A 57671-nucleotide genomic window follows, 5' to 3' on the forward strand; every position below is an offset into this window, starting at 1 on the left:
TCACCGCCAAGCACATTGTTTGCAGAACAGCTGGGCCTAAAAAAGGCGGAGCCGTTTCAAACAGCTCTTGTTTTACACGATCCGCCGTCTCCAAAGGAAAGCTGGTCTGTCTCTTTATCTGTAGCTGATCGTAACCGTCCAGAAACATTAGTAGGCATGGAACAGCTGATGGCTGGCAGTCATCCTTGGCGGACAAACCCTGTCTCACGGTTAAAAAGCGATGTATTGCTTATATCGAATCACATTCCGCTATTAGCAGGCCTGTCGCTTGGAGCTCCTACAAAGACGATGAGTGCTGAAGAGGCGTATCAGCTGTTTACCACTTACGACAGGCAACTCGCTGAAATGGGCATTCAATTGATTGTGCCAAAATGGCTTAAAGAGCGAAGTCCATTAAGCGTTCGCCTAATTGGCGATCACCAAACCGCACAAAATGGGGCAGACCCCGTTTTAAACTGGCAAGATTTAGCGAACTTCCAATACACAGTCTCCATTGGTGGGCAAGCAGTTACAGAGGAAACGTTTGATCAATATGTACAAGAAAACAAACCATTTCTTTATGTAAACGGCCAGTGGCTAGCTTGGGATCCAACGTTAGCGAAACAACTTAAAGCCTATCTCGAAGATATCAATAGCCGTTTTACTTATTTAGATGCTTGGAAAATCACGAAAACACAAGATGTCCCCGAAGCTCTTTCCACTGTTCCATTCCAGCTAGAATGGACAGACGAGCTGGAAGAGAGGCTGACCGCGCTCTATAAACAGCAGCCTGAGCCGGTTACAATGCCTTCCGCCTTAAAAGGCACGTTGAGGCCTTACCAAAAACAAGGGCTTGACTGGCTTTTCCATTTGCGCAAAGTTGGCTTTGGCGGCTGTTTAGCTGACGATATGGGCTTAGGCAAGTCAATTCAAACAATCGCCTATATGTTATATGTCCAAGAACAGCAAACAGAGCAACAAACAACGCCATTCCTCCTCATCTGCCCAACTTCGCTGCTTTACAACTGGGCCGATGAATGTAAAAGATTTGCGCCGAGCTTAAAGGTGTTTATCCATCACGGCCAAGATCGCCTCGAAGAAGGAGACGCGAGGCTGGCCGAAGCAGATCTCGTTCTAACTTCATATGCTCTCGCGTTAAGGGATGCTCGCTTTTTCAAAAGTGTCCACTGGAATGGCCTGATTTTGGATGAAGCTCAACATATAAAAAACAAAAACACAAAACAGCGGCAAGCGATCCGCCAACTGTCAGCTACACACCGCATTGCTTTAACAGGAACGCCAATTGAAAACCGGCTTCAAGAATTGTGGTCATTGATGGACTTGCTCAATCCATCATTGCTCGGCTCATTTGCCGGCTTTCACAAAGCCTATATACGCCCGATTGAGCGAGACCATGATGAAACGAAACAACAAGCGTTGCAAACGTTAATACGCCCGTTTTTGTTGCGCCGTACGAAAAATGACCCTGCTACTGGACTACAACTGCCAAACAAGCGGGAAACGACCGAGTCTGTCCCCCTTTCCCTGGAACAAGCTGCCCTTTACCAAGCAGTAGTGGAAGATGTGTCAGAACGCCTCGCCACAGTCGCTCATTTGGAACGGAAAGCAATGATCTTGCGCGCCATTACGCGCATGAAACAAATTTGCAACCATCCTGCTCAATTTTATAAAGACGGGGATATAGCGGGGCATCAATCAGGGAAATGGGATGCTTTCCTCGACATTGTCGCTAGCATTTTCTCAAAAGGCGAGAGTGTCTTGATTTTTACGCAGTATAAAGAGATGGGCAAGTTGATTAGCCACGAATTGCAAGCTCGCTATGGGGTGCCTGTGCCCTTTTTACACGGTGGCCTCTCCCGTAGCCAACGGCGTATGGCCATTGACCAATTTCAACACGACCCCCATGCAGCCGCATTTGTCTTGTCGTTGAAAGCAGGAGGCGTCGGCTTAAACTTAACAAAAGCAACAAACGTGATTCACTACGACCGGTGGTGGAACCCAGCTGTTGAAAACCAAGCAACAGACCGTGCTTACCGGATCGGTCAGACAAAGCCTGTCCAAGTATACAAACTGCTGACGGCTGGCACTGTCGAAGAACGAATTGATCAGCTCATCAATGGGAAAAAAGCGCTTGCTGAGGGGGTTCTGCAAACGCCTGCGTTTTTAACAGAATTAAATGATGATGAATTGCTTTCCCTTATTCAACTCAGCCATACAGAAAGGAGCAGCGAATGAAACCACCGTTTGAGCATTTTTGGAACACCGAAAAAACACAAATTCAGAATGAAAACTACATCGATTCGCTACCTGCTGAACAAGGGAGACCGGAATGGCAAACATTCATAGAAGCCTTGAAAGCAGAAAGTGAAAAACGCCTAAAGGGGTAGCAAAAGCTACCCCTTTAGGCGTCTAGTGCGCTTATTCGATTTCCACTTCTACTGTTTGTACAAACGGATTATCGTCTCCTTGCGCTTCAATTGTTTCTTTTGATACAGCTAACTCAGCTGTTAATGTATAATGGCCAGATGGTAAATCGCCAACTGGAATCCGTTCCTTTTGCAACTCAATTTGTTCTCCTGGTTCAAATTGACGCTCAACGATGACTTGGGCAAACATATGGTTTTCTGAATAACGGAAAACCTCTTCCCCTTCCTCATTCTTAAGCACAAGCTCGTATTCTTGTGACGATGGAAAGACAAGTGTTTGCTGCTCATCCGATTGGTTTATGACATCCATTTCAACTTCCAACATCTCGCCTGATTGCTTTGCACGAACGTCAAACGTCCAGTCAGTGCTCACTGAGGCATCTCCTCCCGCCGGAATTTCCGGATTTTCTTCTTCTGGCTGTCCGCCGCATGCGCAGAGCACCAATACGAAACTAAGCGCTATAAGCACATTCCACTTTTTCATCAAAAATCCTCCCTAATCTTTGCGGAACAAGCCAAAGATACTGGCTGTCTCGACAATATTCGTAAAGGCTTCCGGATCGACTTCTTCGATGATGTTCTTTAAATCATACAATTCATAGCGAGTGATGACAATGACAAGCATTTCCTTTTCCTCAAACGTGTACCCGCCTTTTGCAGGAATTCGGGTAATTCCCCTCGTCAGCCGTTCATGAATCGCCTTATTTAATAAATCAGGCTTTTTGGTGACAACCATGGCTGTCAGCTTCACGTAACGTGTATGAATCGCATCAATAAAGCGAGAAGTGACGTATATGGATATTAATGTAAATAACGCTTTTTCAGGATCAAGCAATAGCCCGGAAGCAACGACAATAATGGAATTGAGGAGGAAGAAAAAGCTGCCGACTGGTCGATCCGTATACCGGGCCAGCACAAGGGCAATGATGTCTAGCCCGCCAGATGAAGCGCCCCATTTAAGAAGCAAGCCTGCGCCTGTTGCGCCGATCACGCCCCCAAAGACCGCATTAAGCATAATATCCGACGATAAAGCATGGACAGGAATCAGCTCAAGAAAAAGCGTCGTCATGGCAACACTAGCAAAACTGTACACTGTAAAGCTTTTTCCAACTTTAAGCCAACCTAAAATGGCAACTGGAATGTTTAAAAGCAAGAGCAACGTCCCTGTTGATAAAGGAAGAATATAAGAAAGAAGCTGGGCTACGCCCGTAAAACCGCTGGCAAACACGTCAGCGGGAATTAAAAATAAGTTTAACGAACAAGCAAGCAGCAATGAACCGACAAGAACAATGAAAATTTTTCCAGCTTCCCTAAAAAGATTATGTTGTACGAGAAACATGAGAACTCCCTATTGCTTGCGGGAGAAACTCTGCGGCCGCAAGCATTGCCTTTCTAGAAATTTTATGGCCGGCGCCTTCCTCTGCAATAAACTGAAAGCGGTCTGTTTTGCCTTGATAAGCATTGAACAACCGATTGGCAAATTGTTCCGCATACATAAAAGGCACTGTGTCATCTTGCTTTCCATGCCAGATAAACAAAGGACGCCCATTTAATCGTTCGATGTCAGCCGTCAAGTCAAACGGGCGGATCTTTGCTAGCACAGCTTCTTTCTGCGCTTCTTTCACTTCCACTCCGTGTTGTTCCAGCTTTTCAAACATCGCTTTCGAAAATGTCATATATTGGGGGGCGCCCATGAAACAACAACCTGAACAAAGCCATGGATAAGCTGCCAATGCGCCGTAAGCAGTAATCGCCCCCATGGACGTGCCACCAATCGCTATCCGGTTCTCATCGATCAATCCTTCTTGCAAAAAAGGCTCGGCGATAGTAGGGACTTCGTGAATCGATTGCAAAACAATATCCCAAAAGGATAAATAGCGTTTCTCCCCAACGACGCTTTTTTCCCGCTCACCATGGTGAAGGGCATCAGGCAAAAGAACGCGAAACCCTTTCTTTGCAAACGTATAGGCAATATGTAAGTTATGCTCTTTTGCACTTGTGATTCCATGATAGAAAAGAAGCGCTGGCTTTTTCGCAGGGCCGTTATTGCTTGTAATATGTAATAGCGGTACAGAGCCGATCTCCCGTTCTTCAATTAAAAACATTGGTTCCCTTCCTCCCTTGGTAAAAGAAGCTGCCCTTTTAGGCAGCTTCAGACTGTAAACAAAGTGTCGTTTAAGCAGGAAAACCACTGCTCATGAACACCCATTCGACTTGCATCTTCCTCGCCCGACAAGCGCTTTTTATCCGTCTAGGCGATGGCAACAACGTCCATGGCTCAACGAACACGTTTTGTCAGCACAGGATAATGAGCTCCGTTCTAAGTCGGTGCCGACTGCACTTAAACGCCTTCTTGGTATTTTTCGTTGTAGCGCTTAATGCTATACAAGGAACCTTCATCGACCATTTTGCTGTCTGCTGACGATGGCTTAGGGTTGCCGAGCTTAAACACATTTTCATTCGCCATCGTTTTTTGTCCCTTCCATTTGGCTAACATCGCTTGCATTTTGTTTTTCATTTGCTGCCTGCGGTTTCCGTCTTTTAAGCAAACAACAGCCATTCCAGCAGCGGCCGCAATTCCAAGCGCAAGTGTCGTTTGTTTGGCTTTCATGTCTTCCATCCCCTTTTATATAGAATGATCTTCTTACTCTTATGTCTTCCCTAAAAGAGGAGAGATAAACCTAAAAAGGCCTCTTGTCGTGCAGGAGAGGCCTTTTTCGCACCTTATTTGTAAAGTTCTTCTACGTCCTTTACGACCCATTCCTGGCCATATTCAAGCTCTCCATCCCAAGCTAACATTCCGCCTTCATAATTTCGGACGTTCGAAAATCCCTGTTCTCTTAAATACAAAGCAGTGTTTTGGCTTCTTCTGCCACTACGGCACACAAATACATAACTTTTTGATTGGTCCATTCCAGCAACCATACTAGGGATTTCATTCATGGGAATGAGTGGTACACCTGGCAGGTGGCCATTCTCGTATTCCTCTACTTCGCGGACGTCAATAATAATGGGCTCGTCCGCTTTATTGATCAAAAAGGACTTCATTTCTTCTGTTGACAATTGAACGATACCGTCTTCACTACGGGCCATATTGCGCCACCTCCTCTACTAGTTTACTGGCCAGTTTGCTCGCAAAGCAAGCAGAACGCATTTATTGGAAATCAAATTGGAGATGAGGGAGACGTTCCCGCAACTGTGTTAACGTAATCTCCTCGTTGTCTAGCTTTTCAAGCTCAGGGACGGCGACTTGATCGATATAAGCCGCTACGTCAATTGACTGGTCATTTCGGACAACTTCCTCGTTCGCTTTGGCAAATGCATAAATTGGCTCATATTCGTTTATCAAAATATGTACGGTCTTCCCCTGTGCTTCTCGGATCACTGCTCCTGTTTCAATTCCGTGAACTTTGTAAATCGTTGATAAACTCAAGTACCGAACTCCATTGTCTTCGACCTGTTTTGCTGTCTTTGGCCCAATGAGTACATCAGAAACATACGCGCGGGGGAGGGCAAGCGACAATGCAAAATAAATTAACAGCACTGTGACAAATACTAAAAAAGCGCCTGCTTGTTCTTTCGCCTTTGTTATGCCTTTCTTTCGCTTCAACCAAGAAAAAACGGCCAACAAGCTAATAACGAGCAGCAGAACGCAACTGATAGCCAATAAAAACTGGACCCAGCCTTCAGAAAGGACAACCATTGGCAACGACTCGCTTTCATACAATAAATAACGCTTCTATCGTATCGTATCACATACTGAGCGAGTGAAAAAGCATCAATTATAACGGCATGTTGCCATGCTTTTTTTGCCAATTAGCACGTTCATCTTTGCACGCTAAAATCGAAAATGACTCAATTAATCGTTGCCTCGTCTCGTCAGGCTCAATCACATCGTCAATCAGCGCTTCTTTTGCCGCCGAAAAGGGATCAGCGACCTTTTCCCTATAGTTTTCTTCAAATTGTAAAAGCGCTTTGGCCGGGTCATTGCTCGCCTGGATGTCTTTTTGATGAAGGACCGCCGCCGCCCCTGCTGGGCCCATTACTGCAATTTCAGCTCCAGGCCAGGCATAAACAAAATCGGCCCCTAAAGCTTTGCTATTTAAAGCCACATAGGCGCCACCATATGCTTTTCGCACAATCACAGTGATTTTTGGCACGGTTGCTTCGGCAAAGGCATAAATGATTTTAGCGCCATGGCGAATCAATCCGCGGCTCTCCTGCTCCACACCTGGAATAAAGCCACTGACATCTTCAAGAACGAGCAAAGGAATGTGGAAACAATCGCAAAACCGGACAAAACGGGCACACTTATCACTAGCGTCCATGTCAATGCAGCCCGCAAGATGCTTCGGATTATTGGCGACAACACCTACAGGCTGGCCATCTAGGCGAATAAAGGCGGTAATCAAGTTGCGGGCATACCGTTTCGACCATTCAAAAAAAGAATTTTCATCAGCAAGTCCGCAAATAATCGGCACCATATCATACACGGTTTTACTATCGCGGGGCAAATGGGCGCTGACTTTCTCACTCACACGCTTATGGCATGGCTTTTTCGCTCCGTTATTAGGGAGATAACTTAAAAACTGGCGAACAAGCACGAATAACTCCGCTTCTGTTTTTGCGCAAAAGTGGGCAACGCCACTTTTTTCAGAATGCATGCGGGCACCGCCTAAGTCTTCCATTTTCACTTCTGCCCCTGTCGCTGCTTTAAGCACCTTTGGGCCAGTAATCACCATTTGGCTCATTTGGTCGACCATAAAGATTGCATCAGTCAACGCCGGAGAGTAGACGGCCCCGCCTGCACATGGCCCTAGCATAACTGAAAGCTGGGGGATGGCGCCTGAATAGCGAACATTTCGCTTAAAAATGTCTCCGTAGCCAGCAAGCGCTTTTGCCCCTTCTTGGATTCTGGCCCCTCCTGAATCGATCAGGGCAATGAGCGGTGCTTGCATGTCGTAGGCCAAGTCCATAATCGCACATATTTTTTTGGCATGCATCGCCCCAAGCGACCCGCCGCTGACCGTGAAATCCTGTGCATAGACACATACAAGGCGACCGGAGATTGTCCCATAACCGACAATGACGCCATCGCCTGCCTCACCCCCAGATCCGCTGGCAAAAGCAAGATGCTCAGTAAAGCTCTCACGGTCTAGTAACATGCCAATCCGTTCTCTTGCGGTTTGTTTTCCAGCTTGTTTCTGAGCTTGCTGTTTTTTTGTCCCACCGCCAGATGCAAGCCTTGCTCGTTCAGCGGCTAACCGTTTATTTCGCTCCATCTGCTAAAACGCGCCTCCTATCATTCTGTCGTAATATAACCAGAAGACGCAGATTTATACGTTAATTCGAGCGAACTAACGGCATCGTCACGCAGCGGAACGAACCGCCAGACTTAATAATTTCGGAGAAGTCGACTTCAATAATCGTAAACCCGTGCGCTTGCAACTGGGCATTGGTGTTTTCATTCATGGGCAGTGCAATCACCCGCTTGTTTCCAATTGAGAGGACATTCACGCCTAAATGGAACTGTTCCTCTTTTGGCACGTCAATTAACGAAAAACGCTGTGCAAGCATGTCGACCGCTTTTTTAGAAAGGGCCTCACGGTAAATGAGCGCCTGCGTCTCAGAAACGGGCTGAAACACACAATCCAAATGCAAGTAGTCTGGATCTAGTGAAACCATTTCGATTCTTTTTTCAGGATGTAGACGGCGCAGCTCCTCAATGCCTTCTTTATTTGTGCGTCCACTTGCCCCTATGTACACTTCATCATTGGCGAGGACCACGTCTCCGCCTTCCACTGTGCCTGCACTTGCTTTTGCAAACGGTTTGCCGATTTTGGTCAAATACTCGCCAAGCACCCTTTCCTCGCCTTTGCGAATCTCTCTGTCCAAACTGGCTACATACAAGGACGTTCCGATGACAAAACCACTGTCCCGCATAAACACTTGCTCCGGCAAATGGTCGTGTGCTGGCACGGAATAAACACGAATGCCTTCTTTCTCCATAGCTGTAACGAGCGCTTGATGTTGTTGGCTCGCTATGTCCCTATTAATATTTTCATCCATGTATTTCCGTTGCGTTCTATTAATCGCCTCCTCAATTGCCATAAACGTCGGTTCGCAGACAACAACTTCCTTTAGGAGGCCATACTCGTTTTCACATTGAATCGGTTTTTTCGCCACAAACAATTGCTCCTTTTCGTTAAAATCGCCTCAACTTTCTTCTACCATTACATATACCCAAAAAGAAAGCAACTAACTGATTGAACTACTTTGCCAACGCCTAAGTATGAGGGCAGACGGTAAAAAGGAGCCGCCCCAAAATCCTTTCAACATTAATAATAAACAAGCTTAGTTCTCTGTTTTTAAACCTTGTTACGTAATGCGTTGGCGACAAAAAATTTCTTTCATTAACATAGGATAAACACCCCGTAAGCATCATAATCAAAAATGATATAGCTCTCACCATTTTTTTGTGTCGACCATCACTTTACCATTACGAAAATAATTAGGTAATTCTTTTTTCGGGTTAAAGACAATGAAACCAAAATCATTTATTTCCACAATAGCCTTTACAAAATCGAAAAACTTAACGTTATTTTTGATCTGTTTATTCTCCAAATTCACTTGAAAAAACTCTTCTTCTATTCCGTTTTCTTTGAATAGCTTGTGTTGATAAGATTGGATTGTTTCCAATAACCAATCCGGCATATAATCATCTGATTCAATAGCTACCCAAATTTCATTAATAGCACTACTCGTTAGTAAATCTAAGAGGGGTTCTATTGTTACTAAACTGTATGATATGGTCCTTATCATTAGACAAGTTGTCTAAAGATTCCTCTGTTAGACCTTTAAAGTGCTTTTTCATCATGTACCTTATCCTTCGCAACACAGATTATATTTTTCTCAAAGAGCGATTACATCGCCGTGGGCGGGGTCAAGCTATAGGAATATGGTGCATCACTCTTTATTTAAGGCAACTTTGAAGGTTTTTTTGTCATTTTCAACTCCTGTTTCAGTTCATCCATGAATTTTCTTAATGTAGTTTCATTAACGTTTATAACGTGACCATCGTTCTCGTTTTCATTTTCTCTGCATACATCAACTACGATTTGAATATTCTCTATCAGCTGATCTTGAATCCGCTGTATATTAACATTTAATAAAGGTTCAATCGTTTCAAAGGAAGTGCTGCTTTGTGTTCCTAATAAAATTAACTCAAGTTGATTTAAAAAAAGTTCATATTCACTCTTAAGTAGTAAAGCCGAAAAATCTCTGAATATAACTTTATTATTTAAACAAAGTTCAAAGTACGATAGGATAAATGGGTCCTCTTCAAAATCAAAATATTTCCTTGGAACAAGTTCTAACTTTATTAATTTATCTTTAATCCTAGCCATACAATCTCCCCTTTCATAACAAATTTATCTTCGTTTCGCCCGGCTTCCTTTTCCGTGCTTATGAAATACTTGTTTAGACCCCTTTGCTCTAGAACTTCCAAAGGCAGTTATTACTCTACCTCTTTTATCCAAAACTACAGTTGCTTTTTTACCAACATATTTTGTCGCTCCATTGCTTTGCTTAATTACTTTTTTAGCATTTCTAACAGCGTCGAGTTTAGCTCTGGCGTTTACTCCTCTTCCACCATTTCTTCCTATAGATTGGTGAATTCCATGCTTTGTATGTCCTTTGATTTTGCTAGATCTTTTCGCAAACCCCAGTACCTTCTTCGCGCCCTTAAACACTTTCCCTGGCCCGAAGTTCGATGCGGCTGCCCAGACAACCCCTTTCCAGCCCTTTCCGGCTTTGTACGCTTTATAGCCATCGTATATAGCAAAACCAGCATTAACCGCTAGCCACACCCAATGCCCATCCGGATCCACCAACATCACCGGGTTGTTGTTCGCATAGCTGTAGCCGTTTTGCGTGAGGATGTCGTCGTCATCGCCTGGGTCTGGATAAAGTAGTACATTAGAAAATGCCCACACTTTCGTGCGGGCTTTAATCTCTTCTTCATTAAAGTCTCTACTTCTATCTTAAACTTTTTAATGCGAATGCTATGTTCTACTTACTCTTAGATGTACCAAAATTCGTAAAAAGAATTAAGAGAAAATAAAAGCACCAGCACCATCGTAATCGAATACATATATTTTTTCGTCCTTACTTGTATCTACTCTCACTTTATCATTCAATAAATAATGAGGTAATTCACCTTTCGGATTAATTACAATAAAAATGAAATCATTCATTCCTGCAAGAACATCTATAAATTCAAAAAAAGATTCACTTTCTTTAATCATTTCTTTCTCTAATCGAACTTGAACATACTGCAATTGACGTTTTTGCTGCTTAAAAAAATGGTAGTCATGATTGTCTGCAACAATCCTTATAAACTCATCCTTCATAATAACAGATAAATCAATACATACGAGGATCTCAACCTCACAATGTCGTTCTAGTAGCTCCATTAATTCTCCACAATTATGAAAGCTGAAATAATACATGTGCTGCATATGTATTATTTCAACCTTTTCTTTTGGTGCACTGTCTAGTGACTCTAATTCAAATACTTCTGGTTCATTATCACCCATTAAAATCCCCTTTCAAAACTGAGTAGGTCAGAGAAAGAATTCTCTCTAACCTACTCTTTTTCACTTCCATTTTATTTTACTTCGTCTTGGGTAAATTACACGGTGCTTTTGTATTTTTTTCCCTTTTCCAAAGTGTACATGAAGAATTTTTCGAGTTGACTCTCTTTTGTTTTCTCGAAATTTATGATAGTCTAATCCAAATTTTCTCCCTTTATTCTTTCCTGATCTTTTTACAACACTTATGAGACTACCACTTCTCTTATATTGACTCGTAATTCTGTAGGGTACTTTCTGCCCAAGCTTGCTTTTTCCAATAAACTTACCAATAGCTTTTATCTTTCCCCCACCAATAGCGCCCAACGCTGCTCCTCCAGCCGTTGCACCAAACAACTTCCACCCTTTAGCCCCTTTCGCTTTCGCGGCTTTATAGGATGAAATTCCTCCAATCACTCCGCCTACAGCGGCCCACACCCAATGCCCATCCGGATCAACCAACATCACCGGGTTGTTGTTCGCATAGCTGTAGCCGTTTTGCGTGAGGATGTCGTCGTCATCGCCTGGATCTGGGTCTAGCGATAAGAACACGCCGTGTTTTGGTTCGTAGTAACGCGCCATCAAGTAGTACATGCCGGTTTCGTGGTCGTATTGGTAGCCGGCGTAGCGGTACGGGTTGTCTTTGACTTCGTCTGCTTCTTCGACGTTCAGCGGGTTGCCCCAGGCGTCGTATTCGTATGTGGCGAGGCGCTTGCCGTCTTTGTCGGTGAGGGCAATCACATCGCCGTGGGCGTTGTAATGGTAATAGTATTTGGCATTGCCCTTTTTCATCGCCACGAGCTGGCCGGACTCGGAATACGTATACGATTTTGTGACTGCTCCGGTGCCGTTTGTTTCGTAGAGGACGTTTAAGCTGTCGCCGTCGTAATGGTAGTTGGTGACAGTGGTGCCGACCGTTTTTTCGATGCGGCGGCCGTCTTCGTCGTAGCGGTAGGTGACAAACGGTTTGTTTTCACCTGTTTTCGTAATCGCTGTGATTTGGTCTGCCGCGTCCCATGTATACGTGTAAGCGCCGTCTGTGAGGCGGTTGCCGCTTTCGTCGTATGTCAGCGTTTCGCTGCCGTAACTTGTAAGTTGATTATATACGTTGTACGTTGCCTTTGTCTCCGTTGTTTGCCCATTTTTTGTCGTTTTGACGGAAATACGGTTGCCAAAACCGTCGTAGGCAAATTCGGTTTTCGTGCCGTCACGGAGCGTTTCGCTTGTGAGTTGGTCGAGCGGCCCGTACGTGTATGTGATTGCTTTGCCTGTGCGGTCTTTGATTTCTGTCCGGTTGCCATTGGCGTCATATGCCATGAATTCTTCAAGCAGCGCTGGGCCGTTTGTCGTGCCGACGGACAGCGTTGTGACAAGACCACGGGGGTCGTACGTAAAGGAGGCGCCTGTGCCGTTGCCGGACGTGTACGTTTTGATGTTTCCTTTTTCATCGTAATCAAAATGGTACGTGGCGTCGCCGTCTTTCATACGGATATTTTCGTCTTTTTTGTTGTATTCGTATGTGTTTGTTTGTGTGAATGAGCCGTGCGTCAACGTAAATTGGTTGAGCTTGTCGGACGTATCCGAGTAGGTCCATTCTTGCTTGCCGCCACGGTCAGTGAGCGTAACCATCCGGTCTTTTTTGTCGAATGTCCGTGTTTTTGTTTGCCCTGCTTTTACGTCTTTCACCGTCAGCTCGTTGCCGTTTTTGTCATACGTAAAGCGGTATGCGAGCTCGCCATTATAGCTTTTCGTCGCCATCCGGTCGGTGCCGTCATACGTCATTTCTGTTGTATGGCCGTTTGCTGTCGTCGTTTTGGTGAGATTGCTGTTGGCATCGTATTGGTTGGAAACGACATCGCCTAACGGGCCAACCGTTTTCATCAATTTTCCGGCAGCGTCGTATTCATACGTGAATGTTTGCGCTTGGCCAGAAGGGGGAGCAATCGATTTTGACAGCATGTTGCCGTTTTTATCGTACGTATACGAAATCGTCGTGCCGTTGTCTAGTTTTAGCTGCTTCAGCTGGTTGGCAAGATCATACGTGTAGTACTTCTTTTTCCCAAGGGCATCGGTTGATTCGATCTCATTGCCGTAATCGTCATAAACGCTTGTCGTTACATAGCCTAGCTCGTCTTCGACTTTGGTAACGTAGTTGCCTTTATCGTCGTACGTTTGCTTTTTGACGACCGACCCTTCCAGCAGACGGATGTCATCAAACCAAGCGGTGCCACTGCCTTGGAAAAAGAATGACACATCGATTTTCGTAATCGGTTTGCTTTTCGTGATCTTCAGATTCGCCCGGTTCCAATCCTGCGTGCCTTCTGGGAATGTGGCTGGGCCAAAGTCGGCTGTCGATCCGTCCGTGTAATACACTTTCGCTTTTAGGCCATAGTTGCTTGACTTAACGTTATCGGCTTTTGATAAACCGGTAAGGGTAACATCGATTGGCGCTTCGCTGGCTGCTTGGTTGAGCGTCACCGTTTGTTTGTATTCGCTTGCCCCTTGGCTTGCCGTTTTCGTGATCTTCAAGGATTTTCCATCGTCAAAGCCATCGTTGTCAATCGTGCCGCCAGAGCCGCTCCACCCTGTCGCTCCGTTTAAAAAGCTGGAATTGGCGATCGGGTTAAAGCTTGACGAGACTTCAGCCCGCTCAAGCTGGGCCTGGTCAAACCAAGCAGTCCCTGTTCCATCAGGCTTCGTGCTTTCCAGCTCCAAGTAGACACGAATTTTCGCCGTATTGGCTGGCGTTGTAAAGGTCAGCTGACGCTCCACCCACTCTTGTTTTCCCGATAAATGGCTGTAGCGGTTGTCTACCCACTTGATTCGCTTGCCAGTGGAATCGAGGATTTCGACATTGAGAAATGCCCGGGCACCGCTTGTATCGGTTTTAATGAGCGAGCTAAATGTGTACGACACATTTGGAAGGGCCTCGACCACTTGTGTCGCCGCTTGATAAACAGTGCCTGTTGATTGGGACTGAAGCGTCATTTTCAACGAATGAGGCCCGGCTAGTTTACCTGGTGATTGTTTATCCGTTCCGAATGCACCATTCGCACCTTTGTCGATCCGCGTCCAACTTGTTGTGCCATTTTCAAATTGCCCATTGGCCAGCACATTTGCGGCAGTGGCCAATTCATAGCTTTCTTCGGTCAAGTTTCCATTTTTGGCATATTTCGATGCCGATGCCGTTTTGCCGCTTTGGTCGGTTTCCGATACCGGGTCAAGCCCATCATAAGCGATCGTGACTTCGTCGCCTTCTGTGTCCACCATGGAAATGACATCATGGTTATCGTTATAGGTATACGTCTCTGTCCCGTAATCGTCCACTGCTTTCACAATATTGCCGTCTTTGTCGTACTGGAACGACTCGGTTGGCTTGCCGCTGCCGACGTCATTCGGGTCCGTCGTTTCCGTCAAGTTATTGCCTTCGTACTTGAATTCGGTTGTCAGTTTAAGGCCATCGACATCTTCGACATAGCGGATCGGATTGCCCGCTGCATTATACGTATACGATAATTTGCGATTGTTCGGCTGCGTGAACAACAATTGCCGCTTTTGCAAGTCATACGAAAGTGTATATGCTTCATTGCGTGGGTTGATTGCTTCTTTTAGCATGTCGCCGTTGTAAAGAAAGCGGTTGACGACTGGTTTTTCGTCTGTGTGCGTTGGCTCATAGACGGCTGTAAGCTTTCCGCTTTCATCGTATTCATACGTAGTGACGGCGCCGTCGAAGTCACTATAGCTGACAAGGCGGCCTTTGTCATAGCGGTAAACAAGCTTACGGGAACCAGGCGCATGGGCCGTTTTTACCGTTCCATCGGCATTGTAGTCAAAGCTCACTTGCCGGCCTGACGCATCCTCTATCGCTTTTAAGCGGTTTTCCTCGTACGTATACGTTGTTTCATTGTTATGACCGTCGACCAGCTTTACGAGCTTGCCTGTCGTCTTGGAAAAATGCGCTTTCGTTTGCTCTTTTGTCGTTAAAATCAGGGCGTCGCTTGTCTCTTCTAACTCTAAATACACGCCTGTAGGCGGCTTGTACGTGCCGTCTCCTTGTTTCGTAAAGACATGGAGCGTACCGTCGTCATCGACAAACAGCGCTTGGTTGCCCGATTGCTTTAACGTCATTTCGCTGTCTGCATGCCAGCCATAGCCAAACATGCCGCTCGTTGGCGCCAAGCTATTGTAAGTGCGGGTGAAGCCAAGTCCAGGGCCGCGCCCGTCAATCGACAAATCGTCTTCTGAGACAATTAAATTGCCCGTCGCTGCATTGACTTTGCCATAAGGGACTGTCAAAATCGACCAGTAGTCTTCCTCGCCGAAAAGTTCAGTTGGTTGGCTAATCGACGGTTTAAAGTCTGGCGATTGGATCGTTTCGCCGTCCTTGTTATAAGCCGTCAGTCGAATAAAATACGTTTTCGCGCTGGCATTGCCGCCGGCATTTTTGTAAACAGGCGATGGGTCAACAGCCAATTCATTCCCTTTGCCGTTCGTATAAAGCGCCGATTTTCCCGCGGCAATATCCGCCGCCGTTGGCCAAATCCCTTTTCCTTGCGTCGTCCAGTGCGTTGTATCGCCAACATCAAAACTGGTGTACGTCTTTCCATTGGAAATCCACACTTTATAGCCAGATGCGTTCTCAATTTCTTCCCAATCGAGCATGATGTAACCAGTGTTTTCTGACTTCATGTTCGTGTAAGCAACGCCGTTTGGCGCTTTTGGTTTAGCCAGGTCGGGAATATAAGGAAGCGCGCTGGCAGACCGTACTGTTTCGCCATGCTTGTTGTATGCTTGGATTTTAAAATTAAAATCTTTGGCGTTTGGATAGTTCCCGCCAGAATTTTTATAAACAGGCGATGGGTCGATCGGCAATTCTGCTCCTGCGTTGTCTGATAGATGCAAGTTGAATTTGCCAGCTTTGATTTCCGCTGCCGTCGGCCACACTTTCTTTCCTTTCGTAGTGTAGGAAGTCACATTGCCGACGTCAATACTTTCATAATTTTTGCCGTTATACATATATAGCTTGTAGCCGCTGGCACCGCTGACCGCTGGCCAATTTAAATCAATGTAGCCAGTGCCGTTACCGTTACTGTAGCTTTTAGCCGTTGGCCTGTCCGGTTTTTTCAAATTTGGAATGGTTGGCTTATGCTCAGCCGACATCGCGCTCTCGCCTTGTCCGTATACGGCGCTGACACGGAACCAGTAATTTTTGCTGTTTGGAAAATTGCCGCCTGAGTTTTTGTAAACGGGAGAGGGGTCAACGGCCAACTCCGCTCCTTTGCCATTTGTGTATAGCTTAAATTTCCCAGCAGCAATATCGCTTGCCGTCGGCCAAAGCTTTTTCCCTTCCGTCGACCAGCTTGTCACATTGCCAACGTCAAATCCTTGATAGTCCTTACCGTTATATACCCACACTTTATAGCCCGTTGCCCCAGGCATTTTTTTCCAACTTAAGTTAACATGGCCGGTGCCATCGCCGTTTGTATATGTTTTCGACGTAGGGGCAGCTGGCGCTGGAATCGTATAAGTGATGCTCAAGTATGGTTTCTTTGATGTATTTGTGGTCGAAATCACTTTTTTCCAATACTCTTTGCCATTTCCGTTTGTATGCAATTTAAAGCCAAAGTTCTTTTTCGAGCCATCTAGCCATGCTTTGACTGTGCTTGTCACATCAAAGCTAGCCGGTTTATTACGGCCGACATCGACTTTGCCAATATTGGTCGATCCCGGTTTATTGTTCCAGTTAAGTGATCCTGGCTGCCAATCGCTGTTCACTGTATCAAGCCATAGCCCATTGGGGTTATCGCCATAGTAGTGGTGAATAACATGGACATTCAATGTTGCTTTCGTCACCGTCATATGTTTGACTGGATCGATGCTTTGTTTTAAAAAACCATAGGTCGTCCCTGTTGTGCTATCGTATTTGCCGACTTTCAATACATGGGCATTCTGCGATGAATCCCACTTGCTGCTGGCGGAGCTATAATTGGTCGTCGGATAAGCGCTCATTACAAACGCATCAGCGCTCACATTGACAGAAGTTGTTGGGTCAATATAAACCGGGTACACGCGTTCCTCGTCTGCGAGCCAGTCTTTGTCTGCGTCAATCGTCAGCTCGTAACCGCCATCAATCGCTTCCAGTTTGTAGGACACGGCGTCTGATTCTGCTGTTTCTCCTTTGGCATCGTCATAATTGGAGTCAGCCATAAATGGTTTAGGCAGCTCAAAAGCTGCTTCTCCGTTTTCGTCACTAAACGTGATCGAACCATCTTCGTTTTCTTGAGCATCTAATTCAGTCTCAATCTTATAGTTGAAAATATGAACTCCATTGTACGTTTGTAAGACAAGATCTTCTTTTGTACTTTGGTTAAAGGTAAAATGGCGTAAATCAATATCAGGAAAAACATTGGAGTAGGTAATCTCATTTTCGCCAAAAACAGCCTGTTGATCTCTGGCCACAATTTGTTCACCGTTTTCATCTTCTGCGGTTAGCAGCGAAAATGTAAGTGTATGACCATGCCGGGTATAAGACGCATATTCTCCGTCTTCCATTGTTGACTTGAAGTTGGAGGTGAGGTCTGTATTTTCAGTGGCAATTTCTCCCGACGACCCCTGTTCCAAATCGCTTGAAATGTCTTGCCATTCCCCTGACTGTTCATCAAGCGTATGGATCGGCTCGAAATACACTTCTTGCGTATACGTGCCATCGTCGTTTATGAAAAGTTTTGTATTTTCCGTCCGCTCTTCTGTTACTTCCTCTAGGGGTGCAGGGTCATCCTCTTCCTCCCATTCAGAATCTTCATAAACTGAATGTTCGCCTGCTAGAAAATCAGGCTCGATGTTCTCATAAAGAAGAGGTGTCTCTTCGTCTTCTTCATCAGTTTCCTCTTCTCCCGCCTCTTCATGAGGGTCTCCAATTTCCGCTTCCCCTGCCTCAGAAGGCTGCTTGCTTTGTTCAGCAATGGCTTGCAACGGCATGCTGCTAAACACAAGCAAAAACACGAGAAGCAAGGAAACAGACTTTTGTATTGATTGTTTCATCCTCATCCCTTCTTTCATTTTCCTTATTATGTCATAATTTAACATATTATTATGACAAATTTATGATACTAAAAGGGATAGAATCTAACAATCTATTTTGTTCGACAATTCTCTGCATTTGTTCGACAATTTTTTTTATAAAAGGCATAAAAAAACGGCCTACCTGCTTGAGGTTGCCGAAATAGTTGGCAACCTCGCTCAGACTGACCTGAAGCCTTTTCATTCTTTTTTAGCTAATGTACAACGGTCTCATTAGAAAATGGGCTTTTCACAAGGGAATAAGCAGTTCACCGCAGTCTCGCTTGCCTGTACTAGAGCCGTTCCCGCACCTGCTCCGTCTTTCGCTACTGGAACGTCAGATGGAGCCTGAAGCCATTTTCATGCAGTGTACGCCCGCCTTTATAGCGGTCCCTGTGGTCGTTTAATGCTTCTGTTAGTGAATAAAATGCCTGTTCGTCACGTTGCTCCAACGCCTGATCAATTTGTTCTTTTAAATGTTGTTCTCTAAAGTGGTACAAGGAATATTCCAACACCGCTTTCGCATAAAGGGATTGGACAGTTAAATCGGCCCGCAATTCCAAACGGTTAATAATGCTTAATTGCCTGTACACGTCGCCGTCTAGCCTAAATGGCTTTTCCATAAGAATCCCCCTCCTGCTTCAAAATTGGGTTTATGTGTTTATACCCTAAACCATGAAAATGAAACATTGTCCTACGTTATTAGTCGACTGTTACCCTTTTAGCAAAAAATTGACTTTTATATTTAATTGGAGTAAGATTAGTTCACCAAAAAACTGGAGGAAACATTATGTGTGGTTTTGTCGGCGATCTGCTTATTCGAAATGGCAGCCATTTGCCTGATCATTTGTGGATTCAAACGCTAGAAGCAATTCATCACCGTGGCCCTGACAGCACCGGTACTTATAAAGATGAAACAGTCCGTTTTGGATTTAAACGTTTAAGCATTATTGATTTAGAGCACGGCGACCAGCCCCTTGCATATAGCAAAGGGCGTTACCATATTGTTTTTAATGGCGAAATATATAATTACATCGAGCTGCGTTCTCAATTAATTCAACGCGGTTACACATTTCGAACCGATTCTGATACCGAAGTACTCCTCGCTCTTTATGCAGCAGATGGCAAAAATGCGGTTAAACAATTACGGGGAATGTATGCGTTTGCGATTTGGGACAAGCACAAAAAGGAATTGTTTTGTGCGCGTGACCGTTTTGGCATTAAGCCGTTTTACTATCTGAAAACAGACGAACGTTTTTTCTTTGCCTCTGAACAAAAATCAATCATGCCATTGCTTGAGCAAATCTCGATTGAGCAAGAAGCGCTCCAACATTACGCCACCTTTCAGTTTGTTCCCGAACCTAACACGCTGACTAAAGGCATTCATAAGCTACTGCCAGGACATACATTAACGGTCAATGCAGACTTTTGTGTGCAAATTGAAGCATATGCTGAACGGACTTTTCAGCCTAGATCGGGGCCGACGGTCACAGAGCTTGCCAACCAAACACGAAAATTGTTAACAGACTCTGTCGAAAAACATATGCGCTCTGATGTCCCAGTTGGGGCATTTTTATCAAGCGGCATTGATTCGACTTCGATTGCTGCCTTAGCACAACAAGTGCACCCTAACCTATTGACTTTTACGGTTGGTTTCGAGACAGAGGGCTATAGCGAAATTGCCGTCGCAAAAGAAACAGCAAAAGCATTAGGCGTCAAAAATATTCATAAAGTCATATCTGCTGATGAATTTATTCAAGAACTGCCTAACATCGTGTGGCATATGGACGAGCCTGTTGCAGACCCAGCAGCAGTTCCCCTTTATTTCGTCGCCCAAGAAGCAAGCAAACATGTAAAGGTGGTTTTGTCAGGAGAAGGCGCTGACGAATTGTTCGGAGGGTACAACATTTACCGGGAACCTCTTGACCTTGCCTGGTTCAAAAAGTTGCCGCCTACGTTTCACGCTGGCTTAAAGCGGGTTGTTGCCCATATGCCGTCTAAGCTGAAGGGACGAAACTACATTATACGGGGAACGACTCCCCTCAACGAGCGGTACATTGGCAATGCCTTTATTTTTTCTGAAAAAGAAAAAACACAGTTGTTCCGCGACTATGATCGAACCAAACCTTACACCAATGTAACAGCGCCACTGTACGAACAGGCAAAAGGCATGGATGAATCGACAATTATGCAATTTGTCGATATGCATACGTGGCTTCCTGGCGACATCCTTGTGAAGGCTGACCGAATGACAATGGCACATTCGATTGAATTAAGAGTCCCTTTTCTCGATAAAAATGTATTTGCATTTGCGAGAATGCTTGGCCAGGATATGAAACTTTCCCATAAGACAACTAAATTTGTGCTCCGGCAAGCCATGAAGGACCTTATTCCGGCAAATATTGTGCCCCGTAAAAAATTAGGTTTTCCAGTGCCGATTCGCGTATGGCTCAAAAACGAACTGTACGATTGGGCTAAGCAGCTTATCGAGTCAAGCAATACAGAAGACGTGTTTCATAAGCCTTTTTTGCTGCAAATGCTGCAAGCACACCGGGACGGCCACGGCGATTATAGCCGCCGTTTATGGACAGTCCTTACGTATATGATGTGGCATGACATCCACGTTGCCAAGCGACTGATTAGCACACATCAGCAGAAAGACGCTGAGCGCTGTAAAACGCTGGCCCATTTTTAAACATTGCAAGGAGGGCAGTTAAACATCGGTTTAATTGCCCTCTTCGTATCCATATATGCCTAACTAGCAAGTAGTTTATTGTTTCTGGACTTGATGTTCAATCTCTTTTGCCAACTGGGCCCCATCGAGAATGGTTACAAGCGTCCCCTCCACGTGGCTTATCCCCTTTTTATAAGGGGCATCAGACAGCTCTTCAATCGAAGCAAGATCGATTTCCCAAATGTCGCTCGCTTCATTGACGGCCAGGACAAATGATCCAAGTGTTTCCGCACACACAAGCAAGCGGCACGCTTCGGTCACTTCCATTTTTTTTCGATATAGCAAATAACGTAGATCAACTACCGGCAGCAGGGAGCCGCGAATATTAACGACCCCCATTATGGCAGGGTCCGCATTTGGGACAATACGAATGCCGTCAAGGAGCTCTATTGAAGAAAGGTGCAAAATATCAATGCCATACCATTCCTCTCCTACGGCAAATACGGTAAATTGTTTCGTATGTTCCACGATCGTTTCCCCCCTTTCTCTAAAGCAAGGCTATTTTCATTCATAGTTGAAGCGATTAATTGTTAAAAAACAGCGCAATGTCGACAATCAATGCAATCGTGCCATCCCCAAGAATCGTTCCGCCTGAGATTCCTTTTGTCCCTTTCAGCAATGAACCTAGTGGCTTTAGCACAACTTCTTGTTTGCCAATAAAGCGATCAACTTTTACAGCCATTAATGTTTGGTTGCGGTAAAGCATAAGAACGGCAAGCTCTTGCTCGTCTTCCTTTTCTGGCAAGCCAAACTGCTCATTTAATGAGACAAGGGGAACAAGTTGCCCTCGCCATTCAAACAAGCTTTGCCCATCTGCTTGCTTCAACTCGCTTTTTTGCACATAGGCGGTTTCGGCAATATTCGCGATTGGAAAGGCATAAATGTCTGAGCCAAGTTCAACCATCATCGCATCGATAATGGAAACAGTTAATGGGAGCGAAATGGAAAAGCGCGTGCCCTCTCCCTCTTTGGAAGAAACAGCGATTTCACCGCCCATAGCAGAAAACGTGCTTTTGACAACGTCAAGGCCGACTCCACGCCCAGACAAATCCGTCACTTCATTGGCTGTGCTAAAACCAGGGGCAAACAGCAGGTTGTTGATTTCATCACTTGCCATTTTTTCCGCCTCTGCAGCCGTAATCAATTCATTTTCAATCGCTTTTTTCAAGACTTTTTCTTGTTTAATTCCTGCGCCATCATCCTCAATTTCAATGACAACATGGCTGCCGCTATAAAAAGCGCGCAACACGATTAACCCCTCAGGATTCTTTCCGCTTTTTTGGCGGACTGCCGGCTCTTCAATGCCATGATCAATCGAATTGCGCAGCAAATGGAGGAGCGGATCACCGATTTCGTCAATAATGGCCCGGTCTAATTCGGTCGTTTCCCCTTCAATTACAAAACGGATTTGCTTGCCGATTTCTTTTGAGACTTTACGTACCATCCGTGGAAAACGGCTGAAGACTGGCTCTAATGGCATCAGTCGCACAGACAACATTACTTCCTGCAAATGGCTCGTAATGCGGCTTACTTTTTCAAATACATTTGTCAGCTCATCTGTTTGCAATGAATTGGCCACTAGCTCTAGACGGCCCTTTTCCACAACTAGTTCTTCAAACAAGTACATTAACGAATCCAGCTTTTCGACATTGACACGAATCGTTTTCTGCTGCGCTTGCTCCCCTTTTGCACCGGCCCCTTTTTCAGAAGGGGCTTTTGCCGTTTGCGACTTGGCCTTATCCGCCTTCTTCTGCGGCTTATAAGCGGTAACTGTTACTTGTTTCACTTCAGAGATGCCTTCTAGGCGTTTTTTAATGTCTGAATCTGGAAGCGTCGTAGCTGCCGTGAGCGTAAAGCCGCTGGCAAACTTCCCTTCCTCAAGCTCCTCTCTGCTAGGTTCCGTATGAATCAATTCGCCAAACTGTGCGGCTTCACTTGCAACCATAAAAGCGCGCACTCCTTTGAGCGCTGCATTGTCATCGATTTCGACATGGATCACTTGGACAGGGACACCGTCTTGTACAGCTTGATCCATAACGGCGTGTGTGTCTGTGTCGAGACTAGCGGCAACCTCATTGGCACTCTTTCGTTCTTGGCCGAGAAGCTGTGCAAACGTATCCCGCAACCCGTTAGCTTCTTCTAACTCTCCCCCGGTATTCCGTACATGGCTGACGCTTGCTTCAAGATATTCAACTGCATCAAACAGCAAATCGATTTCGCCTGCGCCAGCTTCAATGTTTCCGTCCCTCATGGCATCAAGAAGATTTTCTAATGAATGGGTCAACTCGGCCATGGCATTGAAGCCCATCGTCGCCGACATTCCTTTAAGCGTATGGGCTGAACGAAAGATTTCAGCAATCGCGTCTTTATCAAAAGGATCCTGCTCAAGTTGAAGCAACTTTGCATTCATTGCTTGCAAATGCTCATCTGCCTCTTCTAAAAACATACCTATGTAATCGTATTGAGTCACCTTGCCCACCTCGATAAAAAAGAATACGAGGAGGGACTCTCCTCGTATTCTTTATCGGCTTTCCATCTTTAAATGTTGAGTACGTTTTCGCCACTCTTTACAGATTCAACCCAGTTAATCGCAGACAATGGAGATTGCTCATTCGCTGCTTCAACCATTTCTGCCCACGACCGGCGTTCGGACAAGTCTGCGGCTGCTAACAAGCAATAATCTTTGGCACGAGTAAGAGCGACATAAAATAAACGCTTTGCCTCTTCGAGCGCTTGTTTGCCTCTTTTTTCTTGCGCCTGGAAATAGGCAGGCGTAGAAATGGGATCACGATCGTCTAATTTTAGTTGGAAAACAATGTCCCACTCTTGGTCAAAATAGACCGCATCCGTGTCCGGCCGTCGTTTTTGGTCCATATACGGAAGGCAAACAACTGGAAACTCCAATCCTTTTGAGGCGTGAACGGTCATAATTGTTACGGCCTCTCCCTCCAACTGTTCCACTTCTGCTTCAGGGACATTTTTGCTTGCCGCTATATAGCGGTTCATTTGCAAACATAGCGTTTCTAGATTAGTTGTATTTAATTGTGCAAACAAATCAATGAGCTTTTCCACATTGCCGACACGCTGAATGCCGTTCGTATCGCTTAAAACAGCATAACGCAGGCCAGTTAGCTCAAACAGCTGAAGCAGCCCTTCTTTTACACTTCCTGTAAAAGCAAACGGCAAGAACAAATCGATCCATTCGCCATACTGCTTTAGCGCTTGTTGCAGCCGTGGGTGGTTTGCAAATAAGGAAGGCGCTTCTTCTTTCGCTAAAAAAACGGCTAAGTTTTCATGTTCCTCTTTACAATCGTTCACTGTCAGCAAATCACTTAGTGTCAGCCCAAAGAGGGGGGAACGAAGCAACGCCACCACATAAGCATCCTCGAATGGACGTCTGAGCCAATTAAGCACATTTAAAAAATCAATCACTTCCTGTTTCTCAAAAAAACCCACACCACCGTGCACACGATAAGGAATGCCAGCTTCGGCAAACGCCTGCTCAAGCTCTGGCAAATTTGTACGCGAAGGAAGTAGAACAGCGACATCATTCCATTGAGCTTGGCGAACCTTGCCTTCACCTTCCACTTCAATCATTCCATCCGCTATTGTTTGTTGCAGCAGCGATGCAAACGAGCGAGCTTCGTTGCTTTTTTCAAGTTGATGGAAAGCAGCAAGTGCTTGTTTGTTTGTATGAGGCTTCCTCCCTGCTTTTAGGGGCACATAACTGGTCGCATACGGAAGGGCGTCCTCCCCTCCTGGTGCCATCACATGGGCAAACAATTCATTAACGAGTTCAACAATTTGCGGAGCAGTTCTGTAATTTTCTTGCAGATGAATCAATTCTCCTTCATTTATCTCAGCTGCCTTTTTGGCCATTTCATTCATAATAGCGACATCAGCTCCGCGAAAACGGTAAATCGATTGTTTTTCATCGCCGACAAAAAACAAATGGGCCGGATTGATCGCCTGAACAATTTGCAATTGGACTTGGTTTGTGTCTTGAAATTCATCGACCATAATATGTGTATAAGCAGACTGACAAGCTGCTGCTACTTTTGGTAGTTGTAATAGTGTATACGCTTTTTGTTGCAAGTCGCTAAAGTCAGCGACAAGGCGCTGTGCTTTTAGATCGGCATAGCGTTTGGCAAATGCTTGCAACAGCGTCACAAACGCTTTAAGCAAAGGCAGCCCTCGATCACTGGCGACTTGATTCCTTTCACTCCATTGCTTTTTGAATGGCTTCCAGTTGTGCTCATAAAAAACGTACAGAGACGGCAACGATTCTTGCCATGCTTTTTGGACCCTGCTTGGAAGCGCTTCGTTCATCATCGCAACCGCTTCCTCCTCGTTTGCAGCAAGTTGCAAACTTTGTGCAAGCGTGGTCAGCGACTGTGCATGCTTTTGTTCGGTTTTCGATAACTGAGACAAAGGAGGTAATTCTTTTGCAGCGCGTTTAACCGCCTTGACGATCATCGCCACTTGTTGCTGCTGTTCGCAAATAGCCCCATTGATTTGCTTGTCCCACATATACAGCGGCGAAAAGTGGGAAATGACGTCATCCCCCGCTCGTTGTTCTCGAACCGCATCATGAACCGCCACCAATGAACGCTTCAATGCAAAAAGAGACAGCCCCCGACGGAGTTGGTTCAGTTCATTGGCAAATTGACGCTCTTTGCACAACTGTTCAACAAGCTCCGCTTTTATCATTGCAGCTTCGGTTTCATCAAGAACCGCCAGTTCCCCATTTTCTTCAACGTATCGGCTATAACGGCTAAGCAGTTGCCGGCAAAAACGATGAAACGTTGCAATCATTGCCGTCTCTACTTCTTCTTGCTGTGCAAGCCAAAAGCGTTTTTCTTCCCTATTTCCTGCCGCTTCCGCCTTTTCGCCCATCCGGCTTGCAAGGCGCTCTTTCATTTCTCTCGCAGCCTTTTCAGTAAAAGTGATGGCGGCAATTTCATTAATAGGAGCGCCATAATTTGAGTCCTTGTCATGAAAATGTTCGTCGATAACGGAGACGATCTTCTCCGTTAGCACCCTGGTTTTGCCAGAACCAGCTCCAGCAGCAACGACGACAAGGGGCTGTTTCGACTCAATTGCTTGCTTTTGTGCGCTGTTGAATTGCATGCTGAGCCTCCCTTTTTTGTTCTTCCGTCACTCGGCAAATCGCTTTATAAGGGCAGCTGGCCGCGCAATCAAGGGGGGCAACGGGCATGTTTGTCTGCATTCCTTCCCACAGTTCTTGAAGACGCTCATGGATGTGCCATTTTTCCATAAAAGCCTCTTCTCCTAAAGCGTCCTCTTTATTGCGGCATTGAGCACTGACGCCAAAGATCGATTGCTTGCCAACATGCTCTGGCTTCCAAACCCCGTTCCCTGCCCGTTTTCCTGGATCAAGCAAAGAAATATATGTAGCCCCAGCTACTGGCGATTGCTTACCAATGATATACGAATACATAGGAAGCTGGAGTTTTGTGCCGTGTGAGGCTTCCTCCAGTTTCAATGCCGCCTTGCCAGTCTTGTAATCATAGAGTACCTTTTCACCGTTTGCGACATCGACCCTGTCGATTTTTCCAGTCACTTTTAGTTTCGTTGTGCCCAACGGAAAGTTTTCAAGAACAATAGGCACTTCCAGCCCTTCAATGTAAGCATCCGCCAACTCCTTCCGATCCCAAAACCGCGCCCGCTCTGCTTCCCACCAAAGACGAAGCTTGTTGGCCCACCATGTTTCTTCCTGTTCAAGCTCGAAACGATTCATATATGGGACAAATGGCACAATATCCTCATTAAAGCGGCGGCGCCATTCTGATTCAAGCCAATGAGGCACTTCGTCTTTTTCTGCTTCCGAAAGGGTGGAAAAAGGCTTGCCAATGACATTCAATTTATGGCGATACAATGTTTCAATGCATTGGTGAATAAGTGTTCCAATCTTATTTGCCGGAAGCCCTTCGTTTTGAGCTGCTGGCGGCTTGATCCCTAAAAGCCATTCTAGACCATAGCGGAATGGACAGCGCGCATAAGCTTCAAACGCAGTAACGGCAACAGCGGGTTTTGCTTTCTCTTTCGCCTGTTGGGCATCTGAAAGCCATTCTTGCCCTAATTGCAAATGTTGCAGCCTTTTTTGAAAGTGACCGAGTTCACCGCGGTAAGCAGTCCCATCTTTGCGTGAATATGTGCCGATTCCGTTGTTCAACCTATCTTGGTAATTCCAGAAACCAACTAGTTGGAAGTCGAGTAGAAATGGAGAAGGTAGCGCTGGACTGTCTCGGTCAAGACCGCACACATAGCTGGCATATACGTCCATGCCGCTGTTGATGAGCTGTTGGAATTGCAACGCTTGGACGGAACGTGTACGGGATGTCAATGGCACCCCCCGTTTGTTAATCTCCGTTAAATCACTTTCTTGGAAATAACCTAGCAGTGAATAAGGATGTGGAAACGTACCTAAAGCAAGCCCGGCAACATAGACGGTCGACCCTTGAAAGGCAGCGACATCCGCCCACGAGAGGACGGAAATTCCCTCTTTCGGTTTTGGCTCCTCGCCAATGACAAGTGTTTGCGCAAATGTCTGGAACCATTGGCGAAACCCATCTTCCGTTGTTTCCACTTTTGCATAGGAGATGCCGTCCAGGGCCAAAAGCGCTTGTTTTACTGTGGGGGCATACGGGATATCCGTTCGCTCTTCCATTTTGGTTAGCATGTCAACGAGCAACGCAGCTTTTTCTGCTATCGTGTTCCCTTCGGCAAGGGGGCTTTTGCCGATTTGGTTCAGAAAAAAGTCAACCTCGCTGTCACCAGTGCCATAACCAGCGTACAAAGCCTGCTTCGCTCTTAAGCAACGACGCCCAGTAATGCCAAGCACAGCAAAGAGGGAATCAACTGCCCCCAGTCGCGCTTCTTTTGAAGGCAAAGGGGTGAGCAGCGCTTCTTTGACCCATAGATAGAAAGGGGTGTCCGCCAAATAACTACGGTTGCTAGCGGCAATAGGCAGTCCTTCCTGCTTCGCCTTTGCCATAAAAGCGGCACGCGCGTCTGATTTCGTAAACAGCACAGCGATGTTGGACAGCGGCGTATTGCTTGTAAGAATATGTTCAATCAAACCAATGTGCTCTTCTTCCTCGGTCACCGCTTTATACAGAGACAAACACCCTGTTTGACCATCCGTGACTGGCTGTCTGTCAACATCCTCCACCGTAAAGCCAATCTTCACTAACTCCGATATCGCAGCTTTCGCCTCTCGATTAAGGTAGATGGTCAGCCCCACGCCCTCTTTAACCATTCGCTCTAGTGCCTCTAGCTGATTGACAGAGAAATCATGAAACCCTTCGACTACAATGTCATCATAAGGCAAAGACGCTGGTTTTCGAGCAAAGGCGTTGTAGTCATCTTCAATTGTCTTCCACCGTCTCTTTTCTTCTATAGCCTTGATCTTTGCAAATTCAGGTTTTAAAAAGCGTAAACTGTCAGGTAGTCGGCATTCGCCAAAACGCTTATATTGCAAATAACTATTTATGATTTGCTCGTTTTTTCTTCCAGTCGCATTCGCTTCGTTTGCCATCGCCCACTTCCATTCGTGGTGAACTAGCTCCATATCGTTTACTCGTTGCTGGCACTTGCGGATAAACGAGTCAAATGTTAAGCAGCGAAGTTCTGGCGCCACCAACCGGATTTGCTCCACCCAATACGTCGTCGGCACAATACAACAACCGGTCTCCCGTTGTGTACGTGCCCATTCCCCGTAGCGCTTTGGCGAGAACGGTTGCCACCCACTGACCGCCCTAATATGCGCCTTCATCATTCATCCCCCTTTATTTCCAATAGACGCCCATCGCCCAAACGACGACTGCTGTTACGACAAGCAATACCCCGTGCGGATATAGCTGCCTATATTGTTGTTTCTTTATCGCCAAACGTGTTTTTTCATAGAAATAGAGCATTAGAATTGCAATTGCGCCTTTGACTGCGTAAAAAGCAGCAAACTCGTACGCATACCACATTAAAAACCCAGACAACAGAAGGACCGCTTCCGTTGTTCGCACAAAGGAAGCGCAAAGAAAACGGGCGTGCTGCCATCCTCGCCATGTGAACAGAAGCCAAACAGCAGCGCCAATAAAAAACAGCATCCAAACCCCACTATGGAAAGCAGCAATTACTCGGAAAGCTTGTGCGGAAATCATCGTTAACGCCTGCCTTTTCTCGTCTAAACGTTTGTCTATTATACCATACGATAACAGCGGACCGACGAAAAAAAGAGAGCTTGCCTAAGGCAGCTCCCTTCAGACTGTAGACAAACGTTTTCGATCAGTCTGGTTAATCTTGTCAGTTTAAATCAACATATTGTCCGTTTGCTTCATAAAGGATCCATTCGGACAAGTTTGTTGCATAATCAGCAATGCGCTCAATATAACGGGCAATAAAAGCCAACTGGGTAATCGCTTCTACGTCTTGATCTGTCGTCTCTTGCCTAAACAGCTTTTTAATAAGCTTACCAAAGCGTTCGTCGATTTCATCATCGGCTTTTGCCAATTGTTGAGCTGTAAGCACATTTTTTGTTGCATAAGCATGCAGTGCTTTTTCGATCATCCCCTTCGCATCTAAAGCAAGCTCTATCAATTCTTGCTTCAACTCTTCGTTAGGGAACACATCAATTCGTCTTGACACTTTAGCAATATCGACAGCAAAGTCTGCTACACGTTCAAGGTCGCCAGCCATTTTCATGACAACGATCAACCGTCGCAAATCAGTTGCAACTGGCTGCTGCCTAGCAATAATGTCAAACACCTTTTCGTTGATGTCAAGTTCACTCTTATTGATGTCGGCATCATTGTCAATAATTTGCTGGACGGCGGCTCGGTTCTTTGTTGACAAACCATCAATAGCAGCATCCAGCTGTTTTAAAACGGCGGTTCCTAGCACTTGAATTCGCCCTGCTACTTCATCAAGCTGTTCTTGAAACATGCTTCTTAACATAGGATGACCTCCTGTTAGCCAAATTGGCCAGATACGTAGTCTTCTGTACGTTTATGCTCAGGGTTGGAAAAAATTCGTTGTGTCGGACCAATTTCAACCAGTTCGCCCATGTAAAAGAATGCTGTCTCGTCTGAAATTCGTGCAGCCTGCTGCATGTTGTGTGTGACGATGACGATCGTATAAGAATCACGCAACGATGTAATCAGTTCTTCTACTTTCGTCGTAGAAATCGGGTCAAGGGCACTTGTCGGTTCATCCATTAACAATACCTCAGGCTTTGTCGCCAGTGCTCGGGCAATGCAAAGCCGTTGCTGCTGACCACCTGATAACGACAGTGCGTTTTTATTCAGTCGGTCCTTGACTTCCTCCCATAAAAATGCGCCTTTTAAGCTTGATTCAACAATTTCATCAAGTTCTTTTTTCTTGCGAATTCCATGAATGCGTGGCCCATACGCCACATTTTCATAAATCGACTTTGGAAAGGGATTCGGCTTTTGGAAAACCATGCCGACCGCTTTACGCAGCTCAGCCAAATCCATTGAAGTTGTCAACAAATTTTCGCCCCGAAAATTCAATTCACCAGCCATGCGAATATCGGGATTTAAACGCGACATTAAGTTCAATGTTTTGATAAACGTTGATTTTCCGCAACCAGAAGGGCCGATGATCGCCGTCACATGCTTTTCCTTTAATTGAAGCGAAATGTTTTTTAATGCCTGGTTGTTGCCGTACCAAAGATTAAAGTCAAGAACATCATACACGTTCTTTGTTTCCGTTTGTTCAGCTAATGCTTGCATATGCTTCTTCCCCCTTACCCAAATCGTCCTGAAATGTAATCTTCGGTCTGTTTCTTTTCAGGATTACGAAATAGGACGTCTGTCTTATTGACTTCGATCAACTCACCGTTGTAGAAGAACGCAGTCCGGTCAGAAACCCGTGACGCTTGTTGCATATTGTGTGTAACAACAACAACCGTATAATTCTTTTTCAATTCAACCATGAGTTCTTCCACTTTAGCTGTTGCAATCGGGTCAAGGGCCGAAGCTGGTTCATCAAGAAGAATCACCTCTGGTTTTAAAGCAAGCGTGCGGGCGATGCAGAGTCGCTGCTGTTGGCCGCCGGATAGTGACAGCGCCGATTCATGGAGCCTATCCTTGACCTCATCCCATAAAGCGGCACGCTTTAAAGAATCCTCCACAATGTCAGCCCACTCTTTTTTCTTAACGTTATGGAAGCGCAAACCGTGAACAAGATTCTCATAAATCGACTTTGGGAATGGGTTCGCCTTCTGGAAAACCATGCCGATTTCTTTCCGCAAAGCAACCACATTTACATCATCACTGAGCAAATTAAGTCCTTCATAGGCAAGGGTGCCCGTAACCCGTGCGCTCGGGATTAAATCGTTCATGCGGTTAATGCTGCGCAAAAAGGTTGATTTCCCACAACCAGACGGGCCGATTAACGCCAAAATTTCGTTTTTGTTAATATCAAGCGACAACTGTTTTACTGCATGGTTTTCGCCATAGTAAATATTGATGTCCTTTGCCTGTAAAATCGCCTCAGCCTGTTTGGATGGCTGTTTAAGTGCAGTAGTATCTTTTTTTGGAACGGTCAGAGCAGTCATGTTGGCTTTCCCCCTTTTATTTCGATGCCGTTAGTTTCCGGTGCACGTAGCGCCCAAGCAAACGGGCCAACAAATTGAATAGCAACACAGCGAAAATCAGCACAAGCGCAGCCCCGTCTGCTACTTCCCGCGCGTCGGGGATCAAGCCTTGCGTATTGATTTTCCAAATGTGAACAGCGAGTGTTTCAGCAGGACGGAATACGTTTAATGGCGATGTTTCCGAAAAAGGATTCAAATTCATCCAATCAAGCCGTGGCGTCGTAACGCCTGACGTAAACAACAACGCTGCTGCTTCGCCAAACACGCGCCCTGCCGACAAAATTACACCAGTCAAAATTCCAGGAAACGCCGCTGGCAAAATCACGGTCCGAATCGTATCCCACTGGGTAATGCCCAGGGCAAGGCTTGCTTCTTTTTGCTCTCTCGGAACGCTCGTGATCGCATCCTCGACCACACGGACCATTACTGGCAAGTTAAACACCGTCAGCGCAAGCGCACCGCCTAAAATCGAGTAACTCCAACCAGTTAGCTGTACAAATACGAGCAACCCAAACAAACCGACGACAATGGATGGCAAAGAAGCGAGTACTTCAATACAAGTACGAATAAAATCCGTTACGCGTCCTGGCTTTGCATACTCGGCCATATAAATGCCTCCGCCAAGTCCAAGAGGCACGGTAAACAACATCGTTAAAAATAAGATGTAAAATGAATTAAACAATTGTGGCCCAATCCCGCCGCCAGCTCTGTAGGAGCTTGGTGGGTTTGTAAGAAAGGCCCAGTCAATTTGGGCAAGCCCCCTCACAAAAATATAGCCAATTAAGCCAGCTAAAACAGCAATAATGATTGCGGCAATGACTGTAAACATAGACGTTGCGCATTTATCCGCCCATTTTTTGTTCATGAGAATTTCCTCCTAGATGACAAGAACCGTACAAGAATAATAAACAGATAGGACATAACGAGCAAAATCAAGCCGAGTGACCAAAGGACATTGTTGTCAATGCTTCCTGGTACAGTATGTCCCATATTTAATGTAATGATGGTCGTTAACGTCGCTGTGGAATCAATGAGCGACTCTGCAATTGTCCGCGAGTTGCCAATGACCATCTGTACGGCCAATGCTTCGCCAAATGCACGTGCCATTCCTAGGACAACTGCTGTAAGCAACATAGGTCCAGCGGCTGGAATGAGTACCCGGTAGATCGTCTGCCAGCGGGTGGCGCCAAGCGCCAACGACGATTCACGCAAACCGCCAGGAATCGAACGCAGTGCATCGGTTGATATACTTGTCACAGTTGGAAGGATCATGATCGATAATACAATCATGGCTGATAGGAGGCCAAACCCTTGGCCACCGACATGGTCGCGTATAAACGGAACAATGACGGATAAACCGATAAAACCATATACGACAGATGGGATGCCAACGAGCAATTCTACAGCAGGCTGCAAAATTTTTCTGCCCCAGCTAGGCGCAATTTCCGTCATATAAATCGCTGCGCCAATTCCGAGAGGAGCAGCGATCAATGCAGATAAGATCGTTACAGCAAATGAACCAAAAATAAACGGTAGCGCGCCATAAGACGGCCCACCGGCGTCCGCTCCCCTAGTCGGGTTCCAATCTAAGCTCGTCAAAAACTCGATTGGACTGACGCCATCGATTACAAATGCTTGCAGTCCACGAATAACAAGAAACAGCGTAATCGCAATGGTTGTAATAATGATGAGCGCAGCGCAGGCGTAAACGATGATTTTTCCTTTGCGTTCAGCTTTTGCTGCTTGTTTATTGTTTGCTTTTAACAAACGGTCCGCTACCGATTGAGAAGACGGCATGACAGTTTCCCCCTCATGATTTGCCCTGTTTTTGCCCTACGTGAGAATGGCCTCTACCTTGCCGGCAGCGACCTTCTTCACTTTTCTTTATTATTTTGGTGTATCGTTTCCTTCCGCATCTCGTTCAACTTGCATGTCCGCTTCAGGAATGTAGCCCATTTCTGGGATCAACGTGCCTTGTACAAAATCACCTTGCAAATACTCAATGAACTGTGCCGTTAAGCCTTCAGGTTCGCCTTTCGTGTAAGAATGCATATACGCCCAAATTGGGTATTCACCTGAAATGACGTTTTCATCTGTTTGTTCAACGCCATCTACGGAAAGCGGCAAAACCGTTCCTTGTTCGTCATAATAAGAGAAAGCGAGATAACCGATGGCCCCAGGTGTTTCACTAATGATTTTCATCACGGCATTGGAAGAGTCCTCCGTAATGTCTCCTGGAACAGGCTCGTTGTCTTCAAGGCCATATTTCACAAATGTATCCCTCGTCCCAGAAGAATCTGGGCGGTTCACAATCACGATTTCTTGGTCAGCGCCACCAAGTTCGCTCCAATTGGTTACTTCCCCTGTAAATACAGCAATTAAATCTTCAGTCGAAATATCTTCAACGCCTACTTCAGGATGCGTTGCCGGCCCCATGCCTACAACGGCAATACGGTGGTCGACAAGTTCTTCAGCGGGAATATCTTCTTTTTCTTCAGCAAACACATCGGAGTTTCCAATTTGGACTTGTCCGCTTGCAACAGATGACAGTCCTTGGCCAGATCCACCTGCTTGCACTGAAATGCTTGCATCGATATTTTCATTCATAAACTCTTCACTTGCGGCTGCAATTAGTGGCTCCATTGCACTTGAGCCTGACACTAAGATGCTGCCTGACGCTTCGTTTTCTTCAGTATTATTGCCTTCTGCCGAATCTGTCTCTGCTGGCTCATTTGCGTTTCCGCCTCCGCAAGCGGTGGCAACAAACAAAAACGACGCAAATACTGCTCCTAATTGGACTTTTTTCATTAACGTTTCTCCCCCTATATAGGTTTACGTCTTACAAGGGTAAGTATAAGGATCGAGTATTAAGCTTATTTATGGCTAATGTTAAGGTTTTGTAAAGGGGAGATGACAGCATGAATGCCGTCACCATGCAAGGTGTCAAACACCGCTATATTTTAATGGAAAGAAAAAGGCATAAAAAAAAGCAACGGACATGCCGTTGCTCCAGACTGCAGACAAACTTTGCGTACAGATGTTTTTGCTAATCCATTCACCTTTCAACGTCAGTCTACTGCCTTTATTTCTGCTACCCTAGTTGCTGTTCTTTCGTTGGGCCGTATACGCCAGGAACGGTCAAACCCGCTTGGCGAAGCAAAACAGTCATTTGCCCGCGATGATGGATTTGATGATTCACTAGTTTCCGTAAAATCACACCCCGTGCTACTTTAGCTCCAATAAAGTCAACTTGCTCTTCGAGCGCTTCGTCGCTTAACGAGCTTGCTTGTTTTGCTAATTCAGCGGTAACTGCTTCATAGGTTTCCACTATTTCCTTAATCGATGGAGGCTCGTTTGACAAATCAGCGCTTATGTGGAGCGCCAAGCCAACACCTCCGGCAAAAAACGCTGGCGTTGTCGCCAAATGCCAACTAAGCCAAGAAAGTGTGTTGTGCCCTTCGGCAATCGCTTGGTTTTTCTTTTCGTCGGTCACGGCACTAATTACCGACTTTGTCAAGTCTGCTTCTTCCTGCCACTCTTGCAAAAAATCGTTAACTGTACGATACATTGAATCACCCTTTCATCTAGCCTATAAGAGAAGTATACAACATTTCCACTTCTGTGCTAAAGCTTGTCCACTGTTTATCACACTTTGTTTTAAAAAGGCACCGGCCAGCTGTAAGCTTCTTTATTGCGGCTGCGTCCCTTGCCAAAGTTCACTTTGTTCAAACGCATAAGCCAGTTGGAGAAGACGGTGCTCCTCTCCTTTTCGTGCCATTGCTTGCACGCCGATGGCAAGCCCTGTTTCATTTTTAAACAAAGGCATTGAAATCGCCGGTTGCCCCGTTAAATTGGCTAGTTGGGTAAAAGGCGTATACGTCAAGCTTGGCAAAAACATTTCATAGACTAGATCAAGCTGTTCCTTAGGCGGCAACTCCTGGACAAGCGCTTTTAAAGAACGCTCTTGTGCAGGCGCTGGTGTTAATTCACCAATCCTTGGCGCTACGCTCGCCGTGGCAGGCGTCAAATAGAGGTCGTATGTCTCATGGAACCAATGGGTAGCTGCTGCAGCATCGTCCCAAGCAGCAAGGCTCGCCGCATATTCTGCTGCGCGGACGTTGTCTCCGTACTCCGCCAATACCCATGATTCCATTTCAAAGTCATCTTCATTTAGACAGCGGCCAAGGGCTTGGCCTAGTTGTTGGCGCAAACGAGACATTTCTCCTGCATTCATCAAATAATAATGCCTCATTAGCTCGACGCCATCAATTGGCGGCGCTGCTTCCTCAACATGATGACCTGCCTTTTCTAGCCAACGGACTGCCTGTTGCAATGCTGTAATCGCTTCTTGTGAAACGGGAGTCCCAACAGGAGATTGGGCGGAAAAGGCGATCCGCAAACGTGGCAATTGCTCCTGGAGTGTGTGTTCATAACGATTTGCAAACAATGGTGTTTGAAAAGCGGCTTCCCATTGGACTGTTTGCAGCACATCCAATGCTCGAGCGCTATCGCGGACAGAGCGGCTCAGCACAAAATCGATTGCCGCTCCTTGCCATTGTCTGCCGACACCTGGCCCGACTGGCGTACGGCCACGTGTCGGCTTTAAGCCTACAAGCCCGGTAAACGAAGCAGGGATGCGAATCGATCCTCCTCCGTCGCTCGCTCCCGCCAAAGGAACAATGCCACTAGCGACAGCCGCTGCAGCCCCACCGCTAGACCCACCTGGCGAATAGTCTAGATCGAGTGGATTCCGTGCTGGGCCATGGAGTTTAGGTTCTGTAATGTTTTTCAAGCCAAACTCAGGGGCATTGGTATGGCCTGCCATAAGCAACCCCGCTTGCTGCAATGTCCTCGTATAGTGGCTAGTCACTTTAGCTCGCTCCTGTTTAAATAAAGCCGACCCAGACGTGAGCCGTGCCCCTTTTAAGGCGTGGGAGCTATCTTTAAGCAAAAATGGCACGCCTGAAAACACACCGCTTTTGGCTGCTTCCTTCGCTTCTTGGTACACTTCCTTTTCACGCTTTGAGACAATCGCGTTCAGCTTTTCCCATTCGTAGCTAACTTGAAAATGGGCATCGAGCACTTCTTCTGGTGAAACGTTTCCTGCTTGAATGAGCTCAGCCAACGCTACACCATCGAGACGTTTGTAATCAGATGAATCCATGCTTCTCCCCCCTTAACTGCCTCATTATACTTGACAATCACAAGCCACGCCAATCTTTGTCATTTGCAGGAGGCGATGAAAGCATGAAACAAACGGGTTGAAAATTCATCGTCTACTAACGTTTCTGGGTGCCACTGGACGCCGACTTGAAAAGGATAGCTAGCGCTGTTTTCAATCGCCTCAATCACACCATCATTTGTCCAAGCCGAAGCTTGAAAACCTGCAGGAACTTTCCTGACCGCTTGGTGGTGGTAACTGTTGACGTAAGCGGTATTTCCTTTTGCGAGCATTTCCAATCGCGTGCCTTGCCCGATTGTAATCTGATGGCTTTTATAGGAACGAGGCGCATGTTGGCGATGTTGAATGAGCGGCTTCGCAAATTGGCTCGGCAAATCTTGGTACATATCCCCGCCTCCAGCAATTGCCAATATTTGTACGCCCCGGCAAATGGCGAGAAGTGGCTTGTTTCGCGCCAGCAACGCTTTCGTTAACGCCACTTCAAACTGGTCCCGTTCCGGTGTGATTTCCCCAAGCAACGGATGAGGATCTTCTCCAAATAGCGCTGGGTCAATATCCCCTCCACCTGTAAGCAGCACGCCATCCACCATGTCGGCATAATGCTCAGCTTTATCCGCGATGTTTGGAAGCACGACTGGAAGCACTTCCGCATCATTGACAGACCAAATATTTGCAAGCGTCGTGCTGAGCAACGTTTCTTCAGCAATAGACGATGTAATGCCGATGATTACCTGTTTCACACGCTTTCCTCCCGTCACAGATTGCTCCTTTAGTTTATGTATGGACGGCACAGTCTTGAACCTTTTGTTAAAAATCTACTAAAGACCTTCATTCAGTTGACACCGTTTGCCCCTTTCGTTACGCTCAAAAAGGACTACTGACGAACAGAAGGGACTCCTGTTTATGAAAAAAATTGTCGTAATTGGTGGAGGCATTTTAGGAAGTTCCACAGCCTACCATCTTGCTAAAAACGGTGCGTCTGTCACGCTTATTGACGACAACCATCATGGGAAGGCGACACAAGCAGCAGCAGGGATTGTTTGCCCCTGGCTTTCAAAACGCCGCAACCAAAAATGGTACCGCCTTGTTAAACAAGGCGCCGCTTACTACCCAGACTTGATCAAGCAGTTGGCCGCACTTGGGCAAAAACAAACAGGCTATAAGCAAACGGGCGCATTGTGGCTCCATCAAGATTCAAAAGAACTTGCAGCCGCCTATGAGCGGGCCCGCCAAAAACAAGCCGATGCACCAGAAATGGGTGAACTAACGGTTTTGTCCCCTTCTGAAACGCAAACGCTTTTTCCGCCCCTAAGCAACGATTTTGGTGCCGTTCATGTGAGTGGCGCAGCGCGTGTCGACGGCTCTAGCTTAAATAAAGCCCTGCAACAAGCTGCCCAAAATCTTGGCGCTACCCTTATTCCTGCAAAAGCAACGCTTGTTCGTGAATCACCCCGTAAGCTCAGCGTTTATGCTGACGGAAAACGAGTGCAAGGGGATGAAATGGTCGTTGCTTGCGGCGCTTGGGCAAAAGAGTTGCTCGCTCCCGTTGGCATTGCCGTGGACGTGCGGGAACAAAAAGCACAAATCATCCATTTACATCTCGAAACAAACACAGATGAATGGCCAGTAGTCATGCCACCTGGAAATTCCTATTTGCTTGCTTTTGAGAACGGCCGCATCGTTGCAGGCACAACCCATGAGGATTATCCCCGCTTTAATACAGCCGTGACTGCTGGGGGAATGCACACGATACTGGCCAATGCTCTTAATGTTGCCCCAGGGTTACAAAAAGCAGAATGGCTTGAAACGCGAGTCGGGTTCCGTCCCGTCGTCCCTCATTTCCAACCGGTCTTCGGCTTGCTTCCTGGCGTAGAGGACGTGTGGTTTGCCAACGGCCTCGGCTCAAGTGGCTTAACGACTGGGCCTTATATTGGCATGCTTCTTGCACAGCAAATGCTTGGCAATCGGATGTCTCTTGATCCTGAAGACTACAAAGTCGCTACCATCCTTCAAGACAATCGATAAAAGCGTCGAATTTTATCTTCCTAATAGGGCTGATGAGACGGGAAAACCTCTTTCACCCTTGTTCATGTAACGAGTCGAGCACGGCCCGCAATTGCCGCATATCGTTTGTAATCGTTGTTGCTAATGTTGGATTGTAAAAGACAGAAGCCGGATGGAATGTCGGAAAAACATGTTGTTGCCGCTCTCCTCGTACTAGTTTGCTAGATTCAAGCGATGGCAATTGCAGCAAACGGGTACAAAATGGTTTCCCGTGAACATCTTGAAGGTTGAGGCCCGGGCCGACAAGGCGTTTAAGGGCAATTGCCCCTAACGTTACAATGAGCTTCGGGTCCAGTTGGTTGATCATTTCATCGAGAAGGGGAGCGTGGGCAATGATTTCCTTTTGTGTCGGCGTTCGGTTTCCACGCTCCTCAATTGGCTTTTTGCTGCTTTTAACATCATGCTTATAAGGGCGGCTTCTCACAACGCTCGTAATATAAATGTCCTCTCGGTTTATGCCCGCTTCTTTTAAAAAACCATTCAAATTCGCCCCTGCTCTGCCAGTAAAAGGCTTGTGCGTTTGTAATTCATCACGCCCTGGCGCTTCCCCGACAAACAAGACGTCAGCCTCCTCGTTTCCGCCGCCGAGGAGAAAGCCTTCACACGGATACGGAGCGATTCGCTTTTTCCCTAGTTCTTGTAACTGTTTGCTAATCATGGCTTTTCCCTTGCTCCTTTAACCGGGCTTGTTCAATAGCCAATGCCATTTCGGTCACGCAACGTTTTCGTTCCTCTTCCGTTTTAGCTTGCATAAACCGTTTATACAAGCCGTCCATATCCGCTTGTTCAAAATCAGTACAGGCACACACGACTTGTTCCTCCTTCTAACGAAGCAGCTTCTCTTTATCGCAAGCCAGCATCTGCGCCCGCTCCGTGTTTAGCAATGGAGACAACACAGACGCTCACCGAGCTGTCTTCTTCCATCTTCGCTTTGTTCCTTCTTAAGAAGCCACTAAATCGGTCTACTTAATTAGTATAGACGGATTCCCCATTTATAAACGTTTCTCTTACAACCGTACCCGCTTGCAATGGCGAACCGCTCCAAATGACAAGATCCGCATCTTTGCCTGCTTCAATCGTGCCAAGACGGTCGTCGATATCAAGATGCTCTGCTGCCCTTACAGTAATCGCTTCCAACATCCGCTGCTCGCTAATCCCGTATTTTAATGCAAAAGTGGCAGTCGTTAACAAATGTTCAATCGGAATAACAGGGTGGTCTGTCGTTATCGAAAAAGGCACATTTTTTTCAGCAAACACTTGAATCGTCTCCCAACTTTTGTTGGCAAGCTCTTGTTTCGAGCGAGAAGAGAACGTTGGACCAATGGTAAAGCGCACGCCACTGTTCGCTAGCTCTTCAGCAATAAGATGGCCCTCTGTCGCATGTTCAATTGTAAGCCGCAACGAAAACTCATCGGCAATCCGTAAAACGGTCATTATGTCATCTGCACGATGGGCATGGACACGCATCGGCCGTTTCCCTTCGATAACAGGCACAAGCTGCTCCATTCCTAAATCCCGTTTTTCTAATTTTCCAGCACGCTTTCGTTCGGCATAGTCTTGGGCGTTCATTAAGGCTTGCCTGAAAACGGCAGCCACCCCCATACGCGTCACTGGCGCTCGTCCTTTTCCCCCATGGACACGCTTTGGGTTTTCCCCGAGTGCAGCTTTCATCGCAGAAGGGGCTTTAACGGTCATATCAGCAACAGTACGGCCTGCTGTTTTTAAGATGCATGTTTCGCCGCCAATCACATTGGCGCTTCCTGGTAAAATTTGTACAGTGGTAACCCCAGAGTTGCGGGCGTCGTTAAAACCTGGGTCTAGCGGATTAACGCCATCGATCGCCCGGACTTCAGGTGTGCATGCAGCCGTTGTTTCATTGAAATCATGGCCATCATGGCCGAGCCCTTGTGTGTGGACGCCTAAGTGGGTATGTACGTCAATTAAGCCTGGCGTCACCCAGCCCCCTTTCGCGTCGATCTTTTCAACCCCCTCTGGCACTACAACATCAAGGCCGACTTCTTTTATGCAGGCGCCTTCCACCAAAACCGTTCCAGGGACAGCTGGCTGATTCGCAATGCCTGTCCATACGAGCCCGTTTATAATCGCTTTCATTCGATCCCCTCTTCCTATACGAGTTCTTTTTAGTATACAATGTTTCGGCAATAGAAAAACACCGAAACCTTAGCGGCTTGCGGTGCTTTCAAGCTGTTGTTGCAGTTCTTTAATAATTTGCTCTGCTCCTTCTTTGCTTAAAACAATATTTCCGTTTGCAAGTGTTAAATTTTCATCAGAACTTTCGCCTGTAACCATACATGCTTTGTATGGCTGGTATTTTTCTAAAACGATTTGGTCGCCATCAATTAGTATCGCAAGCGGGGTTTTAATTTCAATATTCAGCATGCTGCGAAGCTCTTTCGGGATAACAATTCGACCTAGTTGGTCCAGTTTGCGTACGATACCTGTTGATTTCATTCTTCACGTCTCCTTCTTAAGCAGTTCCTATTTCTTCCTTTTTATGCGTATAAATCTAGTTTACTTCATCTTTTTCGCTTTTAATAGCCTAATAGGAAAAATTAGTGTTAAGACGGAAATCTATTCCAAAAGCTGCTAAAAATAATAGTACTTTTTAATCATTTTTTCACATAGAACCAATTAAAAAAACAGCTCTTTATGAAAAAGAACTGTTTTTTATTAGCTTTATGCTGGGTATACACTTACTTTTTTGCGGTCACGGCCGACACGCTCATATTTCACAACGCCGTCAATTTTAGCGAACAATGTGTCGTCGCCACCTTTGCCGACATTCTCACCAGGATATACGCGTGTGCCGCGTTGGCGTACGAGGATAGAACCGCCCGTTACCGCTTGCCCGTCTGCACGTTTTGCACCCAGGCGTTTTGAGTGGGAGTCACGGCCGTTCTTTGTGCTACCTACCCCTTTTTTCGAAGCGAAAAATTGAAGGTCCATTTTCAACATGGAAATCACCTCCTGTCTATTTCAACCGTAATAAACGTTTGATACGCATCAGCCATTGACAAAAATGATAATTCCATCCCTTTTAACAACAGCTGCACATCTTCATATGTCCGTACATCGAGCCCCTCAGGAACAGCGCAGTCAAGATAGCCACCTTCTCCTTTTGAGCTGACAACAAGATCAACTCCACATAAGGACTGGACAGCATTGACCGTTCCGATAGAAACAGCGGATGCGCCGGCACAGACGATGTCTTGGCCGTAAGGGCCAGCTTCTGCATGTCCGCTCATCGTAAAAGCGATGATATCGTCATGCTCATTATGTTGCATGCGAACATAAATCATCGGGATTAACCGTTAATTTTTCCGATCACAACTTTTGTGTAAGGTTGGCGATGGCCTTGCTTGCGACGATAGTTCTTTTTCGCTTTCATTTTATAGACGATGATTTTTTTGTTACGACCGTGTTTTTCAACCGTTCCCGTAACAGATGCACCTTCTACAAACGGAGCGCCGACTTTCGCCGATTCCCCTCCTACAAAAAGAACTTTGTCAAAGCTTACTTCTTCGCCAGCCTCTGCGTCTAATTTTTCAACGTAGATTTCTTGGCCTTCTTCTACTTTAATTTGCTTTCCGCCAGTCTCAATAATTGCGTACACTGTTTGCACCTCCTCATAACATCAGACTCGCCATCATAGGCAGGACATGCCATTTTAACGCCTAATCTGCGCGGTTGTAAGTTCATTGGGTGCTTCTCCAAATCACCAACAAGTTTCATCATAGCATAAATGACTTTCCTAGTCAATTGCTTGTGCCATGGTGTCAAAGCGTTTCTGTGCTTCTTCATAAGATCCAGCAAAATCGATCGAGTAAGGCTTGGCCTGTGGCAATGAGTTATCTGTTACGAGAAACAACGTTACGCCGGCCAATGACTCAAGCCGCTCCTTATACAGGTCGCCACCCCCGACTAAAAGCGACCGCAGTTCAGCTGTTACGGCGACAACGAGCGCTTCCGCTTGCTCCTCCAATATGAGCCGTTCAAGCATAAAAGCGTGGCCATGGCCTGCAAGCACAGCGCCTGTGCCTGCACAAGCCTTACACTCAACAGTTACTGTTTTTGCCATCGATAGGCGTGTTTTCTTCCGTGTCATTTCAAGCAAGCCTAGTTTTGTAAAACCACGGACACTTGTTTTGACCCTGTCTTTTTTTAGGGCCCGTTCCATAGTCTGCTGGACAGCTAAGCGGTCTGAGTCACTCTGCATGTCAATAAAATCGATCACAATGATGCCGCTGCAGTTGCGGAGGCGAATTTGCTTCGCCGCTTCTACCGCTGCCAGTTTGTTGACAGCGAGTACGGTCTCGCTTTGCGCAAATTTGCCGGTAAACTTGCCTGTATTGACATCAATAACAGTCATCGCCTCCGTTTCGTCAATGACGAGAAACGCACCGTTTTTTAGCCAAATTCGACGCTTTTGCGCTTTAGCTAATTGGGCGCTAATTCGTGCTGACTGGAACGAAGAACCTTTGTGCGCGTACAGTTTAACCTTGTCTTTATCGTCTGTTTGAACTAGTTGCTTCATAAGGCGGTAATCATCAATGTCATCGACGACCACTTCTGTGACTTGCTCATTGAGATAGCCTAATAGCAACGTCTCCACTAAAGTAGCTGCTCGGTAAATAAGCGCTGGCGCCTGCTCTTGATGACGGAGCGTTTTTTGCCACAGTGTCCGCAAAAACACCAAGTCACGCTCTACCTCTTCAATCGGCGCATTTGCAGCAGCAGTCCGGACAATCGCCCCTTCATTGTGCTGAAGCTTGTTTTCTAAAGCAGTGTGTAGCGAAGCCCGGACATATTCTGATTCAATGCGCCGTGATACGGCGACATACGCGCCTTCTGGCATATAAACAACATATTTTCCCGGGATAGACACAACGCCTGACAAACGAGGCCCTTTCTCATTCGTCCCTTCTTTCGTCACTTGTACGGCAATTGTATCGCCTGGCGATACAAACTGGGAGATGCTTTTTGTTTGCTTTTCCGTTAAGTCACTCGGGTCAAGATGAAAAGCGAGAAGCTCGTCACGGTGCAAAAACCCGTTCTTGCCCGTGCCAATATCGACAAAAGCTGCCTCCATGCCAGGAAGGACTCTTTCCACTTTGCCTAAAAACACGCTGCCAACCATTTGGGGGCGGTCATTGCTTTCAAAAAACCATTCAACCACCTCGTTGTTTTCCAAAAGGACGGCTTCGCGTTTATTGATTCCTTTCGTAATGACAATCGATTGCTCCATGTTTACGCTCCTTTTTGGCTTGTATCTTATTTTACGCGAAGCCAAAAGGAGATACAATTGTTACACAGCTGGAGGCACTAATGTCCTTACTGGCGCATGAAGTTTCGCTTCCGCAAAATAAGCTTGCAAAAGCTCTTTCTCTGCTATTGTGTACCGTGTGCCGCCATCTTCTATTACAAACAGCTGCACTTGGCCCCTCCGTAAAAGCGCCAGAGCATCACGAATGGGCAGCTGCCCAGAAACTCTGGCATGTATAGATTTCATCGCACGATCTGTTTGTTTCGCCATTAAAAACCGCATAAATCGATAGTTTCGCTGCTTGAATTCCAATCCATTCGTTAGTGCCAAGAAAGAAAGAACCACAAACAAATTAAGATGAAAGGGCAAAAACAGCATCATTGACAGGGCTACGGCCAAGAATCCAACCGAAATCCCAAGGCTAGCTGCCATCGCCCGCTTGTACGGCCAAACAGCTAAACAAGCAAGTTGCACCATCCTTCCGCCATCCAGTGGATAAATAGGCAACAAATTAAACAAGACAATCGCGGCGTTATGAGCCACAAACAGTTCATGGTCGCTCTCAGACCAAAAAGGCTGCCCAACCAAGGCAAAAGACAATGCCCATAACCATAAGTGCTGCAGCGGTCCTGCCAAAACAATGGCCAGTTCCTCTTTAATTGGTTTCGTTCCGTTTTCTTCCACTTGCGCAGCGCCGCCAAAGGGAAGAAGCTCTATTTTTTTAATATCCCACTTAAGCATATAGGCCGCTACTGAATGCCCCATTTCATGGACAAATACAATGACGAACACCATCAATACTTCTTTAAAATGACCAGTGATGATGCCAGCAGCAATGACGAGCCAAAATAGGGGATGTACGCGAACTCTTTTAATAAGTTCAATCAAAATTCATCACTTCGCTGGGATCAATATAGTCATCTCCTTGCCGAATGGCAAAGTAAAAGATGCCTGCCTGATTTTCATCAGATGATACAGTTCCCAGCACCGCTCCGCTTTCTAAAATATCATATGGATGGACAGAAACATCATCAAGCATACCGTATATCGAGGATGTGCCATCAGGATGTTGAAGTTCAATCAGATTGCCCAATTCAGATTCTTTGCTTGTCGTCACACGAATCACATGGCCTCCTTTAACTGCCTTTACTTCTTCGCCTAGTCCTGTTTCAAGCAAAATGCCTTTGCCGTCTTTATCAAAGCTTTCGCGAATAACACCTGATGCAGGAAAAGCGTAATCAAGTGGTTCCTTTTCTTCTTCAGAGGCACGTTGCTCTGGAAGCAAATGAAGGGGCGACCCTAAATGCTTTTCAAAAAAAGCAGAAACAGCAGCAAATTGAAAATGCTGGTCAAATGTTTGTTCAACAAATGCTTGCACAGGCTGTACGCGCTCATTGCCTGATTGATAAATAATGCCGATCGTAAAAAACAAGCATCCGGAGATGGCCAATTGCATAATAAAACGGCGTATTCCTGACTGGCGCTTTTGTGACAGCAAATCATCACCTTTTTCAGGAGAAAGCGGCGCCTCATTTAAGGCAATGTTTCGTTTTGGAGCAGCTTGCCTTCTAGCGGCGATCTTTTTTTGGATTTTTTTCCTTCTATCCATTTTACAGGCCCCTCTCATCGATTTGTACATCTTATGACTTGTCCCTAACTCGTATTCAGGTTAATAATAAAGAAAAGCGGGAATGACAAAAGTAGGGGTGATAACGATGAACAAACGGCAACTTGGAAAATCGGAGCTCTACGTAAGCGAACTCGGCCTTGGAGCGATGTCGCTAGGGACAGATAAACGCCGTGCAACCGAAATAATCGCTGAGGCGGCAGACTTTGGGGTCAATTATATTGATACGGCCGATTTGTACGATTATGGGGAGAATGAAAAAATAATTGGCACAGCATTAAAAGGAAAACGCCCCGACTTTATTATAGCTACAAAGGCTGGCAATCGTTTTGAAAAGGGCAAACAAGGCTGGGAGTGGGATCCTTCGAAACAATATATTAAGGAAGCAGCAAAAGCGAGCTTGCAACGGCTGCAAACAGATTACATCGACTTGTACCAACTACACGGCGGAACCATCGATGATCCAATCGATGAAACCATTGAAGCATTTGAGGAACTAAAACAGGAAGGGCTTATTCGCGAATACGGCATTTCCTCGATTCGCCCCAATGTGATCCGCACATATGTTGAGCAGTCTTCCATTGTGTCGATTATGATGCAATACAGCATTTTAGACAGGCGACCAGAAGAATGGTTTCCGTATTTACAGGAAAATGGCATTAGCGTCGTTGCCCGTGGCCCAGTAGCAAAAGGGATTTTAAGCGAACGCCCCTTACATACGGTTGCTGCTGCTTCTGATGGTTATTTGGATTACTCAGTCAAAGAAATTGAACAATTGCGCGACGTCCTTATGCAAACTTACGGAAAAACATACTCTTTGACAAAAGTGGCTTTCGATTATTGTTTGGCCCATCCGCCAGTAGCAGCAGTTGTAGCTGGTGCCAGCTCTATAGAGCAGCTAAGACAAAATGCCCGCTCTTGCAAGGAAAAGCCAATGTTACAGACAGAAATCGACAACATCGAACGGATCACCAAACAAAGCCAATACACGCAACACCGTTCATAAAAAAAGCTCACGCACGTAGAAACGGTGCGTGAGCTTTTTTAGGCGCTCCTTTTTTCTGCCATAACCTTTTCTGTAGTTCCTTCCCCTAAGGCATGACGGACACGGACAGCAATGAAAGCAGCCAATACTGCTTTTGCTGTATCTCCAGGAATAAAAGCGATATTAAGCAAAAGCGCTTCGCTGACAGATGTGGCTGTCACTTGCGACAAGTACAACGCCCCGCATCCATAGAGAATAAACATTCCGACGATGATATTGACGGCCATTAGTTTCCAAACGTTTACGCGCTTAGCGTAAGTAACATAACAACCGACTAGAAACGCAACGAGTATCCAGCCAAATAAATAACCGCCTGTCGGGCCGAATAAATGACCGACACCCCCTCGTCCTCCTGATAAAATCGGGACTGAGCAAGCGACAAGGAGAAGGAAAAGCATCATTGATGCTGCGCCCCGTTTAGCTCCCAAAATGCCACCAGCAAGCATCGGTGCAATCGACTGGATCGTAATTGGTACTGGACCTATTGGGATAGAGGGAACCACTCCCATCACCCCTGTTAAAGCTGCCATCATGGCAATCGCCATTTGTTGTTTTAAGTTCATGCTTTCCGATTCCCTTTCGTTTTTCTTTTACTATAAGGAGATCGACTCTTTTTGTCAACCCATTTTAATAATAGGTTAACAAATGGACGAACGGAAACTTGACTTTGTTAAAAGGCCTCGCTTATGATAAGGATAAATAAGGAACGGAGCGAAAAGAGGGTTGGTATGTGGCGTAAGCAGGAAGGGGCTCGAACGGGGCTAACAGAATTGCCAAAAACAAATGCAACATTACAGCAAGCGATTGCGAAGACAAGCGTGCAAATGAACCGCGACCTTTATGAAAGTTTGCAACGAGGCGCCTTGCACGAGGCTTCCGTGCTTGAAAACGCACGGGCGGCGGGCACGCTCGCGGCAAAAAAGACATCTTCTGTTTTGCCATATTGCCATTTTAAGCCGTTATCGGCGGTAGCCATTTCCTTTGATTGGAAAGTTGGATCAGGGGTTTGGGAGTTGCTGATTGAAGCGGAAGTAAAAGCGCGGCATGCTGCAACTGTCGATTCGGAAGCCCTCATGGCTGCCACGGTTACAGCGCTTGCGGTATTTGACTCTTGCAAATCCATTTCTCAAAGCATTGTTCTAGGTCCTTGTTACCTTTCAAGAAAACGTACATAAACAAAGCGAACCGTATATGGAAACGGTTCGCTTTTTTGGTAGCTTTAATCTGCCAACACGTTTAACGATTCACGGTTGAAAGCTGGCAAATCATCAGGCGTCCGACTTGTTACCAAATTATTGTTGCAGACAACGACTTCTTCATCTTTAAATATCGCACCGGCATTTTTTAGATCAGGTACAATCGGTTTGACCCCTGTCACAGTCCGTCCTTTCAAGACATCCGCATTGATTAAAAGTTGTGGGCCGTGGCAAATCGCCATAATTGGTTTGCCCGCCTGAGCGAATGCTTTCGTAAATTCGACAAAGCGGTCATCCGCCCGAAGTTGGTCTGGCGAGAAGCCTCCAGGAAGCAACAACGCGTCAAAGTCGTCCACATGAACATCGTCAATGCTTTTGTCAATTGTTACTTTTGCATTGCCTTGCTTACCTGTCACCGTTTTGCCTGCTTCTTTTTCAATTGTGACCAACTCATGGCCTGCTTCCGTTAACGATTCTTTCGGATCCGTGTATTCTACATCTTCAAAGAGATCCGTAATAAGTACAGCGACTTTCTTACCCATTTGTCCATTCATCCTTTCTCTAACAGCGTCTACTTGTGTCATACCCTGCCTGTTTTTCAATTAAACATGGCCGTACACATGAAAAAAAGAACCTGCACAAAGGCAGATTCTTTTAACGGACTCCAAACAGCCGTTTTATTTTTGAAAACATCGTATTGCTTTCCTCAATCGCCATTAATGGGACTGTTTCCCCCAAAATTCTTCTTCCAATGTTGCGGTAAGCAATTGACGCTTTACTCGATGTATGTAGGGCAATGGGCTCGCCTTTATTCGAATGTTTAATGACCTGGTCATCATCGACAACAATGCCAAGTAAATCAATAGCAAGAATAGAGGTAATTTCATCTACATCTAGCATTTCACCATTTTTTACCAAATGATTGCGAATACGGTTCACAATTAGCCGTGGGCGCTCAATATTTTCTTGTTCAAGCAACCCAATAATCCGATCAGCATCGCGGACAGCAGACACTTCCGGTGTCGTGACGACAATTGCTTTATCAGCACCGGCAACTGCATTGCGGAAACCATGCTCGATTCCCGCTGGACAATCGATAATAACATAATCATAGTCTTCTTTTAATTCGTTGACCAGGCTTTTTAACTGCTCCGGCAACACATCGGTTTTATCTTTCGTCTGTGCCGCAGGTAACAAGTACAAATGGTCGAACCGCTTGTCTTTGATAAGCGCCTGCTTTAATTTGCAGCGGCCCTCCACTACATCTACCAAGTCATAGATAATCCGATTTTCCAGTCCCATCACAACGTCAAGATTCCTCAGGCCAATGTCTGCGTCGATTAAGCATACCTTTTTGCCTGATAGCGCAAGCGCCGTTCCAATATTCGCTGAGGTTGTCGTTTTGCCGACTCCGCCCTTGCCGCTTGTTACAACGATCGCTTCACCCACGCTCTCATCCCCCTTTTTCTTTTGTCAATCTAGGAAACGGCTTCTTTGTTGATTTCCGCTGCCACATCCAAAAGCCGCTGCACTCGTTCAATGCGAATGCTACCGTTCACCTCATCTAGAAAAGCTGCTTTCATATGATCCTCTACAGCCTCGTCTTTATCGACAAAATACAGCGATTCGTCTGCAATTTGTAACCCAGCAGGCGCCATCATTGCCGCACAAATGCGGGCATCTCGTTTGCCTTCAAACCCGGCATGAGCACGCCCTTTTAAAGCGCCCATTACATAAATGCTCCCTGTAGCCGTCAGAAGCCCACCGGGATTAATGTCGCCGACAAGTAAGACATTTCCTTTGACATGGACGACTTGTCCAGAACGAATCATTCTCGTTAAAGTCGTTGTTTGCGCATGCTCCTTCATCAATTGTGCTTCTTCCCAAGAAATGACGCCAGAGTCATAATGCTCAATCCGCATATTACGGCCTTCTGTGACAACCGCTTCTAGCTGCGCTTTATCTTCTTCATTTAAATATCGGTTGCCCAAATCCATTTTAACGTAAACCGGCCGTTCTTCTTCGCCACTTTTGTAGTAATTGGCCGATAGTTTGTCTGTAAGCTCTTTTATTAATTCATCAAAAGAACAGCGGTCATCTAAAAGAAACGTCAACCCATCCTTTGTGCCTTTGATGGTGACGAATGATTTTCCACGTGTCATCCATTATCACCTCGGTACCTATCTCTTTGTCGTTTCGTTTCTATCAAGACTAGTTCCACACGATCCGCCAAACTCCTGCTTTAGCGCTGGCGAATGCGCGCTTGCTCTAAGACATGGGCAGCGAGTTTACGCACAGGGAGAACAATGAGGATCGCAAAAGCGCTGTTTAACACAAGTGTTGGCAAAAGCCGGTCCATAAAAAAGGTGCTTCCTTGCATTTCTGTTACGCCCAAAACATAAAATAGGCCATATTGGTAGTATTCAAACGCAAAAACAGCAACAATAGCGAGCACGACAGCCCAAAGCGCCGATTCCTTTACAGCTTTTAAAGGAACCGCAAGCGCATAGCCGAGGCAAGCAAAGCCAAACGTATAGATGCCAAGATAGTTTGTATAAACGACATCAAAGATTAGCCCAAATGCAAGCCCGTACAACATCCCTACCTGCTTGCCAGAATAAAGGCCAATCAGCACAATAACGATAAGCGCGAAGCGAGGAACGACAATTTGGTCAGAGCCTGTATAATTGAGAAGCAAATTAGGCAACAAAGAGCCCTCTACAACGAGTAAAAAGAGAAGAACGAGCGAAAAGTACGTTCTGCTCATTCCGCCTCACCTTCTTCAAGCAGCTCTTCATCCATAGAAGGTAGATGACGCTGGACGATGAACACATAATCGAGTGCTGAAAAATCTGCTGTAGGACGAATGTATACATTTTGAGAAAGACCATATTCGTCTGCTTCCGTATGGTCGACTTCTCCTATCAACAAACCAGCAGGGTAGACATCGCCAAGGCCTGAAGTTGTTACGGTTTGTCCTTCTTCAATTTCGCTTTCCACGTCAACTTTGCGCATGATCAATAAATCATTTTCTTCATCATAACCTTCAATGAAGCCGACAGCCGTGTCATCCTCAAGCACTACTTGTGCCGACACCCGGTTTGTCGGATCATTGTCGCTGAGCAGTTGTACGTAGGATGTAAACTTGCTCGTCCGGCTTACTTTGCCGATTAATCCACCTCGGGAATCAACGACGGCCATGTCGGCAGTGACTTCGTCAGTTTGCCCGCGGTTTAAACCAACGTATTGTTCCCAAGCGTCTGGAGAACGGTTAATGACAACCGCAGAGATTTGATCATAATCGTTTAGCGTTTCGTCAATCCCCAGCATATCGACTAAACGGGCATTTTCTTCTTTTAGGAGGTCCCGTTCCACCGAGATTTGCGTATACTCTTCAAGCCGGGCCCGCAAAAGTTGGTTTTCATTATAGACGTCAAAGATTTCCTGAATGTTTTCATAGATGTCGCCAACAAAATGGGCGGGCCGGGCAAAGACATTTTGCACCCACCCGATTGCATCGCGCATAATTTGTTCCGGCTCTGACAAATCCCGATCCCGATTCATCGAGAATCCAATTAACGCCACTAGAATGATAATGCTCACCAGTAAGACGATAAGCTTTTTATTGGAGAAAAAAGACCTCATCCCTTACACCCTTACTTCCAGTCCGATCTTGTTTGGCTACTTGACTTGCCCCGGAACAAGTGAATGTTTTCCAACGCTTTTCCTGTGCCAATGGCCACGCAGTCAAGAGGTTCTTCAGCGACAATGACCGGCATATTCGTTTCCTCACTAAGGACTTTGTCCAAGTTGCGCAACAGCGCCCCTCCACCAGTTAAAACAATGCCACGGTCCATAATATCAGCAGCAAGCTCAGGCGGCGATTGCTCAAGCGTGCTTTTTACTCCGTCAATAATTGTTGCCACTGTATCCGCCAGTGCATTGGATATTTCTTCGGCTGTCACCGTAATGGTTTTCGGCAGCCCAGTCAACAAATCACGGCCACGTATATCCATCTCACCATTTTGCTCGTCGTCGGAACTGGCCGAACCAATTTCCAACTTTAACGTTTCAGCAGTCCGCTCGCCAATCAATAAGTTGTATGTCTTTTTCACATATTGAATAATGGCATCGTCCATTTCATCGCCAGCGACACGGATTGACTGGCTCGTGACAATTCCTCCTAAAGAAATGATCGCGACTTCCGTCGTGCCACCGCCAATATCAACTACCATGCTTCCTGTTGGTTCCCAGACAGGAAGATTGGCGCCAATCGCAGCCGCAAATGGCTCCTCCAGCGTATAGGCTTCTTTAGCCCCTGCTTGTTTTGTCGCATCTTCAACCGCCCGTTTTTCGACAGCAGTAATGCCTGAAGGCACACATACCATGACAGCCGGTTTTTTACTAAACATCGAGCTGTTCTTCATTGCCTGTTGGATAAAGTATTTTAACATTGTCGCCGTCGTGTCAAAATCTGCAATTACGCCGTCTTTCATCGGACGGACGGCAACGATGTTCCCTGGCGTACGGCCAATCATGTTTTTAGCGTCATTTCCGACTGCTTGAATCGAATTGGTATCGGTTCTTAGCGCGACTACCGATGGTTCGCGTAGCACAATTCCTTTTCCTTTTGTATAAACGAGTGTATTTGCTGTTCCTAAATCGATTCCAATATCTTTGCTACCAAACATTTTATATGTACTGTCCGACCAAAATACAGCCGCTATTACGCTGGCTGCTACCCCTAATGATCAAACAGAAAGCCTCCCTTTATTACACGTAGGTTCGTGTCTTTTGTTTTTTGTATTCATAGTGTGAAACATCGCTTGTCATAATATGAAATCATACCCATTATTATATCGAATAACTGCAAAAAAAAATAGCCTTAAAGTTCCCCAGGCATAAAAATCTGTCCAAAGTCTGAAACTCACGAAATTGTTGCGAAAAAACCACGTTCTTTTAGGCTAATAAAACAACCATCACCAACAATAATATGGTCGAGCAATTCAATTCCGAGAATGGCTCCAGCTTGACGCAAACGCTTGGTAACACTGATGTCTTCCGGGCTTGGACTTGGGTCTCCGCTAGGGTGATTATGGAGGCAAATGACAGAGGCAGAGGATGATTGAAGGGCTTCTTTAAATACCTCCCGCGGATGGACAATGCTCGCATTGAGGCTGCCAATAAAGAGTGTTTTTTGCTTTATCACATGATTTTTTGTATTTAAATACAATGCTACAAAGTGTTCTTGTTGTAGGCCGCGCATATCTTCTGAAACGAGCTCTGCGGCATCTTCAGGCGAGGAAATTACGGGCCTCACAAGCTTGGTTTCTCTCTGAATTCTCCTGCCTAGTTCAATCGCAGCAGACAATTCAATTGCTTTAGCCATCCCAATACCTGGTACTTTTTGAATTTCTTCTAACGGCGCTTCACTGAACATCGCCAACGTCGGAAACTGGCTCAATAACGTAGACGCTACATGTAGCGCCGAGCTTTGCTTCGTGCCTGTTCGAAGCAAAATCGCGACAATCTCTTGATTTGACAATGCTTTGGCCCCTTCACGGATAAACCGTTCCCGGGGGCGCTCTGTTTGTGGTACATCGCGTATAAGCAACGTCATCATCCAACCCCTTTTAACCGATATTCGGATAGATATGAAATTTTTCCAATGCTTTTGCTGTTTTTGAAAGAGGTAGCCCCGCTACTGTATAAAAATCTCCTTCTATTCGCGAGACAAAAATGGCGCCAAAGCTTTGAATTCCATATGCTCCAGCTTTATCAAGCGAATCACCTGATTGCAAATAGCGTTCTAACCGCTCTGGTGTCAGTTCGTCAAACGTCACTTTGGCTGCATCAGAAAAAACATGTTCTTTATTTCCATGTAGGATGGCAACACCTGTATAAACGGTATGGGTGCTATTCGACAATGCCATGAGCATCGTTTTTGCTTCTGCCACATTCGCCGGCTTGCCTAAATGCTTGCCATTATGGACAACAATTGTGTCAGCGCCAAGAACGACGGCATTCGGATGATTAGCTGCGACTGAAGCCGCCTTTCGCCTCGCTAGCTCTTTTACAATGGTGTCATTCTCCCATGTTGGGTCAAATGTTTCCTCTACATTGCTTGGTTGGGTAAAAAATTGATAGTGGCATTGCTTTAAAAACTCGCTGCGCCTCGGGGAACTTGAGGCTAATAGAAAGGTATTCATGAAGTCACCTCTACATCGTTTTTATCTAGTGTACAGGTTCTTCGTTAGTTTACCAAATCGTGTACTGGAAAAACAAGACTGTTTTTTAGAGAGAATATACATGAAGGCAGCGTATAAGAGTGCCAAACTTGGCGTCCGCCTTATGAGGGACGATTTTTCACCGTAGCTAAAATAGGTTCTCCTTCAGTAAATCGAACCGCTCGCAAATAAGGAAACATAGTGGCGAGCGGCATCGATCGCTACTGCTTTCAAATATAAACACTTAGCCTATAACGTGTCATAACCGCTTGGAAAACCAATCTGCTATCGCATTGAGACGTTCAATCCGCAAATTCGGCTTACCACTTCTTGACAGTTCATGATTAGCTTCCGGGAAACGGATAAATACAGTCTCTTTCCCATGCTTTTTCAACGCAATAAACAATTGCTCTGCTTGTTCAATCGGACAGCGATAGTCTTTTTCACCGTGCAAAATAAGCAATGGCGTTTCCACGTTTTCAACGTATTTGAGTGGCGAATGGGCCCACAGTGTTTCGATATCATGCAAGTCTGCTTTTATTTGCCACTCTGAAAAATAGTAGCCAATATCGCTTACGCCATAAAAACTAATCCAATTGGATATCGAGCGTTGCGTAACAGCCGCTTTGAACCGATTCGTATGGCCAACAGCCCAATTTGTCATAAAGCCACCGTAACTTCCCCCAGTCAGACCGATGCGCTCCTGGTCAATCCAGTTATGTTGGCCAATTGCAAAATCAAGGACATCCATTAAATCTTGGAAGTCCCCTCCGCCATAATCGCCACGGACCGCATCAGCAAACGCTTGCCCGTACCCAAGGCCACCACGGGGATTGGTAAACAACACGCCAAACCCTTTCGCGCATAATAGTTGAAATTCATGAAAATACGTACGGGCATACATCGCATGGGGACCGCCATGTACTTCTAAAACAAGCGGATACGTTTTTCCTTCTTCAAACCCAATCGGCTTCATTAGCCAACCTGCGACAAAACTGCCATCTTCCCGTTTATAACAAATTTCTTCTAGCTCGCTAAACTCATACGTACGCCGCGGTTGGTCATTGAATGACGTATGTTCATGAAGCGTCCCAGTAGCAAGATCAAGTCGGTAAGCCTCGCTAAGCTGTTTGACGTCGCTTATCGTCACAATCGCTTGCCCTTTTTGAAAATCAAATCCATTTATGTGACGCTTTTCATGCGTGACCTGATTCACTGTGCCATCGAGGCGAAACGACCAAACATTTACATCGCCTTCTTTTGAAACAAGCGCATAAATGGACTGACCATCTTCTCCCCATTTCAGCCCATTTGATCCAATATTCTGTAAAAAATCCCCAATTGCAACGTCGCCAATCGAGGCATCCAGTTGGCTGGAAAGCAAACGGATTTCTTGCTTTTGGCAATCATAAACATATAGCTTCGTCAATGTCGCGTTTTTGTATTCTCTCTCATGGCCTAGGAGAGCGACATAAGAACCATCAGGTGATACGGATCCGCTTTGCACGACCATTGGTTCCTTTGTGATTTGCGTTTTTGCTCCCGTATCCAAGTCAATAAACCAAACATCGACAGCAAAAGTAAAATCATTGTTTTCGTTATGGCTGCCAGCTACAAGGACAGCGCGTCCATTTGCTGAAAAGTCAATTACATTTACGTCAGCAGGGCTGTCTGTTACCCACTTCCACTTTTTTGTGGCAATGTCGATTACGCCAATTTGTTTCAAGCTGCCATCAAACAAACCTCTTTCGTCTGACTTATATTTCATTGCCTCTACCACTAATGGCTTTGGCCAATCATTGCTTGTCCCTGTTTCTTCAGGCTGTTTATAAGCAGCAAAGGCAATTTTGCTCCCGTCAGGTGACCAAAAAAACGCGTTAACGCCATTTTCGAGATCTGTCAGCTGTTCAGCTTCCGCCATGCCTTGTTTTACATAAACTTGCATTTTTCCAGTCCGGTTTGAGAGATAGGCAAGCGCCCCAGTTGAGGACCATTTTGGTGAAATATGCTTATCGTTCCCAAATGTCCATTGAGAAACGTGACTACTTTTTTGCATGTCCAGTCCGTAAATATTGGCTATGTAGTCATTTTTTTGCTTGTCCATTTTTGTGACAACAATTGCAGCACTCTTGCCATCAGGCGCTACTGCTGGGCTTGTCACTGTTGTTAATTCATATAGTGTCTCTGCAGATACGCGGCTTTTCATCAAAGCATCCCTCCTGTTTACCATTATAAACAGAAACTTCGAGTATAGAAAGAATAATAAGGAATAGAATGTCACCGCGTGTCTTTTATCCGTCTAAGTGGGGGCATCGACAATCTTAAAAAGAACGCTCAAAAGCGTTCTTCAATGTTTGATCGCAGCGATGGCATTTTCATAATCGCTTAATGCCTGCAAAAGTGCTTGCTGTGTTGCCCATAATAGTGGTTCTTCCACGTTTTCTTGGTACGATTCAAGATTAGCTGTTGCTTCAGAAAGAGCATCACTCATCGCCAATGCGAATGGTTTGGCTTCCTCGCCTAACTCGGAAAACGCCCCATCACGGTTGGAACGTAGCTCTGCAACCGCTGTATTCAACTGCTGCAGCTGTTCTTGGTTTAAAGGAGAGTTATCAGTTGCTAACAACTGGCTAGAGGACAAGTCTGCGAGAGCGCTGTACAAAGAATAAGCGTCAGTGAACCAAGCAGCGGCTGCTTCTCCGCCGGCTTCAGGCACGCCTCCTTCGACCGTATACGTTTTCACATAGACTTCTTGACCTGCGTTTGACACAAGCGTGCCAAGCTCTTCGGCGCGGGAACGGTCCCCGGCAACGCCAACAAACATAAACCATGGCTCCTCCTGGCCGATTAATGTCGCTGGCAGCCCTTTTGCTTTTGTTGACTGAATGACTTGCTCCGCTTGGCCTGGCTCGTCAAATGCTGCGCCTTGCACAACATCCACTTGCATTGTCGGAAAGGCAACCTGGCCACTAGCAGCCACCGAGACTGCTTGTGGTGTCTGATCTTGAGCAGGGCTTGCAATGACAAATTGGTAGAGGACAGCCCCTAATCCTACGCCGACGACAATCGCTGATACAACAGCAGCGACTATGTTCCACGGAAACGCTTTTGCCGTCCAGTTTGTAGGACGCTTCCGTTTTTTTGGAGGCAGCTTTGGCGACTTTGAACGGTTGCCATCATCCCAAAAACGTTCCTCTTGTCCACGTTCTTCCCGTTTTCTGTTTAAATCAATGACTTTGTCCGGCTTCGGCAAAAATTCATCCTCACTGCTGCTTTCGTTTATCGTTTCTTCTGGTTTTTGAAAAGGCGTCCCATCCCATGTCAATACTTCCAGCGGTGGGCTTTCTTCTTGTTCACTCGTTTTAGCGGGTGTCTTTTTGGGCGGCAGTGGTTCGTTGTGATCAAAGCGAAAAGACATCGTTTTTTTGTTGTTTTCCATTTTTTATACACCCCTTTCTGCTTTTATCTATATGAGGCTTGTCTATTTTTAGAACGTCAAATCCTAGCCGCAAAATAAACAAGCAATGCTGCGGCACTGATAAATGGCGCAAAAGGGATTGC

At 45.9% G+C, this 57671-nt stretch carries 55 protein-coding genes, 1 pseudogene and 1 other annotated feature (2 of these 57 cut by a window edge); of the genes and pseudogenes, 6 read left to right on the top strand and 50 right to left on the bottom strand.

From position 1 onward, the window contains the following. Together BUC05_RS09390 and BUC05_RS21470 are read left to right on the top strand one after the other, a co-directional pair. Positions 1-2235, top strand: the 3' portion of a protein-coding gene (locus tag BUC05_RS09390) for a DEAD/DEAH box helicase (RefSeq protein ID WP_035201775.1). 759 nt of this gene lie to the left of the window's left edge; only the last 2235 of its 2994 coding nucleotides appear in the window; its start codon lies off the left edge, out of view; its stop codon occupies positions 2233-2235. Further along, a complete protein-coding gene (locus tag BUC05_RS21470) occupies positions 2232-2387 on the top strand; it encodes a hypothetical protein (RefSeq protein WP_011247408.1) in 156 nt (51 codons plus the stop codon). The genes BUC05_RS09390 and BUC05_RS21470 overlap by 4 nt, the downstream gene beginning before the upstream one ends. 31 nt (positions 2388-2418) lie before the next feature. Here BUC05_RS21470 and BUC05_RS09395 read toward each other — a convergent pair whose 3' ends face one another. The 14 genes and pseudogenes from BUC05_RS09395 to BUC05_RS09460 all read right to left on the bottom strand — a co-directional run bounded on the left by BUC05_RS09395 (position 2419) and on the right by BUC05_RS09460 (position 18738). After that, entirely contained in the window at positions 2419-2910 is a 492-nt protein-coding gene (locus tag BUC05_RS09395; protein WP_011247409.1) for a BsuPI-related putative proteinase inhibitor, read from the bottom strand. Between the two features lie 12 nt (positions 2911-2922). Further along, positions 2923-3765 (bottom strand): YitT family protein, encoded by an 843-nt coding sequence (locus BUC05_RS09400; protein WP_011247410.1) that lies wholly within the window; start codon positions 3763-3765, stop codon positions 2923-2925. Then, entirely contained in the window at positions 3746-4531 is a 786-nt protein-coding gene (yjfP, locus tag BUC05_RS09405) for an esterase (RefSeq protein WP_035201776.1), read from the bottom strand. Before yjfP ends, BUC05_RS09400 begins: the two co-directional genes overlap by 20 nt. A 236-nt stretch (positions 4532-4767) precedes the next feature. Continuing rightward, positions 4768-5037, bottom strand: coding sequence for a hypothetical protein (locus BUC05_RS09410; protein ID WP_011247412.1), 270 nt, complete (start codon positions 5035-5037; stop codon positions 4768-4770). A gap of 113 nt (positions 5038-5150) precedes the next feature. Then, positions 5151-5519, bottom strand: a complete 369-nt coding sequence (locus tag BUC05_RS09415; protein ID WP_011247413.1) for a rhodanese-like domain-containing protein — start codon at positions 5517-5519, stop codon at positions 5151-5153. Positions 5520-5580: 61 nt separating this feature from the next. Then, positions 5581-6153 carry a hypothetical protein gene (locus tag BUC05_RS09420; protein WP_011247414.1) on the bottom strand — a complete coding sequence of 191 codons (573 nt, stop codon included), beginning with the start codon at positions 6151-6153 and terminating at the stop codon, positions 5581-5583. A gap of 55 nt (positions 6154-6208) precedes the next feature. Then, positions 6209-7708 carry an acyl-CoA carboxylase subunit beta gene (locus tag BUC05_RS09425; RefSeq protein WP_011247415.1) on the bottom strand — a complete coding sequence of 500 codons (1500 nt, stop codon included), beginning with the start codon at positions 7706-7708 and terminating at the stop codon, positions 6209-6211. Positions 7709-7769: 61 nt separating this feature from the next. Continuing rightward, positions 7770-8612, bottom strand: a complete 843-nt coding sequence (locus BUC05_RS09430) for a dimethylarginine dimethylaminohydrolase family protein (RefSeq protein ID WP_011247416.1) — start codon at positions 8610-8612, stop codon at positions 7770-7772. A 279-nt stretch (positions 8613-8891) separates the two neighbouring features. Next, a complete protein-coding gene (locus tag BUC05_RS09435) occupies positions 8892-9140 on the bottom strand; it encodes a hypothetical protein (RefSeq protein WP_142237540.1) in 249 nt (82 codons plus the stop codon). A 263-nt stretch (positions 9141-9403) separates the two neighbouring features. Continuing rightward, positions 9404-9832 (bottom strand): WapI family immunity protein, encoded by a 429-nt coding sequence (locus BUC05_RS09440; RefSeq protein WP_011247418.1) that lies wholly within the window; start codon positions 9830-9832, stop codon positions 9404-9406. A gap of 24 nt (positions 9833-9856) precedes the next feature. Beyond that, positions 9857-10396 (bottom strand): annotated as a pseudogene (locus BUC05_RS09445) (hypothetical protein); the annotation flags it as partial. Positions 10397-10534: 138 nt separating this feature from the next. Then, positions 10535-11023 (bottom strand): hypothetical protein, encoded by a 489-nt coding sequence (locus tag BUC05_RS09450; protein ID WP_011247420.1) that lies wholly within the window; start codon positions 11021-11023, stop codon positions 10535-10537. 60 nt (positions 11024-11083) lie between these two features. Beyond that, the gene (locus tag BUC05_RS09455; RefSeq protein WP_051881105.1) at positions 11084-18097 is read right to left on the bottom strand and encodes a DNRLRE domain-containing protein; all 7014 of its coding nucleotides are present in this window, start codon (positions 18095-18097) and stop codon (positions 11084-11086) included. A gap of 344 nt (positions 18098-18441) precedes the next feature. Next, on the bottom strand, positions 18442-18738 hold the full coding sequence (locus BUC05_RS09460) for an IDEAL domain-containing protein (RefSeq protein ID WP_035201783.1): 297 nt from the start codon (positions 18736-18738) through the stop codon (positions 18442-18444). Positions 18739-18905: 167 nt separating this feature from the next. Here BUC05_RS09460 and asnB point away from each other — a divergent pair, with 167 nt between their 5' ends. Continuing rightward, positions 18906-20810: an asparagine synthase (glutamine-hydrolyzing) gene (asnB, locus tag BUC05_RS09465; protein WP_035201785.1), complete on the top strand. Its 1905-nt coding sequence runs from the start codon at positions 18906-18908 to the stop codon at positions 20808-20810. 75 nt (positions 20811-20885) lie between these two features. Here the strand turns inward: asnB and BUC05_RS09470 are convergent, their stop codons facing one another. The 14 genes from BUC05_RS09470 to BUC05_RS09535 form a co-directional block, all read right to left on the bottom strand. Further along, entirely contained in the window at positions 20886-21317 is a 432-nt protein-coding gene (locus BUC05_RS09470; protein ID WP_035201787.1) for a chemotaxis protein CheW, read from the bottom strand. 55 nt (positions 21318-21372) lie between these two features. Further along, entirely contained in the window at positions 21373-23319 is a 1947-nt protein-coding gene (locus BUC05_RS09475) for a chemotaxis protein CheA (protein ID WP_142237541.1), read from the bottom strand. Between the two features lie 68 nt (positions 23320-23387). Continuing rightward, positions 23388-25979, bottom strand: a complete 2592-nt coding sequence (locus tag BUC05_RS09480; RefSeq protein WP_035201789.1) for a UvrD-helicase domain-containing protein — start codon at positions 25977-25979, stop codon at positions 23388-23390. After that, the gene (locus BUC05_RS09485; RefSeq protein WP_035201791.1) at positions 25945-28647 is read right to left on the bottom strand and encodes a PD-(D/E)XK nuclease family protein; all 2703 of its coding nucleotides are present in this window, start codon (positions 28645-28647) and stop codon (positions 25945-25947) included. The genes BUC05_RS09480 and BUC05_RS09485 overlap by 35 nt, the downstream gene beginning before the upstream one ends. Before the next feature lie 13 nt (positions 28648-28660). After that, positions 28661-29029 carry a hypothetical protein gene (locus BUC05_RS09490; protein WP_011247428.1) on the bottom strand — a complete coding sequence of 123 codons (369 nt, stop codon included), beginning with the start codon at positions 29027-29029 and terminating at the stop codon, positions 28661-28663. Between the two features lie 142 nt (positions 29030-29171). Then, entirely contained in the window at positions 29172-29822 is a 651-nt protein-coding gene (gene phoU, locus BUC05_RS09495; RefSeq protein ID WP_011247429.1) for a phosphate signaling complex protein PhoU, read from the bottom strand. A gap of 14 nt (positions 29823-29836) precedes the next feature. Then, positions 29837-30619, bottom strand: a complete 783-nt coding sequence (gene pstB, locus BUC05_RS09500) for a phosphate ABC transporter ATP-binding protein PstB (protein WP_011247430.1) — start codon at positions 30617-30619, stop codon at positions 29837-29839. 14 nt (positions 30620-30633) lie between these two features. Then, on the bottom strand, positions 30634-31446 hold the full coding sequence (pstB, locus tag BUC05_RS09505; RefSeq protein WP_011247431.1) for a phosphate ABC transporter ATP-binding protein PstB: 813 nt from the start codon (positions 31444-31446) through the stop codon (positions 30634-30636). 16 nt (positions 31447-31462) lie between these two features. Beyond that, positions 31463-32350 carry a phosphate ABC transporter permease PstA gene (gene pstA / locus BUC05_RS09510; RefSeq protein ID WP_011247432.1) on the bottom strand — a complete coding sequence of 296 codons (888 nt, stop codon included), beginning with the start codon at positions 32348-32350 and terminating at the stop codon, positions 31463-31465. After that, entirely contained in the window at positions 32347-33282 is a 936-nt protein-coding gene (gene pstC, locus BUC05_RS09515; protein ID WP_011247433.1) for a phosphate ABC transporter permease subunit PstC, read from the bottom strand. The genes pstA and pstC overlap by 4 nt, the downstream gene beginning before the upstream one ends. A gap of 90 nt (positions 33283-33372) precedes the next feature. Next, positions 33373-34293, bottom strand: coding sequence for a phosphate ABC transporter substrate-binding protein (locus BUC05_RS09520; protein ID WP_011247434.1), 921 nt, complete (start codon positions 34291-34293; stop codon positions 33373-33375). A gap of 283 nt (positions 34294-34576) precedes the next feature. Further along, positions 34577-35053 (bottom strand): DinB family protein, encoded by a 477-nt coding sequence (locus tag BUC05_RS09525; protein ID WP_035201792.1) that lies wholly within the window; start codon positions 35051-35053, stop codon positions 34577-34579. Positions 35054-35173: 120 nt separating this feature from the next. After that, a complete protein-coding gene (locus BUC05_RS09530) occupies positions 35174-36649 on the bottom strand; it encodes an amidase family protein (RefSeq protein WP_011247436.1) in 1476 nt (491 codons plus the stop codon). Between the two features lie 59 nt (positions 36650-36708). Further along, positions 36709-37407, bottom strand: a complete 699-nt coding sequence (locus tag BUC05_RS09535; protein ID WP_035201793.1) for a gamma-glutamyl-gamma-aminobutyrate hydrolase family protein — start codon at positions 37405-37407, stop codon at positions 36709-36711. A gap of 163 nt (positions 37408-37570) precedes the next feature. Here BUC05_RS09535 and BUC05_RS09540 point away from each other — a divergent pair, with 163 nt between their 5' ends. Next, on the top strand, positions 37571-38692 hold the full coding sequence (locus tag BUC05_RS09540) for an NAD(P)/FAD-dependent oxidoreductase (RefSeq protein WP_011247438.1): 1122 nt from the start codon (positions 37571-37573) through the stop codon (positions 38690-38692). A 52-nt stretch (positions 38693-38744) separates the two neighbouring features. On the opposite strand, the gene BUC05_RS09545 is transcribed toward BUC05_RS09540, so the two are convergent. The 10 genes from BUC05_RS09545 to BUC05_RS09585 form a co-directional block, all read right to left on the bottom strand. After that, complete coding sequence (locus tag BUC05_RS09545) at positions 38745-39389, bottom strand: uracil-DNA glycosylase (RefSeq protein WP_035201794.1); 645 nt, start codon at positions 39387-39389, stop codon at positions 38745-38747. Then, positions 39382-39540 (bottom strand): hypothetical protein, encoded by a 159-nt coding sequence (locus BUC05_RS21475; RefSeq protein ID WP_011247440.1) that lies wholly within the window; start codon positions 39538-39540, stop codon positions 39382-39384. The genes BUC05_RS09545 and BUC05_RS21475 overlap by 8 nt, the downstream gene beginning before the upstream one ends. Positions 39541-39697: 157 nt before the next feature. Continuing rightward, positions 39698-40843: an amidohydrolase gene (locus BUC05_RS09550; RefSeq protein ID WP_035201795.1), complete on the bottom strand. Its 1146-nt coding sequence runs from the start codon at positions 40841-40843 to the stop codon at positions 39698-39700. A gap of 69 nt (positions 40844-40912) precedes the next feature. Further along, on the bottom strand, positions 40913-41203 hold the full coding sequence (locus BUC05_RS09555; protein ID WP_011247442.1) for an AbrB/MazE/SpoVT family DNA-binding domain-containing protein: 291 nt from the start codon (positions 41201-41203) through the stop codon (positions 40913-40915). A 225-nt stretch (positions 41204-41428) separates the two neighbouring features. Further along, positions 41429-41707 (bottom strand): 50S ribosomal protein L27, encoded by a 279-nt coding sequence (gene rpmA, locus BUC05_RS09560; protein ID WP_011247443.1) that lies wholly within the window; start codon positions 41705-41707, stop codon positions 41429-41431. A 5-nt stretch (positions 41708-41712) separates the two neighbouring features. Continuing rightward, the gene (locus BUC05_RS09565) at positions 41713-42051 is read right to left on the bottom strand and encodes a ribosomal-processing cysteine protease Prp (RefSeq protein WP_011247444.1); all 339 of its coding nucleotides are present in this window, start codon (positions 42049-42051) and stop codon (positions 41713-41715) included. Between the two features lie 5 nt (positions 42052-42056). Beyond that, complete coding sequence (gene rplU / locus BUC05_RS09570; RefSeq protein WP_011247445.1) at positions 42057-42365, bottom strand: 50S ribosomal protein L21; 309 nt, start codon at positions 42363-42365, stop codon at positions 42057-42059. Positions 42366-42378: 13 nt separating this feature from the next. After that, positions 42379-42451, bottom strand: a sequence feature (ribosomal protein L21 leader region). 52 nt (positions 42452-42503) lie between these two features. Next, entirely contained in the window at positions 42504-43997 is a 1494-nt protein-coding gene (locus BUC05_RS09575; protein ID WP_035201796.1) for an Rne/Rng family ribonuclease, read from the bottom strand. Between the two features lie 60 nt (positions 43998-44057). Beyond that, positions 44058-44903: a M50 family metallopeptidase gene (locus BUC05_RS09580; RefSeq protein WP_011247447.1), complete on the bottom strand. Its 846-nt coding sequence runs from the start codon at positions 44901-44903 to the stop codon at positions 44058-44060. Continuing rightward, positions 44896-45624 (bottom strand): M23 family metallopeptidase, encoded by a 729-nt coding sequence (locus BUC05_RS09585; protein WP_051881106.1) that lies wholly within the window; start codon positions 45622-45624, stop codon positions 44896-44898. Before BUC05_RS09585 ends, BUC05_RS09580 begins: the two co-directional genes overlap by 8 nt. A gap of 106 nt (positions 45625-45730) precedes the next feature. Between BUC05_RS09585 and BUC05_RS09590 the strand changes: the two genes are divergently transcribed. Further along, positions 45731-46648, top strand: coding sequence for an aldo/keto reductase (locus tag BUC05_RS09590; RefSeq protein WP_011247449.1), 918 nt, complete (start codon positions 45731-45733; stop codon positions 46646-46648). 38 nt (positions 46649-46686) lie between these two features. On the opposite strand, the gene BUC05_RS09595 is transcribed toward BUC05_RS09590, so the two are convergent. Then, a complete protein-coding gene (locus BUC05_RS09595; RefSeq protein ID WP_011247450.1) occupies positions 46687-47250 on the bottom strand; it encodes a biotin transporter BioY in 564 nt (187 codons plus the stop codon). Between the two features lie 165 nt (positions 47251-47415). Here BUC05_RS09595 and BUC05_RS09600 point away from each other — a divergent pair, with 165 nt between their 5' ends. Continuing rightward, positions 47416-47862, top strand: a complete 447-nt coding sequence (locus BUC05_RS09600; RefSeq protein ID WP_035201929.1) for a cyclic pyranopterin monophosphate synthase MoaC — start codon at positions 47416-47418, stop codon at positions 47860-47862. Positions 47863-47906: 44 nt separating this feature from the next. On the opposite strand, the gene BUC05_RS09605 is transcribed toward BUC05_RS09600, so the two are convergent. From BUC05_RS09605 to BUC05_RS09655, 11 genes are all read right to left on the bottom strand, one after another. Beyond that, positions 47907-48425, bottom strand: coding sequence for a type 1 glutamine amidotransferase domain-containing protein (locus BUC05_RS09605; protein ID WP_011247452.1), 519 nt, complete (start codon positions 48423-48425; stop codon positions 47907-47909). A 112-nt stretch (positions 48426-48537) separates the two neighbouring features. Continuing rightward, entirely contained in the window at positions 48538-49332 is a 795-nt protein-coding gene (gene minD / locus BUC05_RS09610; protein WP_011247453.1) for a septum site-determining protein MinD, read from the bottom strand. Positions 49333-49361: 29 nt separating this feature from the next. Beyond that, positions 49362-50045 (bottom strand): septum site-determining protein MinC, encoded by a 684-nt coding sequence (minC, locus tag BUC05_RS09615; RefSeq protein WP_011247454.1) that lies wholly within the window; start codon positions 50043-50045, stop codon positions 49362-49364. A gap of 80 nt (positions 50046-50125) precedes the next feature. Continuing rightward, positions 50126-50650: a rod shape-determining protein MreD gene (gene mreD / locus BUC05_RS09620; protein WP_011247455.1), complete on the bottom strand. Its 525-nt coding sequence runs from the start codon at positions 50648-50650 to the stop codon at positions 50126-50128. Beyond that, positions 50647-51528: a rod shape-determining protein MreC gene (gene mreC, locus BUC05_RS09625; protein WP_011247456.1), complete on the bottom strand. Its 882-nt coding sequence runs from the start codon at positions 51526-51528 to the stop codon at positions 50647-50649. The genes mreD and mreC overlap by 4 nt, the downstream gene beginning before the upstream one ends. A gap of 11 nt (positions 51529-51539) precedes the next feature. Next, on the bottom strand, positions 51540-52574 hold the full coding sequence (locus tag BUC05_RS09630) for a rod shape-determining protein (protein ID WP_011247457.1): 1035 nt from the start codon (positions 52572-52574) through the stop codon (positions 51540-51542). A 236-nt stretch (positions 52575-52810) separates the two neighbouring features. Continuing rightward, positions 52811-53503, bottom strand: coding sequence for a RadC family protein (gene radC, locus BUC05_RS09635; protein ID WP_011247458.1), 693 nt, complete (start codon positions 53501-53503; stop codon positions 52811-52813). A gap of 13 nt (positions 53504-53516) precedes the next feature. Continuing rightward, entirely contained in the window at positions 53517-54092 is a 576-nt protein-coding gene (locus BUC05_RS09640) for a Maf family protein (RefSeq protein ID WP_011247459.1), read from the bottom strand. Between the two features lie 277 nt (positions 54093-54369). Next, a complete protein-coding gene (locus tag BUC05_RS09645) occupies positions 54370-56316 on the bottom strand; it encodes a S9 family peptidase (protein ID WP_011247460.1) in 1947 nt (648 codons plus the stop codon). Positions 56317-56457: 141 nt separating this feature from the next. Continuing rightward, positions 56458-57549 carry a hypothetical protein gene (locus BUC05_RS09650; protein WP_011247461.1) on the bottom strand — a complete coding sequence of 364 codons (1092 nt, stop codon included), beginning with the start codon at positions 57547-57549 and terminating at the stop codon, positions 56458-56460. Between the two features lie 56 nt (positions 57550-57605). Further along, on the bottom strand, positions 57606-57671 hold the 3' portion of the coding sequence (locus BUC05_RS09655; RefSeq protein WP_011247462.1) for a prepilin peptidase. The gene runs 654 nt beyond the window's last position; the window shows 66 of its 720 coding nt (coding positions 655-720); its start codon lies off the right edge, out of view; it ends in the stop codon at positions 57606-57608.

Source organism: Shouchella rhizosphaerae, from assembly GCF_900142675.1.
Classification (GTDB): domain Bacteria; phylum Bacillota; class Bacilli; order Bacillales; family Bacillaceae_D; genus Shouchella; species Shouchella rhizosphaerae.

Coding starts and splice junctions, on each gene's coding strand:
- BUC05_RS09435 (WP_142237540.1), bottom strand. CDS start 9,140: ATGCCGGATTGGTTATTGGAAACAATCCAATCTTATCAACACAAGCTA.
- BUC05_RS09650 (WP_011247461.1), bottom strand. CDS start 57,549: ATGGAAAACAACAAAAAAACGATGTCTTTTCGCTTTGATCACAACGAA.
- BUC05_RS09415 (WP_011247413.1), bottom strand. CDS start 5,519: ATGGCCCGTAGTGAAGACGGTATCGTTCAATTGTCAACAGAAGAAATG.
- BUC05_RS09520 (WP_011247434.1), bottom strand. CDS start 34,293: ATGAAAAAAGTCCAATTAGGAGCAGTATTTGCGTCGTTTTTGTTTGTT.
- BUC05_RS09400 (WP_011247410.1), bottom strand. CDS start 3,765: ATGTTTCTCGTACAACATAATCTTTTTAGGGAAGCTGGAAAAATTTTC.
- pstB (WP_011247430.1), bottom strand. CDS start 30,619: ATGCAAGCATTAGCTGAACAAACGGAAACAAAGAACGTGTATGATGTT.
- BUC05_RS09460 (WP_035201783.1), bottom strand. CDS start 18,738: ATGGAAAAGCCATTTAGGCTAGACGGCGACGTGTACAGGCAATTAAGC.
- BUC05_RS09595 (WP_011247450.1), bottom strand. CDS start 47,250: ATGAACTTAAAACAACAAATGGCGATTGCCATGATGGCAGCTTTAACA.
- BUC05_RS09450 (WP_011247420.1), bottom strand. CDS start 11,023: ATGGGTGATAATGAACCAGAAGTATTTGAATTAGAGTCACTAGACAGT.
- BUC05_RS09605 (WP_011247452.1), bottom strand. CDS start 48,425: ATGGGTAAGAAAGTCGCTGTACTTATTACGGATCTCTTTGAAGATGTA.
- BUC05_RS09455 (WP_051881105.1), bottom strand. CDS start 18,097: ATGAAACAATCAATACAAAAGTCTGTTTCCTTGCTTCTCGTGTTTTTG.
- BUC05_RS09440 (WP_011247418.1), bottom strand. CDS start 9,832: ATGGCTAGGATTAAAGATAAATTAATAAAGTTAGAACTTGTTCCAAGG.
- minC (WP_011247454.1), bottom strand. CDS start 50,045: ATGACACGTGGAAAATCATTCGTCACCATCAAAGGCACAAAGGATGGG.
- BUC05_RS09545 (WP_035201794.1), bottom strand. CDS start 39,389: ATGATTAGCAAACAGTTACAAGAACTAGGGAAAAAGCGAATCGCTCCG.
- BUC05_RS09410 (WP_011247412.1), bottom strand. CDS start 5,037: ATGAAAGCCAAACAAACGACACTTGCGCTTGGAATTGCGGCCGCTGCT.
- BUC05_RS09485 (WP_035201791.1), bottom strand. CDS start 28,647: ATGAAGGCGCATATTAGGGCGGTCAGTGGGTGGCAACCGTTCTCGCCA.
- BUC05_RS09550 (WP_035201795.1), bottom strand. CDS start 40,843: ATGAAAGCGATTATAAACGGGCTCGTATGGACAGGCATTGCGAATCAG.
- BUC05_RS09555 (WP_011247442.1), bottom strand. CDS start 41,203: ATGAAATCAACAGGTATCGTACGCAAACTGGACCAACTAGGTCGAATT.
- BUC05_RS09645 (WP_011247460.1), bottom strand. CDS start 56,316: ATGAAAAGCCGCGTATCTGCAGAGACACTATATGAATTAACAACAGTG.
- radC (WP_011247458.1), bottom strand. CDS start 53,503: ATGACGTTGCTTATACGCGATGTACCACAAACAGAGCGCCCCCGGGAA.
- BUC05_RS09585 (WP_051881106.1), bottom strand. CDS start 45,624: ATGGATAGAAGGAAAAAAATCCAAAAAAAGATCGCCGCTAGAAGGCAA.
- BUC05_RS09395 (WP_011247409.1), bottom strand. CDS start 2,910: ATGAAAAAGTGGAATGTGCTTATAGCGCTTAGTTTCGTATTGGTGCTC.
- BUC05_RS09600 (WP_035201929.1), top strand. CDS start 47,416: ATGTGGCGTAAGCAGGAAGGGGCTCGAACGGGGCTAACAGAATTGCCA.
- rpmA (WP_011247443.1), bottom strand. CDS start 41,707: ATGTTGAAAATGGACCTTCAATTTTTCGCTTCGAAAAAAGGGGTAGGT.
- BUC05_RS09540 (WP_011247438.1), top strand. CDS start 37,571: ATGAAAAAAATTGTCGTAATTGGTGGAGGCATTTTAGGAAGTTCCACA.
- pstA (WP_011247432.1), bottom strand. CDS start 32,350: ATGAACAAAAAATGGGCGGATAAATGCGCAACGTCTATGTTTACAGTC.
- pstC (WP_011247433.1), bottom strand. CDS start 33,282: ATGCCGTCTTCTCAATCGGTAGCGGACCGTTTGTTAAAAGCAAACAAT.
- mreC (WP_011247456.1), bottom strand. CDS start 51,528: ATGAGGTCTTTTTTCTCCAATAAAAAGCTTATCGTCTTACTGGTGAGC.
- phoU (WP_011247429.1), bottom strand. CDS start 29,822: ATGTTAAGAAGCATGTTTCAAGAACAGCTTGATGAAGTAGCAGGGCGA.
- BUC05_RS21470 (WP_011247408.1), top strand. CDS start 2,232: ATGAAACCACCGTTTGAGCATTTTTGGAACACCGAAAAAACACAAATT.
- BUC05_RS09630 (WP_011247457.1), bottom strand. CDS start 52,574: ATGTTTGGTAGCAAAGATATTGGAATCGATTTAGGAACAGCAAATACA.
- BUC05_RS09530 (WP_011247436.1), bottom strand. CDS start 36,649: ATGGATTCATCTGATTACAAACGTCTCGATGGTGTAGCGTTGGCTGAG.
- pstB (WP_011247431.1), bottom strand. CDS start 31,446: ATGACTGCTCTGACCGTTCCAAAAAAAGATACTACTGCACTTAAACAG.
- BUC05_RS09640 (WP_011247459.1), bottom strand. CDS start 54,092: ATGAATACCTTTCTATTAGCCTCAAGTTCCCCGAGGCGCAGCGAGTTT.
- BUC05_RS09480 (WP_035201789.1), bottom strand. CDS start 25,979: ATGCAATTCAACAGCGCACAAAAGCAAGCAATTGAGTCGAAACAGCCC.
- asnB (WP_035201785.1), top strand. CDS start 18,906: ATGTGTGGTTTTGTCGGCGATCTGCTTATTCGAAATGGCAGCCATTTG.
- BUC05_RS09525 (WP_035201792.1), bottom strand. CDS start 35,053: ATGTATCGTACAGTTAACGATTTTTTGCAAGAGTGGCAGGAAGAAGCA.
- BUC05_RS09425 (WP_011247415.1), bottom strand. CDS start 7,708: ATGGAGCGAAATAAACGGTTAGCCGCTGAACGAGCAAGGCTTGCATCT.
- BUC05_RS09590 (WP_011247449.1), top strand. CDS start 45,731: ATGAACAAACGGCAACTTGGAAAATCGGAGCTCTACGTAAGCGAACTC.
- yjfP (WP_035201776.1), bottom strand. CDS start 4,531: ATGTTTTTAATTGAAGAACGGGAGATCGGCTCTGTACCGCTATTACAT.
- mreD (WP_011247455.1), bottom strand. CDS start 50,650: ATGAGCAGAACGTACTTTTCGCTCGTTCTTCTCTTTTTACTCGTTGTA.
- BUC05_RS09565 (WP_011247444.1), bottom strand. CDS start 42,051: ATGATTTATGTTCGCATGCAACATAATGAGCATGACGATATCATCGCT.
- BUC05_RS09490 (WP_011247428.1), bottom strand. CDS start 29,029: ATGATTTCCGCACAAGCTTTCCGAGTAATTGCTGCTTTCCATAGTGGG.
- BUC05_RS09575 (WP_035201796.1), bottom strand. CDS start 43,997: ATGGAGCAATCGATTGTCATTACGAAAGGAATCAATAAACGCGAAGCC.